The organism is Mycobacterium sp. MUNTM1 (assembly GCF_054660795.1).
Genome location: NZ_BAAGDE010000052.1, coordinates 1 through 44,131 on the forward strand (window position 1 = coordinate 1; position 44,131 = coordinate 44,131).

Here is a 44,131-nt window from a genome sequence, read left to right on the forward strand (position 1 = left end):
GGGTGCGGCCGGCGGGGGCGCGGGCGCGGGTGCGGCCGGCGGGCTGCGAACCGCCCTGCTCTGACGCCCGGGCCGTCTCGGCGAGCGGGCGCTCGAGTTCCCGGATCCGGTCTTCCGGGTCTTCGTTTGCTGCCATGAAATGAATATGCCATTCGCTTCTGCGTTTCCGGCCCGTTCGGTAGTTTTTACGATCGTGCCCGATTTGCCGAATCGCCAGGTCCTCCTTCGTCGCCGCCCCTCCGGGCTTGTCCAGCCGGACGACACGGAACTGGTCACCACGCCGGCCCCCGAACCCGCCGACGGCGAGGCGCTGCTGCGAACCACCTATGTCGGCATCGATGCCGCCGCCCGCACCTGGCTGGACGACCAGCCCAGCTACCTCCCGCCGGTGCAGTTGGGGGAGGTCATCCGGGCGGCCGGGATCGGCGAGGTGGTCGCGTCGCGGTGCGACGCCTACGCCGTCGGCGACGTCGTCACCACGCTGACCGGCTTCCAGGAATACGCGCTCATCCGCGACGACCTGTTCAGCACGCCGATCCCGGGCGAGGACGACCAGCTGGCCATCATGTCTGTCTACGGGCCGACCGGCGCCACCGCCTATTTCGGGATGACCGACATCGGCCGGCCGCAGCCCGGGGAGACGGTGGTGGTGTCGGCGGCCGCGGGTGCCACCGGATCGGTCGCCGGGCAGATCGCCAAGATCGCCGGCGCCCGGGTGGTGGGCATCGCGGGCGGGCCGGAGAAATGCCGGGCGGTGGTGGAGGACTTCGGGTTCGACGCGTGCATCGACTACAAGAACGACGACCTCGCCGCGGCGCTGAAAAAGCATTGCCCGCAACGCGTTGACGTCTACTTCGACAACGTGGGTGGCCCCATCCTCAACGCCGTGCTGGGCCGCCTGGCCGCCCGCGCGCGCGTCGTCCTGTGCGGCGTCATCTCGAGCTACCTCACCGGCGACCACCCCGGGCCGGCCAACTATGTGAACCTGCTGTCCAAGACCGCGCTGATGCAGGGGTTCAACGCGCTCGACCAATGGGGCCGCTTCGACGAGGCGTTCGCCGCGCTACGCCGGTGGGAAGCCGAGGGGCGACTTCACCACCGGCAGACCATCTTTGAGGGCATCGAGTCCTGCGTCGATGCCCTCAACGGCCTGTTCACCGGCGTCAACGTCGGCAAGACCCTGGTCAGGCTCAGCGAGCCCAGCCCCCGCTAGGCCTCGCCGAGTACCCGGTGCAGCGCCTTGCGCGCATCGGTCAGCGCCTCGAGCACCTTGGTCCGGGTCTCGGCGAGCTGCTGCTTCTGCTCGTCGGTGCCCGTCCATGCGATGGTGCGCGCCAGTCCGGCGATCTCGAAGAACTCCTTGCGGATCTTGAGAACGTCGCCGAACTTGGCCGCCCGGCCCAGGAACGCGTGCGCGGTCTCACTGCTGATTCCGCGCCAGGCCAACAGGTTTCGGCCGAGCTCGGTCAGCGTCGCCACGCCACCGTCGATGGTGACCACCCCGCGGCCGGCGAGGATGCCGATCGCCAGCTCGGCCACGTCCTGCGGTGGAGTGAACGCGCCGCCGGTCGCGTCGGACACCCGCCGCACCACCTGCGCGGCGTCGGCCGGCCCGTCCAACAGCAATGCCGCGGTGACGAACGCCGCGCGCTTGAGGCCGTGACGCCCCTTCTTGCCGAACGGTGCGAAGCCGGGACCGCCCCCACCCGGGCCACCGAAGCCCGGGCCGCCGAAGCCCGGTCCGCCGAAGCCGGGTCCACCGAAACCGGGTCCATCAAAGCCGGGACCGCCGAAGCCGGGTCCACCAAAACCACCGAAGAATCCATGAGACATGGCTGCTTTCCTTTCTCGAACTATCAACCTCCTTGATACCAGCGCCGTGGGAGATGTCAACGTGGTTGATGGTTGGCCCGGAAATCCCAGGAAGTGGGGGCCGCGGCTGCTATCGTCGCTTCGTTATGTCAGGGGGCTGGCGGCGACGGACCGGCACGCGGGTCGTGACCGGGAGTGCCGCGCGCGGATTGCGGCCGGATGCGGGCCACCCCACCGCGTGGTTTCATATCACCGTTTGCGAGAGTTGCCTGGGGAGATCTCGCCGCGCTTGACGGGCCGGCTTTGAACGATTGGTGGTTTAAATGGATCGTCGCAGCATGATGTTGATGTCGGGCCTCGGCATGCTCGGGGCTGCGATGCGCTTGCCGGGTGCCTGGGCCACCCCGTCGGGCCCGTCGGTGCCGGCCGCGCCGTCGGCGGGCGGCGGCGGCTACATCTTCGCCGACGAGTTCGACGGCCCGGCGGGTTCGGCTCCCGATCCGGGGAAGTGGACCATCCAGACCTGGCAGGACGACGTGTTCCCTCCGGTCGCGGGGATATACCGCGACGACCGGCGAAATGTGTTCCAGGACGGCAATTCCAACCTCGTCTTGCGTGCCACCCAGGAAGGGGACACCTACTACGGCGCCAAACTGCGGGGCAACTTTCGCAGCATGATCAACCAGACCTGGGAAGCGCGGATCAAGCTGAATTGTCTGGACCCAGGCCTCTGGTCCGCGTTCTGGGGTGTCAACGAGGATCCGCTGCCCGACGGCGAGGTCGACCTTTTCGAGTGGTACGGCAATGGCTCGTGGCCTCCGGGGACGACCGTGCACGCCGCGTCCAACGGCAAGACGTGGGAAGGCAAGTCCATCCCCGGCATGGTCGACGGCAACTGGCACACCTGGCGAATGCATTGGGGCGAGGAAGGTTTTCAATTCGCTCGCGACGGGGCACAGTACTTCAGCGTTCCGAACAAGCCCATCCACGTCCACGGCGGCGCCCCCGACGACTTCCGCTGGCCGTTCAACAATCCCGGCTACTGGATGACACCCATGTTCACCCTGGCGGTCGGTGGGGTCGGTGCCGGCGATCCCGCGGCGGCGACCTACCCGGCGGACATGCTCGTCGACTGGATCCACATCTGGTGACTATCGCTCCGCTTTGAGCACCTGGACCAAGTTGAACTGCCAGCGCTCCACCAACCGGAAGCCAAGGTCATGCGGCACAGCGAAGGCGGTGCTCGCCCAATAGACCGGGCCGGGCGGCAGCGCCGGACCCTGCTCGTGTGGCGGCTGGGACGGGTCGGCCTGGGTGATGATCCAGACGACGCCGCACCGGCTCAGCGGCCGGGCCACCACCTCGGGGATGAGATTGGTATCGAACACGTCGTTGCGGTCGGTCGCCTTCTGCCACAGCGTGAGATCGATCAGCTTGCGATAGGCATCCGGGCGCGCCGCCAGCAGCGGGCGCATGGGCGCCGGCATGAACGTCACCGTGTCGTTCACCAGTAGGCAATCGCCCGGCGCGGCCTTCGCGGTGATCAGGTCGGCGACCTGACTGTAGTCCATGCCGTACTTGGCGTACGGGTTGCGTTGCACCCGAACGTAATTGGGCGCGGCGGCCACTGCGAAAAGGCCGACGACCGCCGTCGTCACCCACGGTTTGACGGCCACCGCGCCACCGCAGACGCCCAGGATCAGCGCCAGCGCCGGCGCGGTGAAGCACAGGTAGCGCGGCGTGTAGATCGGATGAACCAGCGCGGAATACGTCACGATCGCCGCCGTCGGCGCCGCCAGCCACCCCGTCGCGAGCACCAGCAGCCGGCGCTGCGAATCCGCCAGGCGCGCGGACCCGCTGAGCCACAACACGATTGCCGCACCGATCAGCAACGCCGACAGCACCGCGAACGGCGGGCACCGCTCGAAATACTGCTGCATCAGCACGTCTTCGATGGTGCGGTGACCGATGGGTGCGACCCAACTGATCTGGTGCGCCTGCCCGGCGACCGTCATCAAAAACGGCATCAGGGCGCCGACGGCTACGGCAGACGCAATCAGGAAGCCCAGCAACGCAGTTCGGCTCCGGTGGAAGACGCCGATGAACAAGGCGTATGCCGCCAGCAGCAGCGCGAGGTAGGCGTCCAGCACGACCGAGCAGGCCAGCGCGACGGCATAGGACAGCCACAGCCAACCGCTGTTCCGGCGCGCGGCATGGACCAGCAGCACGGTCAGCCACACGGCGGCCATCATCGACATGGCGTAGGGGCGGGCCTCGATGCCCGCCCAGGTGGTCCGCGGCAGGATCGCGCAGAACGCCCCGGAGGCCACCGCGACGGTGCGGGACGAGAACTGCTTGCCCAGCACGACGACGCCGGCGGCGGCGCCGCCCACCGCGATGGCGCTGGGCGCGCGCGACCAGAACTCGGTGGGCGGGAAAACCTCGAACCAGCCGTGCATGAGCAGGTAGTACAAGCCGTGGACGGCGTCGACGTTGCCCAGCATGTGCCACATCTGGGCCAGCGACCGGCTGTAGGCGGCCGAGATGGTCGCGGCCTCGTCGTACCAGAAGGAGGGCCGGGCGGCACCGGCCATGCTCACCGCGGCGGCCAAGAAAGCGACGATCACCGGGTCCAGCCCGGCGGGCACCCCCGGCCGGCGATCGCCCAGCAGGCCGCGGCGACGCCGCGCCGCGTCTGTGGTTGCGATGCTCACCGAACCGCCCGGGACGTCGCGGTTTGGCTGAACACACCGCTATGTTGCCAGAAGCGAACCGGGCCGATTGGGGGGCTCAACCGGCCGCCTATTCGAACGTATGATCGATAAATGGGTCCGCTCGCATCGATCGGGTACAACGGCCAACCGGTCCGGAGCCCGTTTCGGGTGGTGCGTCCGGCGGTCGCCGTGCTGGTCGACCTGACGGTGCTCTTCCCGCGCGAGCCGCACCGTTCGGGGCGGTATCAGCCCAACGGTCTGCAGCTGCACAAGGTCGTCGAGGGGTGGCTGAGCTGCTGGGCCCTGTGCGAGCAGGGCGACTGGTGGGGGCTGGTGACCTATCCCGTCGCGTACGGCTCCAAGCGCAGGACGGTCACGCACTGGGTGCCCGCCTGGACGCTGCGCCGCAAAGGCTGACCGGTGCGGCCGAGCACTGCGTGAGCGCCACGCCGATGCAATGATTGCTGCCCGTGGACGCAAGTTGGGCCTCGGTGCTGAGCAAACTCATCGCGTTGGCGGCGGTCATCGCGCTGTCGCCGATCACGGTCATCCCCGCGGTGCTGGTGCTGCACGCGCCCCGGCCGCGCCCGGCCAGTCTGTCCTTTCTGGGCGGCTGGCTGCTGGGCCTGGTCGCGGTCACCGCCGCCTTCGTGAGCGGCTCGGAATTGCTCAGTGGCTTCCACGCGACCCCGCCGAAATGGGCGGCGTGGGTGCGGCTCGCGTTCGGCGTGGCCCTCCTCGCGCTGGCGGCCTACCACTGGTTCACCCGGCACCGGCAGCGCAGCATGCCGCGCTGGATGCGGTCGTTCTCCACCCTCTCGCCGGTGCGCGCCGGGGTGATGGGCGCGGTGCTGGTGCCGGTGCGCCCCGAGGTGCTGATCCTGTGCGCGGCCGCCGGGCTGGCCGTCGGCAACAGCAGCCTGAGCGCGGGCGCTCAGGTGATCGCGGCCGCCATCTTCGTCGTGCTGTCCGCGTCGACGGTCGCCGTCCCGATCTTGGGCTACGTCGGCGCCGGGGACCGCCTTGACGATGCCCTGGAACGTCTCAAAGCGTGGATGGAGGCGAACCACGACGCGATGATGGCCGTCATCCTGTTCCTGATCGGGTTGATAGTGCTCTACAACGGAATTCGCACACTGGCCTGACCCGCTTCGGCGCGTTTGGGCGTCGCATCGCCCGCGGCAATGGAAGGATGCCGCCCATGGCAGGAAGCTGGGGGACGGTGCTGACCGGGCTCGTTCCGCTTGGACTGGTCATCTCCCTCTCACCGCTCACCGTCATCCCGGCGGTGCTGGTGCTACAGGCGCCGCGGCCGCGGCCGAGCAGCCTCGCGTTTCTGGGCGGCTGGGTGCTGAGCCTGGCCGCGCTGACGGCGATCGCCGTCGCGGCCTCTGGCCTGCTGGGCGGCCTGGACAAGGCGCCCCCGCGGTGGTCGTCCTGGCTGCGCGTGGTGCTGGGGTCCGCGCTGATCGGGTACGGCGTCTACCGCTGGCTCACCCGGCACGGCCAGGCCGAATCCCCCGCCTGGATGCGCTCGTTCGCGAGCATCACCCCGGCGCGCGCGGGGATCACCGGGGCCGTCCTGGCCGTGGTGCGCCCGGACGTTGCGCTCATCTGCGTCCCCGCGGGACTGGGCATCGGCACCAGCGGGCTCGGCCCCGCCGGTGACTGGCTGGCCGCCGCGTTCTTCGTGGGCATCGCCGCCTCCAGCGTGGCGATCCCGATATTGGCCTACGTGGCGGCCGGGAGCCGCCTCGACGACACCCTGGCCGGGCTCAAGGACTGGATGGACCGCAACAACGGCGCCCTACTCGCGGCGGTCTTCGTCGTGATCGGCGCGATGGTGCTCTACCACGGGATTCACGCCCTGTAGCCGCCGTCGGCCAGGCCCGCGTCCTCTTCGAGCCTATTCACCTCACGAAAGACCAACTCGCGGAACAACTCTCGGCCATAGCCCACGAGCATGCCCAGATAGCCCCGGTCCGCCCATTGCGCGGCGTGCCGCTCCTCGTGGTGCAACACCCGGTCCAGGTCGAGGCGGCTCGCGCGGGGCGTGCCGTCGGCGTCGAGATACCAGGCATGCCCGGACGAGACGATGTGTCGAAGCTGCTCGCCGGGGTCGGCGACCCGTCCCGCGTTGACCATGAAGAGGTCACCCCAGGTGGTGCCGCCGCGCCGGCTGAACAGCCGTTGCGCCCAGTTGCCGCCCAGGCCCATGAGCATGCCGTTGGGGGTGGTGACCAGCCGCCCTCCGTTGCGATGTACGAAGGCGACGTCGCGGGTGTAGCTCCAGCGGTTTGCGTTCTGGCGGGCCATGATTCGCGTCACCTCGGCGGCGCCGTACGGGGTGACCGGAAAGTCGGTGGTCCGTCCGCCCGGCTTACCGTAACCGGTGCCCGCGTTGAGCACATACGTCATCAGCGCGGCGGCCCGGGCCCTCGCGCCGTCGGCGTAGGGCGGGATCAGGAAGAACGACTTGCCGTGCGGGTCGTGGAGCTCGGCCATGTTCTCCAGGACCCGGAAGCGCGCGGCGGTGACGTCGTGCCGGCGGGCGATCTCGGCGACGACGTGCGTGGCCACGCCGCAGCGCTCGGCGTTCTCGCGCCACCTCATGCAATAGCCCTGTGCGTCCATGTCTTCGCACCAATTTAGGGTGTAGCGAATGAACAGGGCCCCCTGGCAACGCGCGCGCGGCATCAAACAGATCACCCGGGGACTGGGCACGCTGGACCGGGAACTGTTCGATGCCATCGCCGAGACGGACACCCCGCTACTGGACACCGTCATGCCGCCGCTGACCCGGGCGGCCGACCGCTCGAAGCTGTGGGTCGGCATCGCCGCGGCGCTGTTCGCCACCGGCAGACCGAGCGCGCAGCGCGGCGCGACGCGTGGGCTGGTGACGCTGGCCGCGACGAGCCTGGTCACCAACCAGGTCGCCAAGCGGATCCGCCGGCGAGCCCGCCCCAGCTACGAGCTGGTGCCCTTGGTCAGGCAGGTCCGCCGCCGCCCGACGTCGAACTCGCTGCCGTCCGGACACTCCGCGAGCGCGGCGGCGTTCGCCATCGGGGTGGGGCTGGAGAGCCCGCCGCTGGGCTTCGGGCTGGCGCTGCTGGCCGGGCTGGTCGGTCTGTCGCGGGTGGTGACCGGCGCGCACTACCCCGGCGACGTCCTTGCCGGATTCGGCATCGGCTCCGGCATGGCGGTGCTGGGCGGCCGGCTCTTCCCGCCGATCGTCGAAACTGCCCTTCCGCGAACGGAACCGCTGCGCGTCGCGGCGCCGCAGCGTCCCGACGGCGCCGGCGTGGTCCTGGTCATCAACCCGGAGTCGGGCAGCGGCACCGGGGCCCGGGTGGTCGACGAGGTGCGTGCCGCGTTACCGAAGGCGGACATCCGCGAACTGGGCCCCGACGACGACGCGGTGCAGGTGCTGCGTGGCGCGGCTGAAGGCGCCGAGGTGCTGGCGGTGGGCGGCGGTGACGGCACGGTCGGGGCCGCCGCGGGGGTGGCCGTCGACGCGGGGCTACCGCTGGCGGTCTTTCCCGCCGGGACGTTCAACCATTTCGCCAAGGACATCGGCTGCGACACCGTGGCCAAGACGGTCGACGCGATCCGGCTCGGCCACGTGGCGTGCGTGGACCTGGTGTGCCTCAACGACTCTCAGATGGTCCTCAACACCGCCAGCATCGGCGCCTACCCGGCGTTCGTGCGGCGGCGGGAAAAGCTGGAGAAGCGCATCGGCAAGCCGCTCGCCGGCCTGTACGCCATGCTGCGCACGCTGCGCAAGGAGCAGCCCGTGCGCATCCGCTACGACAACAAGTCCCTGCTGACATCGCTGTTCTTCCTGGGCAATTCGCTGTACCTGCCGAGCGGGTTCGCGCCGGCGCGCCGGACCCGGATGGACGACGGCCTGATCGATGTGCGCATCCTCGAGACCGGCCGCCACTGGGCCAGGACCAGGATCCTGACCGCGCTGGCCCTGGGCCGGCTGGAGCGCAGCCCGCTCTACCACGAGTTGCAGGTGCCGGAATTCAGCTTCAGCGCCGTCGACGGTCCCACGGTGATCGCCTGCGACGGCGAGGTCGGCGACGAATACGACAAGGCCAGCTTCAGCGCGAAATATCGGGTCCTTTCGGTGTTTCGCCCGCTTCCCGACGACCGGTGACCGCCTCGGTGAGGTCGCGCACCCGCGCGTAGTGCGCCGGCACCTCGGGCGTGGGGTCGGCGGTGTATTCGTCGGTGGGCGGCGGATTCCACGCGGGCGGTCGGGGCGAGCCGCTCAACGACCACGCCGCCTGCCGCGCCGCACCCAGCGCGACGTACTGCGCCGGCGTGGGCGCCAGCACCGGCATGCCGAACACCGCGGGCGCGATCACCCGCAGCGCCCGGGATTGCGCGCCGCCGCCGACCAGCAGGATGCGCCGTGCGACGACGCCGTGCGCGGCCAGGTGCGCGACGCCGTCGGCGAGCAAACACAGCAGTCCCTCCACGGCGGCGCGGGCCAGGTTGGCCGGGGTGGCATTGGCGACCCGCAGGCCGTGCAGTGCACCGGTGGCGTTGGGCCGGTTGGGAGTTCGCTCACCCTCCAGGTAGGGGACCAGCACCAGCCCCGCGCTGCCCGGCGGCGCCGACAGCGCGAGCCGGGACAGCGCGTCCTGATCCACGTCCAGCATCGCGGCGGCGGCCTCCAGCACCCGCGCACCGTTGAGGGTGCACACCAGCGGCAGATAGCGGCCGCTGCCATCGGCGAACCCGGCGACGAAACCCGTGTCGTCGCGGACTGGATCCGCGGTGACGGCGGCCACCACCCCCGAGGTCCCGATCGAGACGATCACGTCGCCCTCCTCGGCGCCCAGGCCCATCGCCGCGGCGGCATTGTCCCCGAGGCCAGCGCCGAAAGTCATTGCAGCGCAATCGGTCCAGCCGGACGGGTGCAGCACGGTCGGCAGTCGAGGGCGGCGGCCGCGCAGCGCCAGCTCCAGCAGATCGGTACGGTAGGCGCCGGTCGCGGCGTCGTAGTAGCCGGTGCCGCTGGCGTCGCTGCGGTCGGTGGTCAGCGCCGCGATGTCCGTCTCGCCGCGCAGCCGCCAGGTCAGCCAGTCGTGCGGCAGCCCGACGGCCGCGGTGCGGTCGGCGTGCCACGGCTCGTGGTCGGCCAGCCAGCGCAGTTTCGCCACCGTGATCGCGGCCAGCGGCACCACTCCGACGGCCCGGGCCCAGGCCGCCGCGCCATCCAGCTCGTCGACGAGTGCGCGCGCGGCGTCGGCCGATCGCACGTCGTTCCACAGCAGAGCGGGGCGCACCACCTGCCCGGCCCCGTCCAGGCACACCATGCCGTGCTGCTGTGCGCCGACGGAGATCGCATCGACACCGTCCAGCCCGCCGGCCTTCGCGATCGCTGCTCGAGCGGCGGTTTCCCATGCCGCCGGGTTGATTTCGGTGCCGGTCGGGTGACCGGCGTGCCCCTCGCGGACCACCCGGCCGGTGGCGGCATCGCACACCAGCACCTTGCAGGACTGCGTCGACGAGTCGATGCCGGCGACCAGGGTCATCGTCCGTCGGCCCCGAGCAGCGCCAGCAGCGTGGCGCGCGCGCCGTGTCGGTGCAGCGACTCCAGCGCCCACAGGTAGGACTCGCGGAAACGCTCGTGGTCCACGAGGTCGCCGAACACCGAACGGTTGGCCAGGAATGCCACCGGGTCGTCGCGTTGCGAGCGGGCGATCGGGACCAGGGTGTCGGCGAGCCGGTCCACCACCTCGATCGGTTCGCCCTCTTCGCCGACTCCCTCGGCGTAGCGTGCCCAGCTTGCGACGATCGCCGCGGACAGTCGCACGGGGCCGCCGGAGCGCAAGTTGTCGCGCACCACGGGCAACAACCACTTCGGGATGCGGTCCGAGGATTCGGCGCACAGCCTGGCCACGGTGTCCCGGATGTAGGGGTTGGCGAAGCGCGGCAGCAACCCGCCCCGGAATTCGTCGAGCCCCGGAACGCGCTCCAACGTCGGAGTGGCCTCCGAATCCATATACCGGACAAGGAATTCGGCGATCAATGGATCGCGGGCGGCGTCGTGCACCAACCGGTAGCCGCACAGGTAGGCGAAATAGCACAGGCCCTGATGCCCGGCGTTGAGCAGCCGCAGCTTCATCGCCTCGTACGGTGCCACGTCGTCGACGAGTTGCACCCCGGCTTGGTCGAGCGGTGGTCGGCCGTCGGCGAACTTGTCCTCGACCACCCACATGGCGAAGGGTTCCGCGATCACGGGCCAGGCGTCGGTCACCCCGAATTCGGAGTCCAGCCGGGTGAGCACGTCGGGTGTGGTCACCGGCGTGATCCGGTCAACCATCGAATTGGGGAAGGTGGTCCTCTCGCGCATCCATTGCGCGAGTTCGGGATTGATTCGCTCGGCGTATGACGTGAAGACGCGTGCCGCCACGTCTCCGTTGCCGGCGATGTTGTCGCAGGAGACGATCGTGGGGGAGGGCAGGTCGCGCTTGCGCCGCCGGTTGCACGCCTCGGCCACCAACCCGAACACCGCGCTGAGTGGTGGCTGATAACCGCCCTCGGTGATGGTGAGCGAGATGATCCGGGTGGCCGGATCGGCCAGCAGGTCGATCACGGATTCGGGATCGTCAGGCGCGTAACGGTAGTCGACGATGGAGCCGATGACTCGCGGCTGCCGGGTGCCGTCGGGGTGTTCGAGGATCAGCGTGTACAGGTGGTCCTGGTCACGCAGCACGTCGCGCATGCGCTCATCGTTGGGCAGCACACCGATTCCGCAGATCCCGAAGTCGCGGGCGAGCCCGTCGCTGAGTAGCCGGTCGATGTACATGGCCTGGTGGGAACGGTGGAAACCGCCGACGCCGAAATGTGCTATGCCGATGCCGATTTGGCCGCGGTCATACGTGGGGACCGGGATCTCGAGGCCGGCCAGGTTCCGTGCGTTCAGCTTCACTCGGGTGACACCTTAGCGCGGACCGCTCGGCGCGGGGGTTAATCCGCCGTCAGGCGCTGGGGCACAGATCGCGCAGGGCGAAGATCACCACGTCTGCGGCCTGCCGGCCGTTGATCCCGCCGGTGCCCTGGTCGGCGTCCGAGCGTTGCAGCGCCAATCCCTCCAGCTGCTGCGGTGAAGCGCCCCACGAAAGCTGCTGGCACAGGTCCGCGCCCATCTGCAACAGCTCCGGGTCGCCGCCGTTGACGGCGTGGATCCCGGCGCCGTGCAGGTCGTTGATGAAGGCGGCCTGGTCGGCCCGCGCCGGTCCGGCGCAGAGGACCCCGGCGAGCAGCAGCGGGCCGCTCGCCAGCGCCGCGCCCATGAACCGGCCATATAGCCTGCGTGCCGCCATCCAACCTTCTCCTTATGTCTGTGCCCGATGCGGATGATGCACTTTTACACAAAAGTGCGACGACCCGCTGCGCAAACAATTCCGGAGAATGAATAGTCGGCAAAGAACGGTTGCCGGGCCCGTGCGGTGTCGACCGCGACCGCGTTGCGAATCTGCGAAGTACGGAAGGTCGGGTCAGGCGCCGGGGCAGAGGTCACGCTCGGCGTAGCCGACGATGTCGTTGGCTTGCTGGGGACTGAGCCCACCTGCCCCTTGCCGGTCGTCGGAGCGTTGCAGCGCCAAGCCCACCAGCTGGGATTCAGGAGCGCCCCACGACAGCTGCTGGCAGACGTTCAGCCCGGCCTGAAGCAGCGCCGCGTCACCACCGGTGACGGCGTGAACCCCATCCCTGTGCATGTCATTGAGGAAACCGGCGGCGTCGGCCTGCGCTGGGCCGGCCCACGCGAGGCCGGCGAGAAGCGGGCCGCCGAACAGGACTGAACCGATGAACCCGGTGGTGAGACGACGTGCTGACATAGCCCCTTCTCCTCGTTACGTCAACAGTTCTAATCTCGATGTTAACTTCTACGTAACCTTGACAACAGTAACTGTTCACCAACAGTTCCCTGTGAATGACCTGCGGAAAAATAAAGTCCGTGAGATCGAAAGTCGGTTTCCGCCGAGGTCGCCGATCTGGTCGTGATGGGCGGGTCGATCGGCGTCCGGCGCAGGTGTTCCGATTCGTGACACCGTTGTGACGTCACCATTTGGAAACGGCACGGTGCGGCGTGGCGCGTGTCGCGAGTCGCCTGCTGACAATTGGCGCGGGCGTGAAATCGGCCTCGGTACGGCTAGGCGGGCCTGCTGCACCAAATGGGAAATAGCTGAGCGTGAATATAAGGAGAGTTGGCGCTGATGGCGATCGTCGATCGGTTCAACATCAAAGTAGTTGCCGGCGCTGGGTTGTGCGGAGCTGCTATCGCGTTGAGCCCCGACGCGGCGGCCGCCCCGCTGATTACGGGTGGCCACGCGTGCATCGAGGGGCAGTCGGGCGAGGTGGCGCCCGCCGCGGGCGGGCCGGGTGCAGCCGCCGGCACGGTGGCCGCGGGCGCGCCGGCCGCCGGGGGCATATGCGCGGCGCCCATGACCGACATGTCCGGTGTGCCAATGGCCGTGCCGGGACCGCTGCCGGTCGGTGCGCCGCTGCCGATCGTGCCGCCGCTGCCCATCGCGCCGCCGGTGCCCCTGGTGCCTCCGGTGCCCGTGGTCCCGGCCGGTGCGCCGCTGATCGCGCTCGGCGGGCCGCTGGCCGCCGGCGCTCCGCTGGAGGCGGCCGCGCCGATCATCGACATGTCCGGGGTGAAGGACGCGCCGACCGGTCCGGCCCCGACCGGTGGGCCGGTGGACGGTCAGCCGGTTCGCCCCGGCCCCTCGGGCGCGAGCTGAGGCCGAATCGGTCTCCAGTGAACGGGCCGGGCCCGCTGGTTATCACCAGCGGGCCCGTTCCGTTTGTTGGCCGGCGGTTGCCTTCGGCGCTGAGAGACCCACGCCGTCAAGACAATTGAAGCTCCGCACCCGGCTTGCGGCTGGGTGCGGAGCTTCGTAAAGTGCGGGACTACTCCTGGACGATCACCGGGTCGCCGACGTGGACGTGGTCGTAGTACCACTCGGCGTCGTCGGGGCTCAGGCTTATGCAGCCGTGGCTGACGTTCTCCAGCCCCAGGGCGGGGACGGCCCACGGAGCCGAATGCACGAACAGTCCGCGGCCGGTGATGCGGACCGCGTAATTGACCGTCAGCAGGTAACCGTTGGGGTCGTCGACCGGGATGCCGACGCTGCTCGAATCCATGGTCACCGCTTCCTCTTTGGACAGGACGGTGTAGGAGCCGACCGGCGTCGGGTATTCCGGCCTACCCATCGACGCCGGCATCACGCCCTGCTCGCCGAAGTGCGGGCGGTGGTGCGGCGCCGGCAGCGAGGTCGGCGGTCCCGCTTCGGTGCCGTCGATGCTGACGGTGAAGGTGTGCTCGGAGATGCTGGCCACGCCGATCACGGCGGGGCCCGTTTTGATCTCCGCATTCGCGCCACCCACGGTCAACGCAATTGTGCTGTGCGCCGGCCAGTATCGGTCCGGAACCCACTGGACGACCTTGTTGTCGAGCCATTCGAACTTGCCGGTCATCGCTGGCGTCGATTTGACGTCAACGGCACGCTCGGCCGCCCGGCGGTCAGCTGAGTTAATAATGGGCGCAGTGAATTTCACCTGGATCGGATGCGCCACCCCGACCACCTCGTCGCGGCCCGGCGAAATCGACGCTATCGCGAATCCATGCGACTGGTTCGCCGCCGCCAGGCTCACGCCGGCCGGCGTCACGACAACACTCGCAGCGGCTCCAATCACCGCAAGAACACACCGAACACCCGTCCGCATGGCTCCAATTCCTTTTAACTGACATAGTTGCAATAGGATGATAAATGTGCGCTGACCTGCGGAAGCGTAAGGGCGCGTTGATATTTGGCCACGCGACGGTCACGGTTTGGCCAAGGCGGGTTTACGCCGGGGCGCCGATCGTGGCGCCGTGACCAGGCGCTTAGCACCCCGGGTGAATACGCCAGTGCGACGGGCCGGCGGTGGCGAATCGCGACGGTGTTGTGACACGGCCATGGCCCAGCAAATACGATCAGGGCCTCCGCGCGCCCCGGCGCCCTGCGGCCGTCTCGCCCGGAGCACCCGCAGCAGCCAAACGGCACGCCGCCACGCATCGCACGACCGCAACCCCCGTCGGGGTTCGTCAGTGGATGCGCGCGCTGCCGCCGAGGCCGATCTCGAGCACGCTTCCGGTGATGACCCCGGGGTCGGTGACCAGATAGACCACGCCGCGGCTGACGTCCTCGGGCTGCAGCCAGGGCTGGGGTATCGGGTTGGCCTTCGTCATCCGGCGCACCAGGTCGTCGGGCACATCATCGCTTCCGGTGGGCTGCACCATCGGCGTCTGGGTGGTGGTCGGGCAGACGACGTTGATCGTGATGCCCTCCTTGGCGACCTCGAGGGCCGCGGACTTCGCCAGGCCGATGACGCCCCACTTGGTGGCGTTGTATGCGGCCAACTCGGGGATGCCCATGCGGCCGCCCATCGAGGAGGTCACCACGATCCTGCCGAAGCGCTGTTGCCGCATCACCGGGATGGCGGCCCGCAGGACGTGAAACGCGCCGGTCAGGTTCGTGTCGATCAGCTGTTGCCACACCACGTCGCTGACGTCTTCGAGCGGCCCGGTGCTGACGATTCCGGCGTTGGCCACCACGATGTCGAGGCTGCCCATGTCGGCGACCGTCTGCTTGATCGCCGCGCCGACGGCGGCCGAATCGCGCACGTCCAGGGTGAGCGGCAAGCAACGCCGGCCCAGCTCTTCGACCAGCTTGGTGGTTTCCCGCAGGTCGTCCTCGGTGCCCAGCGGATAGGTCAGGTCCGTCATCGCACCGGGGGCGTCGGCGGCCACGATGTCGGCTCCTTCGCCCGCCAGCGCCAGCGCGTGCGCGCGGCCCTGCCCTCGAGCTCCACCGGTGATAAAGGCCACGCGTCCATCCAAGGCACCCATGCGGGTAAAGCTACCAGCGGGTTAGGCGCGTCCCGGCGCGCCGGGTCGGGTTGTGAAACCGATTGCCGCGGGCGAGGTTTCGGGGCCCACGCTCAGCGTGACATTCGCGTGGCTGCGTAGTAATGAAAGAAGCGCCATGAAGCCCGAAGAGCACGACGTAGTGTTGTGCCGCTTGTGGTTAGGCCGGTTTGCGGCCCCACACGGCGCGCCGATCAAGCCTCGTCTGTAGAAAAACGAAGGATCTTCGACGGCTGACGACTGTAGAGGCGGACCAGCGCCATGATCCCAGTGAGAAGAATGGTGAATAACGCTGCCGATGCCCCTGATTCGTACACGTCGGCAATCTGGATGGTTTTGCCGCCGCGGACCGCGACGCCGTCGGCCGGATGGATCAGGCTGGTGAAGACCTGGGTGGCGGTGGAAAGCCAGAACAGGCACGGCAGCAGCCAGTACGTGCGGGTTCGGGTGGCGGGCCCTCCGGGGAATCGCGCCTCGACGAGCGCGACGAGCTGAAAGATCAGCCAGCCCGTCAGCAGCCAGCCGAGAAAGTTGGTCAGCGGGACTCCCAGCGCGCCGGTCGGGTGGTGATAGGAGTACCAGTCGTGCGCCGTCGCCCCGATGGGGTCGTTTACCAGGTCATAACCGCCAAGGATGAATGTCGCCACGATGGGCGTCGTAAAGCGTTCGGCGCCACCGACAGCCGCATCGGGAGCGGGTCGCATGATCACCCGGGCCAGCGCCCAGGCCAGCCAGCCGAACATGATCCAGCTGACGACGGCGACCGGGGGAACGCCCAGGGGTTTCGGACCGGGCAGGTGATGGGTGTAGGAGCCGAACGGGAATCCGGTCGCGACACCGATCGCCTCCAAGGCGAACGCAACAACGCCGGCGATGGCGACGAATGCGCCCATGCCCTTGACGCCGTAGCCCAGCCACGCATGGACGACCACAAACAGAAGGACGAATCCCATTTGGGCGCCCCCGGCTTGCGCGGCCAGCGACGGACGAACCGCCATCACCACCGCAGCGAGCACCGTGAGGACGAGCAAGACCCAGCACGATGCCCTGAGAATCTGCCACCGTGTCTCCGTTTGGCCAGGCGGTCGCGTCAGCGTATCGGTTGCCAGTCGTTGTGTGGCCTCTTCACTGGTCATGTTTGCGCACCCTCAGCCGTGCTGTTCGGCGCGCCCGACGCACGCCGATTCTTTTGGGTTACGTTATCGCCCGGGGGGTGCGGATCTCAGCTATTCCCGGCTGCATGAGGCAGGCCGATGCTCGCGATATCTCATTCCCGAACTAAGGGAACCGCTGCGGGACCGAGTGGTGGCGTGCGCATACGCCACAGAGTGATATGCCCAGCTCACCGTGGAGCCGATGACGGGAATCGAACCCGCGTATTCAGCTTGGGAAGCTGATGTTCTGCCATTGAACTACATCGGCACTGTCGCCAAGGAAGGCTAGCACCCGGCGGCGGCCGTCGAGGTCAGGACGGCTCATCGACCGCGGCGCAGCGCCGGCCCTCCGAATCAGAGTTATTCCTTTCACAAATTCACAGGCTCATATTTATTATTTCGTTATTGCACCGTAATGTGCACGACGTGGGTCGACACGAGTTAGCCAGGAAGCGGCGTAGACTATCCGTGGCCCTGGCAGCGGTGCTCGCCCCCGCGGCCGTCTTCTTCGCGGCGTCCGCGGATGTCCACCCCTCTGCGCCCCGTGCCGAGGCGAAACCCGTTATCAGCGACACCACTCCGTGCTGCGTTCAAATCGTGACGGCGGCGTCGCACCGTCTCATCAAGGGATCCCCTGATGCCGAGCCCGCCGCGGCGTCGCGGTATCACACCCGGGGCCGTTTCCTGACCGCCGACGTCGCCCCGGAACGGGGCATGCAGGTGCGGACGATCCTGGTCGCGCGGAGCATCACCGCGGAGTTCCCGCAGATCCACGAGATGGGGGGAGTGCGCCCGGATCCGTTGCCGTGGCACCCCCTCGGCCTGGCGGTCGACGTGATGATTCCCAACCCGGGGTCCGACGAGGGCATCGCGCTGGGCAATGCGATCGTCGCCTACGTGCTACAGAACGCCAACCGGTTCGGCATCCAGGACGCGATTTGGCGGGGTGTCTACTACACGCCCGGCGGAGCCCAGGCGAGCCGGCTCGGCCACTACGACCACGTGCACGTCACGACCACCGGGGGCGGATATCCGAACGGCAGCGAGGTCTACCTCCGCTGAACACGTAGAGCAGCCAGCTAGGCTCGTCGCGTGCTGCTCTCCGACCGCGACCTCAGGTCCGAAATCACCGCCGGGCGGCTCGGCATCGAGCCATTCGAAGCCGGCCTGGTGCAGCCGTCCAGCATCGACGTGCGGCTTGACTGCATGTTCCGAGTGTTCAACAACACCCGCTACACCCACATCGACCCGGCCAAGCAACAGGACGAGCTGACCAGCCTGGTCGAACCCGCCGCCGGCGAGCCGTTCGTGCTGCATCCCGGCGAGTTCGTGCTCGGCTCGACGCTGGAACTCATCACCCTGCCCGACGACCTCGCCGGGCGCCTGGAGGGCAAGTCGTCGCTGGGCCGCCTCGGCCTGCTGACGCACTCGACCGCCGGGTTCATCGACCCCGGCTTCAGCGGCCACATCACGCTGGAGCTGTCCAACGTCGCCAACCTGCCGATCACCTTGTGGCCGGGCATGAAGATCGGTCAGCTGTGCATTCTGCGGCTGACCAGTCCCGCCGAACACCCTTACGGCAGTAGGCAAGTAGGTTCGAAGTATCAGGGCCAGCGAGGACCGACCCCGTCGCGCTCCTATCAGAACTTCATAAGGACTACATAGGTTCTGAGGGGCTCTCACGCCCCCCTTGTGCGCGATACTTAGTTAGCCATGGTTTTTTCCTCCGCCTGGCCATGGCTCATCGTGCAATACCTTTGGAGGGGGTTGTATTGGATATCGTGCTCGGGGTGTCGATGGCACCGTCATCGATCCAAATGGTCGTGCTGGAAGGCGAATACGCCGACGGCGCCACGGTAGAAGAGGACACGTTCGACGTCGCTGACGTCGACGACGCGGCTACGACGACCGGGCCCGATCAAGTCATCTCCGCCATCCTGGGCACCCGCGAGGGCGCGGTCGACGCCGGTCTCGAGCTGTCGTCGATCGGCGTGACGTGGACGGATCAACTCGAAGCTGCGGCGTTGCGCGACGCGCTGGCCGCCCACCGGATCGACAACGTGATGCTGGTCTCGGCCTTTCTGGCCGCGGCGGCGCTGGCGCAAAATGTCGGCGGCGCAATGGGTTACGAGCGCACCGCCGTGCTGCTGGTCGAGCCCGACACCGCGACGCTGGCGGTCGTCGAGACGTCCGACGGTTCCATCCCGGACGTCTACAAACAGCAGATCCACGCCGAGTCCTACGGCGATGCCGCCGAGCAGCTCAGCGCGATGGTCGCAGGGATGGAGAAGCTCGAACTCCTGCCGGGCGGCCTGTTCCTAGTCGGCTCGGGCATCGACGTCGCTCCGCTGAAGCCGGTGTTGCAGGCGACGACGTTCCTCGATGTGAGTGTGGCCGAGGAGCCGGAGACGGCGCTGGCCCGCGGGGCGGCGCTGGCGTCGGCGAACGCGCCGCTGTTTGCCTCGTCGACCGCCGCGCTGGCCTATGCGCAAGACCCGGGCACCGGCGCGGTGGACCAGTACTCCCTTCCCGAATACCTCTATGTCCCATTCGGACGGGAGGCCGGCGACGACGAGCTCGCCTACAGCGCGGTGGGGGACGACGACGCCGAATCAGCGACCGTCGTCATCGAGAAGCTCTTCCTTCCCGAAGAGAGCCAGCCGAAGCGGCGGCCGGTCCTGCTGGTCGGCAGCGGGCTGGCGGTGGTCGGGATCAGCGCGGTGCTGGCGCTCGAGATCGCGTTGGCGATCGGCATCCGCAACACCGGAACCGTGGCCTTGCAACCCACCCCGGGCCAGCACCTCATCGTGCCCGAACAGCCGCCGGCACCGGCGCCGGTGCAAGCGTCCCAGCCGCTGGCGAAGATGAGCGTGCCCGCCCCGGCGGCAGCACCCCAGCCGTTGAGTCCGCCGGCCGCCGCGCCGCTGCCCGCGGTTCCGCCGCCGGCGGCGCCTCCGCCGCCCGCTGCGCCGATCGTTCCGGTTCCCGTCGTGCTTCCCCCGGTACCGGTACCGGTTCCGGTGCCCGTGCATATTCCGGTTCCCGACCCCATCGACCCCCCGATGCTGGCGGTCCCGCCGCATCTGTCCATCCCACAACCGGCCCAGCCGCAACCTCCGGTGCACCTGCCCCAGCCCCCGCAGGTCACCGTGCCGCAGTCGCCGCCGCACCAGACGCCCCCTAGCGAGGGCACCCCGCCCAAGCCGAGCGGCCCCGGCAACTACGGCGGCGGCCACTCTCCGACCCCTGGTGAGAACGGCCCGGGCGGTCCGGGCGGGCATGTCCCGACGCCGGGTTCGGGTGGTCCGGGTGGCTTGGGTGGCGGTCACGCTCCGGCGCCCGGCGGTGGCGGTGGTCTCGGTGGCTTCGGTGGCGGTCACGCTCCGGCGCCCGGCGGTGGCGGTGGTCTCGGTGGCTTCGGTGGCGGTCACAGCGGCGGCGGCTTCGGTGGGGGCGGCGGCTTCGGTGGTGGTCACAGCGGCGGCGGCTTCGGCGGCGGAGGCGGCGGGCACCACTAGTTCGCTTGCCAACCAATCCACAGCAATCGCGCGTGACCCCCTGCGAGCTCACACGGGTAGGGTCGGGGTATTGAGGCTGGCCAAAAGCTGCCGCCTCGGCCGCCAGAATTTCATCAACCCAGCAATGTAGGCGGGCATGCGGCCCTTGCCCTGCTGTGGCAGGAAATTCCTGGTGATCGATAAATAGTGGTGTTGCCGATGGGGGTATCGAGCAACACAGCAAACCGGACAGGGGGAATTTAAGCGGTGGTGGGCATCGTGCTCGGCGTCTCGATGACGCCGACGAAAGTGCGCATGGTGCTGGTCGAAGGGGAGAGCGCCGACGGGGTCACCGTCGACGAGGAGGACTTCGACGTCGACACCCAGCGCACCGCCAGGCCCGGCACCGCCCCCGACGAAGTGATCTCGGCGATCCTCGGCACCCGGGAAGGCGCCACCGACGGCGGCTACCAACTGCTGTCGACGGGTGTGACATGGACTGATCATGTCGAAGCGGCGATGCTGCGCGACGCCCTGATCTCCCACAAGGTCGAGAACGTCATGCTGGTCTCGGCCTTCATGGCCGCGGCCGCGCTGACGCAGGCAGTCGGCGACGCCACCAATTACGCGCGCACCGCGCTGCTCTTCGTCGAGCCCTACAGCGCAACCCTGGCGGTCGTCGACACCGCTGACGGCTCGGTCTCCGAGGTGCGCCGCAGGGTCCTCCCGGAGGACGAGGACCAAGCCGTAGCCGAACTCGTCGACATGGCGTCCGGCGCCGAAGCGCTCGAAACGCACCCCGAAGGGCTGGTTCTCGTCGGTTCCGGCGTCGACGTACCCCTGATCAAGCCGGTGCTAGAGGCCGCGACCTCACTCGAGTTGTCCGTACCCGACGAGCCGGAGATGGCCCTGGCCCGAGGGGCCGCGCTGGCGTCGGCGAATGCGCCGCTGTTCGCGTCGTCGACGGCCGCACTGGCCTATGCGCTGGATCCGGGCACCGGCGAGGTCGACCCGCTGGTTCTCGCCGGGCAGTACCCTGGCCTGCTGCCCGGCTATCAGCCCGAGTACCGCAGCCACATCGCGGCTCTGGCCGCCGATGTCGACAAGGGCAGGACCAACGTCGCCTACAGCGCCGTGGCGGACGATGACGCCGAGGCCAAAACCGTCATCGGTCTCGACGAACGCGCGCGACGGCGCAAGTCGTTCATGCTGGTCAGCAGCTCGCTGGCGGTGATCTTCATCGCCGCGGTGGTGGCGCTGGAGATCGCACTGGCGATCAGCATTCGCCCGACCGTGGCGTTGCGGCCCAGCCCCAACGAAAACATCGTCGCCCCGGCTCCCACGCCGGCCCCTGCCCCGGTCAACCCCGGGCCGCCGGTGCAGGCCCAGCCCAAGATCGAACCGCCCCGGCCGCTGGCCGCGCCTCGGCCCATCGCGCCGCCGGCTCCGGCAGCTCCGGCCCTGCCGGTCCTGCCGCCGCCCGTGTTCGTTCCGCCGCCCCGGCTGCCGGCGCCCGGCTTGGGCGGCGGCCACGGGCCTTTCGGTGGTCACGGGCCTTTCGGCGGCCACGGGCCGTTCGGCGGCGGTCACGGGCCGTTCGGCGGCGGTCACGGGCCGTTCGGTGGGGGCCATGGCTTCGGCGGTGGTCATGGTTTCGGCGGTGGTCATGGCGGCCACCGTTAGCGTGTCGCGGTTCACGCGCATGTCGGACGGGGCGCGCTAGGCTGGCGCATTGGGGTGTGGCCGCGGCCAGAACTCTTCGTACGTCCGGCTGACTCTCAAATCGCGAGGCCCCGAGGTGGTGGCACCGCAGCTGTCCTGGCATGGCGCAGCAACCAATTGGACGATGTGGAGGAGCGATGGACGTCGTACTCGGCGTGTCTATGGCGCCTGAAACGGTCCGCATGGTGCTCATCGAAGGTGAGGCCGCCGGCGGGGTAACGGTCGATCAGGACGGTTTCGACGTCGCCGGCGACGAAACACCGGTCGCCGCAGCGAATCACGTCGTCTCAGCCATCCTCGGCACCCGCGACAGCGCGGCCCAGGGCGGGTACCGGCTGCGATCGAGCGGAGTGAGCTGGACCGACCCCGCGAAGGCGGCTGCGCTGCGAGACGCGTTGGCGGCCCGCAAGATTGAGAATGTGATGCTGGTCTCGGCGGTCATGGCCGCCGCGGCGCTGGCGCAGGCCATGGGCAGCGCCACCAACTGGGCGCGCACGGCGTTGCTGCTCGTCGAGCCGGGCAGCGCGACCCTGGCAGTCGTCAACACCTCCAGCGGGACCGTCACCGACGTGCACCGGCATCCACTGCCCGGCAGCGACGACGCCGCATTGGCGAAGCTGTCCGCGATGGTCTCGGGCGCCGAGTCGATGAGCGCCCGGCCCGACGGGGTGTTTCTGGTCGGCTCGGAGGTGGACATCCCGTCGATCAAGCCGACGCTCGAGGCCGCGACCGCACTGTCGGTGACCACACCCGAGGAACCCGAGATGGCGCTGGCGCGCGGCGCCTCGCTGGCCGCGGCGAACGCGAAGCTGGGAGCGCCGCGCACGGTCTCGATGCCGGCCACGCAGACCTCGTCGGCCGCGTCGATCGAACTCGCCTACAGCGCCGTGGATCCGGCCTCCGACGCCCACCCGGCCGCAGACCTGCGGCAGCGGCGCAGCCGCAAATCGATCTTGACGATCGCGGCCGTGACCACGGTCTTCGTCGGCGGCATCGTGGCATTGGCGCTGGCCCTGGCCGTCGGCATCGGTTCGCACCCGGACCAACAGCCCGACGTCAGCACCAACGTCGTCGCCCCGCAGAATCCGGACGCCGGTCCGCCGGGCCCGCCCCCGGCGTCGGACGTACCGGCGGCCCCGCCGCAGGCCCCCGCACCGTCGCCGCAGCCCTCGCCGCATTCCGGTGACCATCAACACTGGGAAGACTGGCTGCACCGCCACCTGGGCCCGCAGATTCCGACGCAAATTCCGTCGCCGTAGCCCGGTCGCACCCCCGCCCCGGGCCGCCGCCAGGGCGCCGAACGCGCGTAAAATCGGGTCGTTAGGGGAATACCGGTGGGGACTCAGCGATGTCTCGCGCCACCACGTCGAGCGACGAGCCCGCCCCCGCCGAGATTGGCTAGCAACGACTATTGGAGGAGCTTTGGACACCGTACTTGGTGTGTCGATGGCCCCGACGGCAGTCCGGATGGTGCTGGTCGAGGGGGAAAACGGCGACGGCGCGACGGTCGATGAAGACAATTTCGACGTCGCTGCGTCCGCAGATGCAGCAACGGTAACCGCCTCGGACCAGGTAGTCTCGGCCATCTTGGGGACGCGTCAGGGCGCCGCGGAGGGCGGCTACCAACTGGCGTCGACCGGGGTCACCTTCACCGACCCCCTCGAGGCCGCGGCGCTCCGCGACAAGCTGGCCGCCCACAAAGTCGAAAATGTGATGCTCGTCTCGGCCTTCCTGGCCGCGGCAGCGCTGGCCCAGGCGGTCGGCCACCGGACCAATTACGCGCAGACCGCGCTGCTCTACATCGAGCCCGACACCGCGACGCTGGCGGTGGTCGACAGCGCGGACGGATCCATCGCCGACGTCCAGCGCCAGGCCCTGCCCGATGATGACGAGGCGGCGGTCGCCCAGCTGGCCGCGATGGTGTCCAGTGCCGAGAACCTGGAGAAGCGCCCGGACGCCGTGTTCGTCGTCGGCTCCGGCATCGACATCCCGCTGATCAAGCCCGCCCTGGAGGCCGCGACCACGCTGCCGCTGACCGCGCCCGAGGAGCCGGACACGGCCCTGGCCCGCGGCGCGGCGCTGGCCTCGGCGCACGCACCGCTGTTCTCGTCGTCCACCGCGGCCCTGGCCTACGCGCAGGATCCCGGCACCGGCGCGATCAACCCGCTCGCCGTGGCGCCCGGCTACTTCGAAAACCCGGGCGAGGCCGGCGCGGACGGACTCGCGTACAGCGCCGTGCCCGACGACCCGGACGAGTTCTTCACCGGTTCACAGACCGCCGCGACGGCGCTGGTCGACGCGGACTACCACGAGCGCAGCTCGTTTCGGCTGGTGGGAAGCGCGGTCGCGGCGATCTTCGTGATCGGCGTCGTGGCACTGGTGGTATCGCTGGCCATCGCCATCCGGCCTACGGCCAACGTCCGGCCGAGCCCCAACCAGAACGTGGTGGTCGCGCCCACCCGGCCGGCTCCTGCGCCCGCGGCGCCGGCCCCGGTGCAGGCGCCCGCGCCGGCGGCACCCGCCCCGGCTCCCGAGGCTCCGGCTCCCGAGGCCGCTCCGCAGGCACCCGCTCCCGCTCCGCAGGCACCCGCTCCCGCGCCGGCGGCTCCCGCTCCGGTGCCCGCGGCTCCCATTCCGGTGCCGGAGGCGCCCGCACCGGCACCGGTGGCTCCGCCGCCTCCTCCGCCCGCGGTGGCGCCGATCCCGGTGCCCATTCCGCTGCCGATCCCGGGCCTTGGTGGGCCGGGCTTCGGTGGGCCGGGCTTCGGTGGACCCCCCGGACACGGCGGCGGCGACGAAGGGCCGCACGGCGGCGGCGGCTTCCCCGGCTTCGGCGGCGGCCACGGCGGTGGCGGCTTCCCCGGCTTCGGCGGAGGTCACGGCGGCTTCGGCCGCCACTAGTCCAGGTGCCTGTCCTGGCGGCGGTCAGCTGTCATCTTCCGTTTGCCTCCCGCTCAACCCTGCGATGCAATTAGCTCATGGCGGCCGCCTACACCGGTTGTATGCGATGCACCGTGTTTGGCACGGGTTACCTCGGCGCCACCCATGCGGTGGGGATGGCGGAACTGGGACACGACGTGCTCGGGGTCGATATCGACCCGGGTAAGGTCGCCAAGCTCGCCGGGGGCGACATCCCCTTCTACGAGCCGGGCCTGCGAAAGCTGTTGAAGGAGAACCTGGCCGCGGGTCGGCTGCGGTTCACCACCGATTACGACATGGCGGCCGACTTCGCCGACGTGCACTTCCTCGGGGTGGGCACACCGCAGAAGAAGGGTGAGTACGGCGCGGATCTGCGCCACGTGTACGCCGTCATCGATGCGCTGGTGCCCCGGCTGACGAGGCCGGCTGTGCTGGTTGGCAAGTCGACGGTTCCGGTGGGCACCTCGGCCGAGTTGAACCAACGAGCGGCGGCGCTGGCACCCAGTGGTGTGGACGTCGAAATCGCTTGGAACCCGGAGTTTCTGCGCGAGGGCTACGCCGTGCAGGACACGCTGCACCCCGACCGGATCGTGCTGGGGATCAAACAGGATTCGATGCGCGCCGAGGCCGCCGTGCGCGAGCTGTACGGACCGCTGCTCGAGGCCGGGGTGCCGTTCCTGGTGACGGACCTGCAGACCGCGGAGCTGGTCAAGGTTTCCGCCAATGCTTTTCTGGCAACCAAGATTTCGTTCATCAACGCCATTTCCGAGGTATGCGAGGCCGCGGGTGCCGACGTCAGCCTGTTGGCCGACGCGCTCGGCTACGACCCCCGGATCGGACGCCAATTCCTCAATGCCGGTTTGGGTTTCGGCGGCGGATGCCTGCCCAAGGACATCCGCGCATTCATGGCGCGCGCCGGCGAGCTGGGCGCCGACCAGGCGCTGACCTTTTTGCGCGAGGTGGACAGCATCAACATGCGCCGGCGCACCCGGATGGTGGAACTGGCCAGCGCGGCCTGCGGTGGCTCGCTGCTGGGCGCCAACATCGCCGTCCTCGGTGCGGCGTTCAAGCCCGAATCCGACGATGTGCGTGACTCACCCGCGCTCAACGTCGCCGGTCAGCTGCAGCTCAACGGCGCCGCGGTCAACGTCTATGACCCCAAGGCCCTGGACAATGCGCAGCGGTTGTTCCCGACGCTGAACTACGCCGTCTCGGTCGAAGAGGCGTGCGAGCGCGCGGATGCGGTGCTGGTGCTCACCGAGTGGCGACAGTTCGTCGACATGGACCCCGACGACCTTGCCGACCGGGTGCGCGCCCGCGTCATCGTCGACGGCCGCAATTGCCTGGACGTCGCCCGCTGGCAACAGGCGGGCTGGCGGGTCTACCGCCTGGGCGCGCCGCGGCCGTAGCCGCGAAGTCAACCACTGCGGGCTTACTTTCAGCCCGATTACAAACGGTTCCCGGCGAGCGCATTGCCGATAGGCTCAAAAAGCTTATATTGCATGCATTTTCACCGCTTGATAGGAATCGTGCGAATTGACCACCACTGCTGCCACCGAAACCGGTATTGAAGTTGTCCCGCTGTCGGGCTGGACGGGCGCTCTGGTCGACGGTGTCGACCTCTCGGTGCCGCTGAGCGAGGCGGACAAGGCCGTCATCCGGTCGGCCCTGCACAAGTGGAAGGTGGTGTTCTTTCGCGGTCAGGAGCTGGACCACGCCGCACACATCGCTTTCGGGGCCCAGTTCGGTGAGGTCACCCCGGCCCACCCGTACGAAGGCGATTCCGCGCCTGACGGTTTCCCGCAGATCCACACCGTGTCGGCGGACGCCTACGACCGTCGATATGGATCGGAGTATCGCCATAAGGAGGGCTGGAACGGCCCGAACTGGCATGCCGATGTGACACCGCTGATCAACCCGCCGTCGCATTCGATTCTTCGCGCCGAAGCGGTTCCGCCGTTCGGCGGCGACACCCTTTTCACCAATGTCGCCGCTGTCTATCAAGGCCTTTCGCCGTTAATTCGGGAGTTCATCGACGGGCTTCGCGCCGAGCACCGTTTCGGCGCCACGCTGTCGTTCGAGCGCAGCGGCGCAAAGATCGGCGACCTGGTGCGCAGCAATCCGCTTGCGTCGATCCATCCGGTGGTCCGGGTGCATCCCGAGACCAACGAGAAAGTTCTCTACGTCAATCAGTTCTTCACCCGCGAGATCGTCGACCTGTCGCCCCGGGAAAGCCGCCACGTCCTGGACCTGTTGTTCGAGCAGATCGCCCGCCCGGAATATTCGGTCCGGTTCAAGTGGGAGCCGGGAAGCGTTGCGTTCTGGGATAACCGGGCCACGTTGCATCTTGCGCCGCGCGATTACGAGCACCTCGGCCAAGAGCGTGTGCTGCATCGGATCACCCTGGTCGGCGACATCCCCGTCGGTCCCGACGGCCGCCGCTCGGAGCCGCTAGAGGGAGACTTCTTCGGGGCCGCGTGACGCATGCGGGCGCGCGTGAACGGGTGAGCCGAGGAGCGCGGCCAGCAGGCCGACCGCCGCCACGACCGTGGTGGTCACCGCGACCGGCCATAACGCCCCGCCGAAGTGGCCGACCACCGAGGTGAGGAACAGCGGAATGAGTCCGCCGATGATGGTGGAGCTCTGCCCGGACAGCGACATCCCGGTGTAGCGCACCCGGGCCGGAAACGAGTCGGCGAGGTATTTGGGCAGCGCACCCCAGATCACCCACAGTGGCGCCCCGATCAACGCCTCCGTGATCAGTAGCGACGGCAGTGTCGGCGAGTTGGACAGCACGGCCAGCAGCCCCGCCGCCGGCAGCACGAGCAACGCGAACAGGCTCGCGCGCACCACCGTGCTCGCGCCCGCGCGGTCGGCCAACCAACCGCCGAGTACCGTCAACGTCCAGAACACGGTGACATGCACGGCGGAGATGCCCAGCAGCACCGAAGACGACGGCAGGCCAAGGGTTTTGGTGCCATAGCCGGTGAGGAACACGGTCTCGATAAAGAAGGGAACCGTCACACCACCGAGATACACCGCGAAGCAGATCAACATGGTGCGACCGTGCTGGCGAACCGCCTCGCACAACGGGAACGGCGACAACTCGCCGCTGCGACGCAGCGCGGTGAACTCCGGCGACTCGACAACCCGCAGCCGGATGAACAGGCCGACGACACCCAGCGCGAGACCGAAGAGAAAAGGCACTCGCCACCCCCAGGCAGCAAAGCTGTGCTCGCTCAGCGTCGACGCAAGGACGAACAACGATCCGGTGGCCAACCCCTGGCCCAGGGCGGATCCGGTCTGCACCAGCGATCCCCAAAAGCCGCTCCGATGTTGGGGGCTGGTCTCGGTGACCACCAGAACCGCGCCGGCCCACTCGCCGCCGAGTCCGACTCCCTGCAAGAAACGCAAGACCACCAGCAATGCGGGCGCGACCCAGCCTATCGCGGCGTAACTGGGAAGCAGCCCGATCAGGAACGACGGGACCCCCATGATCAGCAGCGTCGCCACCAACATCTTCTTGCGCCCGAGGCGATCACCCAGGTGCCCGAACAGAACACCGCCCAATGGCCGCGCAACGAACCCCACCGCGAAAGTGCCAAGCGCGGCAAGTACTCCCGCCGTCGAGGAAGCGCTCGGAAAGAACAGCGGGCCGAAGACCAGGGTGGCCGCGAAGCCGTACAGGAAGAAGTCGTACCACTCCAGCACGCTGCCGACGAGGCTGGCCAGCGCAACCCTGCGCATGCCTGGTCCGGCTTGCCCCGTACTGCGCGGGGCCGAAAGGTCGGCGCTTTCCTGAGCTGCGATCGTCATTGAGGGTCTCCGATGGTCGGCCGGCCGGATTCGCGCGCGAGCGCGGTGCCAGGCGAAAAGAGCGGCGCGAGTGGGGCACAAGAGACCGCGATGAGAAACGATCGCCCGCGACTCCATCTTCATCGCAGCGATGCGTCGCGGCGATCCGGCAGCGCTCCGGCGCGATTGTCCCGACGGCGCGCTCGCGCAGTTCAGCGCGGTTTTGTGCGGTCGAGGACGATTGGAATCAGATTGAACGCAAGTGACCTGCCCCGGGAGGCCGACGGCCAGCACGCAGTGCGCGAAACATTCTGCAGCGCACCGGGATTAGCCGCCTTACGGCCGGTGACCCGCCCGGGCGCGCAGCGCCGCGCGCTGGTACTCGCCACCGTCGTCGGAAACCTCGACGCCGACCTCGTCGAACCCGGCCGACCGCAGCGCGTCGACAACCGGTGCGGGATCGGGGATCTCGCGGAAGGGCAGGCTGGCCGCCACGTCCTCGGCGTAGTGATGGCCGGCCACATGGGGGTTCAGCGAAACGTCGGCGATCAACAACCCGCCCGGGACCAGCACCCGGCGCCATTCCGCGAAGGCCCGCTCCGGCTCGAGCACGGTCCAGATGAAATGCCGGGCCGTCACGGCGCCGAAGCTCGCGTCGGCGAACGGGAGCTTCTCGGTGACGCCCTCCACGAACGTGACGGCCACCCCGCCCCCGGCGGCCTTGGCGCGCGCCCGCGCCAGCATCGCCTCGGACGCGTCGATGCCGGTCACCTGGTGGCCGAGCTCGGTCAGCAACAGCGCGACGAAGCCCGTGCCCGTGGCGACATCGAGCACCCGCGACGCCGGGGGGATCGGGCTCAGAGCGTCGGCCCACTGTCGGCGTTCGGGCGCCGAGGAGATGCCGTGCGCGGTCCGCTGGTCGTACTCCGACCCCTCACGCTCCCAGAACTCGCGGATCGCCGTGCGGGCGACCGGTAGGCTCGCAGTGTCATCGGGCATGAGCACCTCTCGGGGACAACGGCATTCGGCGACCCGGGCGCCCGGCATGCCTGGCCGACCCGGACTTCGACGACCAGTCTGCAGTGCGCGCGATCGTCATCGCAAGGCACGCGGGAGAAGGGGGCAACCGCCCCGGCGAGTAACCTGACCCGGGTGGACTATGCCGGAGCATTCCTCGACGAGAACCGGGCCTTCGCTGAGCTTTTCCAGGATGCCGACGAGTCCACGCCGGTGCCGACCTGCCCGGACTGGACCCTGCGGCAACTGTTCCGCCACGTCGGCCGCGGCGACCGCTGGGCGGCGCAGATCGTGCGCGACAAGCTCGACAGCTACCTCGACCCGCGCACGGTGGAGGGCGGCAAGCCGCCGCCCGACCCCGACGGCGCGATCGCCTGGCTGCACGGCGGGGCCCAGCGGCTGATCGACGCCGTCGAGCTGACCGGGGTCGAAACACCCGTCTGGACGTTCCTCGGGTCGCGGCCGGCGAACTGGTGGGTCCGGCGCCGATTGCACGAGGTCGCGGTGCATCGGGCCGACGCGGCGATCACGCTGGGCAGGGAGTTCACCCTGGATGCCGGCGTGGCCGCCGACGGCATCACCGAATGGCTGGAGCGGGTCGCGATCCAGGCGGGCGGCCAGGGGGCGCCGCTTCCGCTCGAGGGGGACGACACCCTGCACCTGCACGCCACCGATCCCGGCCTGGGTGAAGCCGGCGAGTGGACGATCGCCGCCGAAGAGGGCCGGATCGTCTGGTCGCACCAGCACGGCAAGGGCAGCGCCGCGCTGCGCGGGGGCGCCACCGAGCTGCTGCTGGCGATCCTGCGCCGGCGGCCGCTGGCCGACACGGGGGTCGAGCTGTACGGCGACGACGCCGTGTGGGAGCGCTGGTTGGACCGTACGCCTCTCTAGCCGCGGGGCCGCACGGTAACTTGCACACCATGACCACATCGGAGATCGCCACCGTTCTGGCATGGCACGACGCCCTCGCCAGCGCCGACATCGACACGTTGACGGCGTTATCCAGCGACGACATCGAGATCGGCGACGCGCACGGCGCCGCGCAGGGCCACGAGGCGCTGCGCAGCTGGGCTGCGTCGCACCGGGCGACGACGCAGCTCGGTCAGATGTATGTGCACGACGGCGTCGTCGTCGTGGAACAAAAACTGGGCAGCCCCGAGGCGCCCGGGGAGGCCACCAACGCGTTGGCGTTCCGCGTCGTCCGCGACCACGTCACCTCGGTGTTCCGGCACGACAGCTTGGCGTCGGCGCTGGCGGCCACCGAGCTCACCGAGTCCGACGCCGTCGAATAGGCCCATCAAGGCATTAGGAGCTCTCCATGCGCGGAATCATCCTGGCCGGCGGGTCGGGCACCCGCCTGCATCCGATCACCACGGGCATCAGTAAGCAGCTGCTGCCGGTCTACGACAAACCGATGGTCTACTACCCGCTGTCCACCCTGATGATGGCCGGGATCCGCGACATCCTGGTGATCACCACCCCGCACGACGCGCCCGGATTCCAGCGGCTGCTGGCCGACGGCTCGCAGTTCGGCGTCAACATCACCTATGTGACACAGGAAAAGCCCGACGGTCTGGCCCAGGCTTTCGTGCTGGGCGCCGACCACATCGGCAACGAGCCGGTGGCGTTGGTGTTGGGAGACAACATCTTCTACGGCCCGGGGCTGGGCACCAGCCTGAGCCGCTTCCAATCCATCAGCGGGGGAGCGGTTTTCGCGTACTGGGTGGCCAACCCGTCGGCGTACGGTGTCGTCGAGTTCAGCGACGACGGCAGGGCGCTGTCGCTGGAGGAGAAACCCAAGACGCCGAAATCCAACTATGCGGTGCCGGGGCTGTACTTCTACGACAACGACGTGATCGAGATCGCCAAGGGCCTGAAGAAGTCGGCGCGGGGCGAGTACGAGATCACCGAGGTCAACCAGATCTACCTGAATCGGGGCCGACTCTCGGTCGAGGTGATGGCGCGCGGCACGGCCTGGCTGGACACCGGGACGTTCGACTCGCTGCTGGACGCCAGCGATTTCGTTCGCACCCTGGAGCGACGGCAGGGTCTGAAGGTCAGCGTCCCCGAGGAAGTGGCGTGGCGGCGAGGCTGGATCACCGATGACGAGCTGGCCGAACGCGCGCACAGCCTGCTCAAGTCCGGCTACGGCGGCTATCTGCTGGATCTGTTGGAGCGGAGCCGATTTCAGTAGGTTTGGCCAGCACCGCGGCGATCGCCGTCGTCAGCGGCACCGACAGCGCCAGCGCCATGCCGCCCACCGCGGAGCGGGCGATCTCGATGGCCACGCTCTCGCTGGTCAACACGTCGGTCAACGAGCGGTTGGCGACGCTGAACAGCAACAGCAGCGGCAGCGAGCTACCGGCGTAGGCCAGCACCAGCGTGTAGACCGTGCTCGCGATGTGGTCGCGGCCCACCCGGATGGCGCCCAGAAAGATCGCCCGCCGCGAGCCGCCGAGGTGGGCTAGCTCGAACACCGTCGAGGCCTGCGTCACCGTCACGTCGTTGAGCACACCCAGCGACCCGATGATGAACCCGGCCAGCAGCAGGCCGCCGATCGACACGTTGCCCAGATACGCGCTGACCGTGCTGTTCTGTTCGTCCGACAGGCCGGTCAGCTGCGCCAGTTGTATTGCTGCCCAAGATAATCCGGCGGCCAGCAGCAGCGCCGACAGGGTGCCCAGCAGCGCGGCGCTGGTCCGCAGGTTGACCCCGTGCGCGAGGTAGATGACCGCGTAGAGAATGGCCGCCGACGCCACCAGCGCCACCGGAACCGCGGGTGCGCCGTCGCGCAGGGCCGGCAGCAGGAACAGCACCAGCACCCCGAACGCGACCACGATGCCCACGAGCGCGAGCAGCCCGCGCCACCGTGCCACCGCCACGACGACCACCGCGAATGCGATCGCCAAACCGGTTAGCGCCCAACCACGTTCGAAGTCATAGAACGCATAGCTAGTGGCGCCCTGGTCGTCGACCTGCCGCACCAGCCGGATGCGGTCCCCCACCGCGAATTTCGGCTGGCCGGGGCCGGGGGAGGACTCCAGCAGCGTCTGGGCCCCGGCGTTGGGCCCGGAATCGATCGAGACCTGGGTCAAGACGCAGCGCCCCGCGCCCGGCGCGGCCTGCTGCGGCGCGCCGGTGAGGACCTGACTGACCGACGGGCTGCCGCAGTCGCCCGTCCCGCTGGACAACACGTGCCCGGCCTGCGTGCTCACCGCGCCGCCCGCCGCGTTCTGCAGCGGCATCGGGATGTCGACGTGCTGTCGGCTGGGCCAGAGCACGACGGCGCCGACGGCCACCGCCACGCCGATCGCGACCAGCAACCCGACGACGATCCTGGCGGGCAACGGGTCAACGGCCGACGGGCCCGACGGCATGCTGTGCGAGTGGGAGTGCGTCACCGCTCCACCGTAGAGGCGGCCGCGCGGGCGCCTACGGTCGATAGCCGACCAGGAAGTTGCCCAACCGCTCGATCGCGGCCGACAGGTCGCGGGCCCAGGGCAATGTCACGATGCGCAGGTGATCCGGTGCCGGCCAATTGAAGCCGGTGCCCTGGGTGACCAGGATCTTCTCCTGCAGCAGCAGGTCGAGGACGAGCTGTTCGTCGTCCTCGATGTCGTAGACCTCGGGGTCCAGCCGCGGGAACGCATACAGGGCGCCGTCCGGCTTGACGCAGGACACCCCGGGAATCTCGTTGAGTTTGGTCCACGCGACGTCGCGCTGCTCGAGCAGCCGCCCGCCCGGCAGGACCAGGTCGTCGATGCTCTGGTAGCCGCCCAGGGCCACCTGGATCGCGTGCTGCGCCGGGACGTTGGGGCACAGCCGCATGTTGGCCAGCAGGTTGATGCCCTCGATGAAGCTGCCGGCGTGGTCCTTGGGCCCGGTGATCGTCAGCCAGCCGGCCCGATAGCCGGCTACCCGGTAGGCCTTGGACAGGCCGTTGAAGGTCAGGCACAACATGTCGTGCGCGAGCGAAGCCACGTTGATGTGCTTGGCGTCGTCGTAGAGGATCTTGTCGTAGATCTCGTCGGCGAGCAGCAGCAGCTCGTGCTTGCGCGCGAGATCGACGATCTGGGTGAGGACTTCGCTGGTGTAGACCGCGCCGGTCGGGTTGTTCGGGTTGATCACGACCAGCGCCTTGGTGCGGTCGGTGATCTTGGACTCCATGTCGGCGATGTCCGGCTGCCAGCCCTGGGTCTCGTCGCACAGGTAGTGCACGGGCGTGCCGCCCGCCAGCGAGGTCGACGCCGTCCACAGCGGGTAGTCCGGCGACGGGATCAGCACCTCGTCGCCGTTGTCGAGCAGGGCCTGCAGCGTCATGGTGATCAGCTCGGAGACCCCGTTGCCCAGATAGACGTCGTCGACGTCGAACCGGGGGAAGCCGTCGACCAGCTCGTAGCGGGTCACCACCGCGCGGCGGGCGGGCAGGATGCCCTGCGAGTCGGAGTAGCCCTGGGCGTACGGCAGGGCCTGGATCATGTCCCGCATGATCACGTCGGGTGCCTCGAAGCCGAACGGCGCCGGGTTGCCGATGTTCAGCTTGAGGATGCGATGCCCCTCGGCCTCCAGCCGCGCGGCCTGCGCGTGCACGGGCCCGCGAATCTCGTACAGGACGTCTTGAAGCTTCGACGACTGCGCGAAACTGCGCTGCGGCCGGTGATGAGCCGACGCGTGCAGGGGCAGATGATGGGTGGTCACACCATTAATGGTGCCATCACTGTCCACTAAAATTTGCTGTCAAGCGTGAAAGACGCAGGTCAGCGCTTGCCCGGGGGACGCGCCCCACGGGCAATGCCCAGGCCTTTGACGGGAGGTTGCGGCGGCGCGTCGTCGCCGTCGGTCTGCTTTGCCGGCTCCCCTTTCGGCGCCGGCTCCGCTTCCGCCTTCGGAGCCTGGGCCGGTTCGGCCTTCGGAGCCTCGGCCATGGGGGCCTCAACCTTGGGCGCCGCCTTCTTGGCGCCCGGTCGCTTGGCGCCCGCGGCGATGCCCAGTCCCTTGACCGGCGCAGCGGGTGCCTTGGCTTCGGGCTCGGACTTGGTCTCGGTCTCGGCTTCCGCGGTCGCCTCGGCCTTGGGGGCTTCGGCTTTAGGGGCGGCCGGTGCGGCCTTCTTGGCGCCGGGTCGCTTGGCGCCCGCGGCCAGCCCCAGGCCCTTCACCGGCGCGGCGAGTTCCTTGGCCTCGCCGCCGGCCTCCGCCGGTGCCTCGGCCTTGGGGGCTTCGGCTTTAGGGGCCGCCGGCGCCGCCTTCTTGGCGCCCGGCCTCTTGGCGCCGCCGGCGATGCCCAGCCCCTTGACCGGAGCCGCGGCGGCCTCGGACTTCGGGGCGGCCTCCGCCTTGGCGGGCGCCTCCTCGGCCGGCGCCTCGGCGGGTGCGGTCGCCGTGGCGGTCGAGGCCTTGGGCGCTTCAGCCGCCCGCTTCTCGGCCTCCTTGGCGGCGGTGCCCTTCTCCGGCAGCGTCGCCTTGTCGTACTCGAGGGACCCGAGCAGGATCTGCGCGACGTCGAGCACCTCGACACCGCTGCGGCCGGCCTCTTCCTGACGGTCGTTGACACCGTCGGTCACCATCACCCGGCAGAACGGGCACGCGGTCGCCACGGTGGCGGCCCCGGTGGCCAGCGCCTCGTCGACGCGCTCGTGGTTGATCCGCTTGCCGATGTGCTCTTCCATCCACATCCGCGCGCCGCCGGCGCCGCAGCAGAAGCTGCGCTCGGCGTGACGCGGCATCTCGGTGAGGTTCGCGCCCGCCGCGCCGATCAGCTCGCGCGGCGCCTCATAGACCTTGTTGTGCCGGCCCAGGTAGCAGGGGTCGTGATAGGTGATGTCCTGCGACACCGGGGTGACCGGCACCAGCTTGTTGTCCCGGATCAGCCGGTTGAGCAGCTGGGTGTGGTGCAGCACCGAGTAGTTCGCGCCGAGCTGGCGGTACTCGCGGCCCAGCGTGTTGAAGCAGTGCGGGCAGGTGACGACGATCTTGCGGTCGACGGTCTCCACGCCCTCGAACAGCCCGTCCAGGGTCTCGACGGCCTGGGCGGCCAGCTGCTGGAACAGGAACTCGTTGCCCGAGCGGCGCGCGGAGTCGCCGTTGCACGACTCTCCGGTGCCGAGCACCAGGTACTTCACGCCGGCGATGGCCAGCAACTCGGCGACGGCCTTGGTGGTCTTCTTGGCCTTGTCGTCGTACGCGCCGGCGCAACCCACCCAGAACAGGTACTCGAACCCGTCGAAGCTGTCGACGTCCTCGCCGTAGACCGGCACGTCGAAGTCGACCTCGTCGATCCAGCTGGTGCGGTCCGACGCGTTCTGGCCCCACGGGTTGCCCTTGGTTTCCAGGTTCTTGAACAGCACCGACAGCTCGGAGGGGAACTCCGACTCCATCATCACCTGGTAGCGGCGCATGTCGATGATGTGATCGATGTGCTCGATGTCCACCGGGCACTGCTCGACGCAGGCGCCGCAGGACACGCAGGACCACAGCACGTCGGGGTCGATGACGCCGCCCTGTTCCTCCGTGCCGACCAGCGGCCGGTTGGCCTGCTCGGGGCCGGATCCCATGACGCGGCCGAAGCCGGACTCGGGCACGTGGTGGGCCTCGGCGTGCTTCTCGCCGGACAGTTCCTCGCCGACCCCGCCTTCCGGCGTGCTCTCGAGGGGGCCTTCCTTAGTGCCCAGGATGTAGGGCGCCTTGGCCATCCAGTGGTCGCGCAGGTCCATGATGACGAGCTTGGGCGACAGCGGCTTGCCGGTGTTCCACGCCGGGCACTGCGACTGGCAGCGCCCGCACTCGGTACAGGTGGCGAAGTCGAGCATGCCCTTCCAGCTGAAGTCCTCGATCTTCCCGCGGCCGAATTCGGCGTCGTCGGGCGGGTTTTCGAAGTCGATCGGCTTGCCGTCGTACTCCAGCGGCAGCAGCGGGCCCAGCCCGTTGGGCAGGCGCTTGAAGATGACGTTGATCGGCGCCGTGAAGATGTGCATGTGCTTGGAGTGCAGCACGATGATCAGGAACGCCAGCATGACCGCGATGTGCGCCAGCAGCGCGGTCGTTTCGATGATCTCGTTGGCGGGCTGGCCCAGCGGACGCAGGATGACACCGAACAGCTGCGACAGGAAGGCCCCGTTCCCGTAGGGCAGCGTGCCGTTGTTGACCGCGGCCCCGCGGACGAAGACATAGGTGAAGACGACGTTGAAGATCATGAACAGCACCAGCCATGCGCCGCCGGTGTGCGAGCCGTAGAACCGTGACTCGCGTCCGATCTCCTTCGGGCTGCGCATCAACCGGATGATGGCGAAGGTGACGATGCCGAGGAAGACCGCGGTAGCAAAGAAATCCTGCAGGAAGCCCAGCGCGTCCCAGCGCCCGATGATCGGGATGTGGAAGTTGTCCTGGAACAGCAGACCGTAGGCCTCGATGTAGACCGTCAGCAGGATGAAGAAGCCCCACATGGTGAAGAAGTGCGCCAGGCCGGGGATGGACCACTTCAACAGCTTGCGCTGACCGAAGACCTCGGAGACCTCGGCCCAGACGCGTTTGCCCGGTTCGTCGGTGTGCCCCGGGGCCGGCTTGCCGGACGTGATCAGCTTGAACAGCCACAGGACACGCCGTGCGGCGAGTGCGGCCACGACCAGCGTCATGCCCATGCCCACGATCAGCCTGATGAGCATCTGCGTTGTCACAGAAGGTCTCCCCAATGCATAGATAATTCGGCCTGTGCTTATTTGCCTGCTTAAGCCCCGCTCATAGTTACATCTTCGCAGCTTTCGGCGCGAGAAAGGCTGCCCTAACTTGCGAGTTCGACGGTGCCTCTGGCCTGCTGGTTAATACCCGCTAACCGGATGTGACGTTTGTCGGAGTGATGAGCGCCACCAAGATTTCGTGAAATGGCCCTTTACCGGGGCCCTTTGCCGACCCCGGGGTAATTCGACCCGTCATCGGCCGAACGGCGGTTGGAAGATGGGCGGCAGTGGCCGCACGCGCGTGGACGTCGGCGCCGCGGTGGTGGTGGTCGCCTGCGACGTCGTGGTGGGCGCGGCGGTCGTGGCCGTGGTGCTCGGCGGCGCCGTCGTGGTGGTGGTCGACGGCTCCGGCGCGGGCGTCGTGGTGGTGGTGGTGGTCGCCGGGGCCTCGCTGGACGGTGGCGGCGGCGCTGGGACCACGGTGACGGTGGTGCTGTCGTTCGGCCCGGTGATGGTCACCGTCTGCGGCGGTTGGCTGGGCGGCGACGTGGGGGCGACCGGGGTGGACTTGGTGAGCAGCAGGTTGATCGCCAAGATCAGGGCCACCAGCACCGCGGCGCCCGCGCCGGCCACGCTCAACACCAGTGCCGTGCGTTTGTACCAGGGCAGCTTCCCCGTGCCGGCGGCGTAACGGCTGCCCGTCGCGTCGTCGAATTCCCTTGCCTCATTGGCGTATTCGCCCGTGGCGTCGCGGCCGGTGTAGGGCACCGGCTCGTCGTTGTCCGCGTCCTGCGACCAGGCCAGGGCGTCGTCGACGTCGGTGGCCTGGGCCGCCCACGCGGCCTGGGTCATGTCGAGCCCGGCGGTGCCGACCATCTCGGTCGGTGTCTCCACAGCGGCGGCCGCGGCGGTCGGGGCCGCCCCCGACGCGTAATGCGGGCCGAGCACCGCGGCACCCAGGGCGGCGCTGAGGGCCGGTTGGGCGGTGCTGTGCACCGGGACCCCGAACCGCTGCCCCAACCGCGCCCTGAGCAACGGAATGTTCGCGCCACCGCCGGCGATCGCCACGGCGCTGAGCCTGGCGTTCGGAATTGCGTTGCGCCGCAACGACTCCTCGACCGACGAGAGGAAACGGTCCAGCGGAGCGGAGATGAGTCGCTCGAAATCGGTGCGGGACAACTGGGCGCCGTCGCCGGATGCCCCGACGATGGTGCCCATCGGGGCCGTCGACAGCTGCTCCTTGGCGCGCCGGCAGGCACCGAGCAGGCGGGCCTGCGAGCCGGCGCGCGTGGTGCCGCCGAGCATGGCGGTGCTGACGTCGGAGGCCAGCAGGTGGTCCAGGACGAGCTGGTCGATCGCGTCCCCGGAGAAATCGATGTACCGCGTGGCCTGGCCGACGGGCGCAAAGCCGGCCTTGGCGTCCATCAACGTGACGGTGGTGCCGCCGGCGCCGAAGTCACACAGCGCGACAACGCCGTCGGCCGCGAATCCCGGCGTACCGCGCAGCGCCGCGAGCGCGGCCGTGGCGTCGGAGACCAGCATGGGCGCCACCCCGCCGCGCGCCAGGTCGGACTGGGCGAAGAACTCCTCGCGCAGCGCCGCGAACTGCTCGTCGGACCAATAGGCGGGCACCGCGATGGTGATCGGTGTGCCGTAACCGACCGCGCGGGCCATCGCCTCGATCGCCTCGACCGTCAGCGCCGCACCCAGGTACTTGGTGCCGTCGGCCGCCACCAACGGCGCCCGGTCGCCGACGCGTTCGACGAACCCCCGCAACACCAGGCCCGGTTCGGTCAGGTTCGGATTCTCTTCTGGCAGGCCAACTTCGGTGGGCCGCTGCTCGAACAGCGTCAGTACGGAGCTGCGGGTTATCGGGGCGCTGCCCGCGCGGGCGGCAACCAGGTTGGCCACCCCGATCGATAGCCCGAGCGACTCGCTCATCTGCTACACCCCTGTGTCAGTCGTCCCGTTGCCCTCGCGCGCCGATCCTCACCGTAGCGACCGTGGATTGCAGCGAGTGTATGGCTTCGCCGGCGCTACGCCGATCGGGTTTGCCACCGACCCGCTAACGCAGGCCCGGCGGCACCGTGACGGGGTTCGGTACCCCGGGGATGGTGATCACCGGCGGCAGCTGCGGCATGTGGTGGTGATGCGTCGGCTGCTGCGTCTGCCCCCCGGTGGGCTGCTGCTGCGTCGGCTGCTGTGCCGGCGGCTGTTCGGCGCTGCTGCCGGGCGAGGACGTGGTGGTCGTCGTGGTCGTCGGGGACGTCGTCGTGGTGGTGGTGGTGGTGGTCGGCGTCGTCGTTGTTTTGGGGGCGTGCGGGACGGTCTGCTGTCCGTGAATGAGCTCGATGATGCCGAAGACGATCAACGCGATCAGGATGACGACGGAGACCAGCCACGCGATGAGCATCTTGGGCTTGCGATACCACGGGGTCGGCTCGGCCTCCTGGTCAAACGGGTCGACGTCGCCGGAATGCTCCGATCCCCCGGGCGGGTTCGGCGGGGGACCGGCCGGCGGAATCTCGCCGGTTGGCGGTTGTTCGCTCGCGCCGAAGTCGCCATGCTGCGTCGGCTGATTGTGGAAGTCGTCGCGTGGGCCATTGGATGCCACGGGACCGATGGTACTGACCGCACCTGCCAATCCGCTGATGCCGACCCTGTGCGACGCGTTGGTGGTTAGGTCAAGGTCGTGGACTCCCTGGTGAAGCTGTTGCGGGATACGGTCGCGGTCCGGATATCGGTCTGCGTGACCCTCGGCGCTGCCGTCGCCGTGGCGGCGGGAAACACGGTCGGCTGGCGTTTCGCGCTGGCCGGCTGGATCGCCACCGCCGGAACGTATGCGGCGTGGACGCACCTCAGCCTGCTCGGCATGGACGCCGAGCAGACGTGTCGATGGGCGACGCGGGAGGATCCGACCCGGTGGGTCGCCGACGCGGTCATCCTGTCGGCGAGCGTCGCGAGCCTGGGCGGCGTCGGGTACGTGGTGGCCGCGGGTTCGCGCTCAGGCCATGAAGCCCTGGCGGCCGCCGTCGTCGGCGTCCTGACCGTCGCGGCATCCTGGGTGGCCGTGCACACGCTGTACTCCGTGCACTACGCGCGGCTCTACTACTCGGATGAGCCGGGCGGCATCAATTTTCACGATCCCGAGCCGCCCCGGTTCCGCGACTTCGCCTACCTCGCCTTCACCGTCGGGATGACCTACCAGGTGTCGGACACCGAGATCGGCTTGGCGTCGATCAGGGCGACGGTCTTGCGCCATGCGCTGGTGTCCTACCTGCTCGGGGCGGTGGTCCTGGCGGTGACCATCAATCTGATCGCGGGGCTCGGCTCCAAGCTCTGATCGACGCGGTCACACGCCGGCCGTCGTGCGGCCTCGCAGAACCCGTTCGATGCGGTCGATCAGCTGGCCCGGCTCGTCGTTGGCGCCGTCTTTCCAGGCCACCAGCGCGTTGACCAGGTTGACCGGCTGAACACTCAATTGGAGGCCGAGCAGCACAGTCTTGCTGCTCAGATCCGCTGCGCGATAGGCAATTTCGACTTGCAGCGACTGTCCGCTCACCCCATTCGGGACGATCTTGGGCCCAATTGCCAGGACGCAATCACGCCGGATTTCGGTCAGCTCATCCTTGGGTCCAGCCAAACGCACGGTCAGCGCCGACGGGGAGATGGCCAGCAGGCAACGACGCCACATGCGCACGGCGCTGAACACGAAGACCGGCGTCAGGATCAGCAGCGTCAAGCCGGTGAACCGAAGCCATCCCGGATTTCCGGGCGCCCACCCCGCGCCGACACTGGACACGCCTAGCGCCGGCACCAGCACGTTCAAGACGTAAGCATTTCCCTCGTACCAGGGAATGTAGCGGCAGACGATCTCGTCCCCGGATCGGTTGACTCCCGGCCGAAAAATCCGGCGCTGGCCGACGAGGATGATGCCGCCGGTCACCGCAATGCCCAGCGGCAGGTACCACGACGATCCCACCAGCAGGCTGATGCCCGCTAACAGGAGCAAGGCTCCAGCGAAGGAGTAGCGCAGCACCCGCCTCCAACGGCCTTTCACCTCACTTCCGGTCATCGCTGCCCTTCTCGCGTTCTACTTACCGGGCCGCCGTGGTGACTCGCGAGCGCTGGATTTGTCGCCGGCCCCGATCGCGCCTGAAGCCAGATATTTGCGCGATCAACTGGCGAATCACGTCGCGCCGTTATCGTCAGTTGCGCAATCAGTGTCTCCTGTTCAGCGGTGATGATCCGGGAGTGTGTCGCGCTGTCGATGGTGCCCAGTTCATGCTCGATCTGCATCGCGAGCGTCCCCCCGATACCGGCGCCCTCGGTGGCCGCAGCGATCTGTCGGTGTAGTTCATGACATTTCGGCGCCGCGTACAACTGCTGTTCTGACAGCATCGCGAACACCTCGGCAGGGTCCAGCAAAGCCTCGACACGATGCATCGTCAACACCGCGTTGGCGCAAAACACGTCGATGTAAGGGTCTGCCCGCCAAGCCCACACGCGGACTCCGACGGCGGAATCGAAGGGTTCCCAGCCCCGCGGTAGGCCCACACCGACCACCAGCCCGGCGAACCGGTCGACCGGGAAGACCGCGAGGCCTCGCTGCTCGATAAATTCGTCGAACCGCATAGCCGTCGCCCTAGCCGAAACCGAAGACCGATTCGACACCGTGCACCGCACTGCCCACCGCATCCGCAACCGGATGCCAGATCGTTTCGACTCCCTTAGATGCCACGAAGGCGGCGCCCGCTCCTACGACGGCGCCTGCTACCAGACCAACCGCGGTCCCCGCACCCGGCACGACCGAACCGATCGCTGCGCCAGCCACCGCGTCCGCGGCAACGCCTCCAACAGCCGCGCCCGCCCAGAGCCCGGCGGCGGTTCCGGCCGTCTCCCGGGTGACGGCCTCTGGCACCGAGTTGCCGTCATGGATGTCGGACATGACGGCAGGTATCGCGCCGACCGCACCGACCGTGACACCGATACGGGAGAAGCCCTTGATTTCGACTCCGCCGATCCTCGGGTCCTCCAACCACTTCAACAAGCCCGGATCAGCCTTTCCGGGACCTGTGCCGGGCGACTCGTTGATCAACTTGAGGGTCGCCTGCCGAACGCCGTCAGCGGTACCACCGGCGACCGCTCCCGCACCCGCGAGCGCCAGATCGCTCGTCGTCGGAGCCAACCCGGGTCCGGGCTTGCCGGGCGGCGGTTGTCCGGGCCCTGCCGGGCCGGACGCCGGTTGTCCGGGACCCGGCTGCGGGCCTGTGGAGTCATATCCATCTGCGTGCAGCGTCCCCATCGCGTTCTGAAACGAGCTCGCGTAGCCGTCGCGCGTGGTCTGCAGCTGGATCAGGGCGGCTTTGGTGTCAGCGACCGCGTCGTCTTCACACGTGGCGATAAACGCTTCGAGCGCGTCGAAGTCGGCCTGGCTGAGGTCGTCGTCGTCTTCCATCTCGTCGGCCTCGCCGATCAGATCGTCGAGGTTTTGTAGCTTCGCTTCCAGCGACGCGATCTGGCCGGCCGCGGTCTTCTGCGCCTCGGCCAGCGTGGCGGCGATGTTCTCCAGGTCCGCACCGATCTTCGGTATCTGCAACGACTGCGCCCCAAGGGCTTTCGTCACCCGCTGCACTTCGTCGGAGCCGGTGATCGGATGATCGCCATTCTGGCGGTTCCAGGCGGTCTCGAAGCGGGTACGGGCCTGCTCGAACGCGTCGTTGGCCTCTTTTGTGCATCGGCCGGCGCGACGAAACGCCTCGGCCAGGTTGGAAATCTGCAACGGGCTGCCCGCCTGCAGGCTCGCGTTGATTGCCCATGGATTGCCGCCGGCCGCGCCGATCAGGGCCGGGAGGCTGAGATATCGCAGCTGCATGGAATCGTCAGCTGCTCGCCCGACTGCTGATCAACCCCGCTCGCATCGCCACCCCTCCCGAGCTCATGGGCAAGATTACTGAAGCAGGCTTGGTAATCAATTCACCTCGCACCCTGGCCGGCGCCATCGCCGATCCCGGGCATGCTGTCCTCATGGAGCGCGTGCTGCTGACCGTGGGACACGGGGCGGCCGACCGGGAGCGACTGGCGGAGTTGCTTGCCGGGCCGGGAGTTGCGCTGGTGGTGGATGTGCGGCGCTACCCGGCCAGTCGGAGCAATCCGGACGTGCGGCGGGAGGCCCTGGAATGCTGGCTGCCGCAATCCGGCATCGACTACCGGTGGGAGCCGCGCCTCGGCGGGCGGCGGCACATCGCGGCTGGAGAACCGGAGCCCGACAGCTGGTGGACGGTGGCCGCGTTCCGGGCGTACGCCGCGTACACCCGGACGCCAGAGTTCGACGCCGCGCTGGACGAGGTCTTGGCCGACGCGGCCCGGCGCACCACGGCGGTGATGTGTAGCGAGAGCGTCTGGTGGCGCTGCCACCGGCGGCTGATCGCCGACGTGGCGATGCTCGGGCGCGGGATGCGCGTGCGGCACCTCATGCCGGACGGCCGGCTCAGTCCGCACCGCCCCGCCGAGGGCGCCCGCCGCGGCCCCGACGGCCACCTGATCTGGGACGGCTGACTCGGCTTTCATCCTCTAGAACGTGTTGACCTTGTCGACGCTGACGAACATGCCGTGCTTGGTCTGGTCGTTGGTGAAGCGGGTGCCGTCGGCGTTGGCGATGATCGTCCAGCCCTGCGCCGCGTAGGTCTTGTAGTCGATGGTGACGGTCGGGATGGCCCCCAGGTTGCCCAGCACCCACTGCACCTTGCCGCCGCTGTTGATGCTGACGCCGTTGGCGTGCTCACCGTCCTGCAGCGGCGAGTTGGTGAACGGTGCTTCGCAGCCGACGGTGTCCTTATTGATCTGGCAGCGCGTCACACCGGATTTCGTCTCGATGAAGACGTAACCGTTCTGG

Annotated in this window: 40 protein-coding genes, 1 tRNA gene and 2 pseudogenes; 20 read left to right on the forward strand and 23 right to left on the reverse strand. The window is 68.8% G+C overall.

Annotated features, from left to right (window positions below):
* A pseudogene (locus ACYQ8K_RS23670) lies at positions 1–136 on the reverse strand (DUF3060 domain-containing protein); the annotation flags it as partial.
* 57 nt (positions 137–193) lie between these two features.
* Between ACYQ8K_RS23670 and ACYQ8K_RS23675 the strand changes: the two are divergent.
* Complete coding sequence (locus tag ACYQ8K_RS23675; RefSeq protein ID WP_459972818.1) at positions 194–1,213, forward strand: NADP-dependent oxidoreductase; 1,020 nt, start codon at positions 194–196, stop codon at positions 1,211–1,213.
* Here the strand turns inward: ACYQ8K_RS23675 and ACYQ8K_RS23680 are convergent.
* On the reverse strand, positions 1,210–1,833 hold the full coding sequence (locus ACYQ8K_RS23680) for a hypothetical protein (protein WP_459972819.1): 624 nt from the start codon (positions 1,831–1,833) through the stop codon (positions 1,210–1,212). The genes ACYQ8K_RS23675 and ACYQ8K_RS23680 overlap by 4 nt on opposite strands.
* 302 nt (positions 1,834–2,135) lie before the next feature.
* Here ACYQ8K_RS23680 and ACYQ8K_RS23685 point away from each other — a divergent pair, with 302 nt between their 5' ends.
* Entirely contained in the window at positions 2,136–2,963 is an 828-nt protein-coding gene (locus tag ACYQ8K_RS23685; protein ID WP_459972821.1) for a glycoside hydrolase family 16 protein, read from the forward strand.
* Here ACYQ8K_RS23685 and ACYQ8K_RS23690 read toward each other — a convergent pair whose 3' ends face one another.
* Positions 2,964–4,406, reverse strand: coding sequence for a glycosyltransferase family 39 protein (locus ACYQ8K_RS23690; RefSeq protein WP_459972880.1), 1,443 nt, complete (start codon positions 4,404–4,406; stop codon positions 2,964–2,966).
* 231 nt (positions 4,407–4,637) lie between these two features.
* On the opposite strand from ACYQ8K_RS23690, the gene ACYQ8K_RS23695 reads away from it, so the two are divergent.
* The 3 genes from ACYQ8K_RS23695 (at position 4,638) to ACYQ8K_RS23705 (ending at position 6,399) form a co-directional block, all read left to right on the forward strand.
* The gene (locus tag ACYQ8K_RS23695) at positions 4,638–4,943 is read left to right on the forward strand and encodes a hypothetical protein (RefSeq protein WP_007768747.1); all 306 of its coding nucleotides are present in this window, start codon (positions 4,638–4,640) and stop codon (positions 4,941–4,943) included.
* 74 nt (positions 4,944–5,017) lie between these two features.
* Positions 5,018–5,671, forward strand: coding sequence for a GAP family protein (locus tag ACYQ8K_RS23700; protein WP_459972881.1), 654 nt, complete (start codon positions 5,018–5,020; stop codon positions 5,669–5,671).
* A 56-nt stretch (positions 5,672–5,727) separates the two neighbouring features.
* A complete protein-coding gene (locus ACYQ8K_RS23705) occupies positions 5,728–6,399 on the forward strand; it encodes a GAP family protein (protein WP_459972822.1) in 672 nt (223 codons plus the stop codon).
* On the opposite strand, the gene ACYQ8K_RS23710 is transcribed toward ACYQ8K_RS23705, so the two are convergent.
* Complete coding sequence (locus tag ACYQ8K_RS23710) at positions 6,387–7,160, reverse strand: hypothetical protein (RefSeq protein ID WP_459972824.1); 774 nt, start codon at positions 7,158–7,160, stop codon at positions 6,387–6,389. The two genes, ACYQ8K_RS23705 and ACYQ8K_RS23710, sit on opposite strands and share 13 nt — an antisense overlap.
* Before the next feature lie 28 nt (positions 7,161–7,188).
* On the opposite strand from ACYQ8K_RS23710, the gene ACYQ8K_RS23715 reads away from it, so the two are divergent.
* Positions 7,189–8,688, forward strand: a complete 1,500-nt coding sequence (locus ACYQ8K_RS23715) for a diacylglycerol kinase family protein (protein WP_459972826.1) — start codon at positions 7,189–7,191, stop codon at positions 8,686–8,688.
* Here ACYQ8K_RS23715 and ACYQ8K_RS23720 read toward each other — a convergent pair.
* The 4 genes from ACYQ8K_RS23720 to ACYQ8K_RS23735 all read right to left on the reverse strand — a co-directional run bounded on the left by ACYQ8K_RS23720 (position 8,633) and on the right by ACYQ8K_RS23735 (position 12,385).
* Complete coding sequence (locus tag ACYQ8K_RS23720) at positions 8,633–10,075, reverse strand: FGGY family carbohydrate kinase (RefSeq protein ID WP_459972828.1); 1,443 nt, start codon at positions 10,073–10,075, stop codon at positions 8,633–8,635. The genes ACYQ8K_RS23715 and ACYQ8K_RS23720 overlap by 56 nt on opposite strands.
* Complete coding sequence (locus ACYQ8K_RS23725) at positions 10,072–11,475, reverse strand: mannitol dehydrogenase family protein (protein WP_459972830.1); 1,404 nt, start codon at positions 11,473–11,475, stop codon at positions 10,072–10,074. Before ACYQ8K_RS23725 ends, ACYQ8K_RS23720 begins: the two co-directional genes overlap by 4 nt.
* A 49-nt stretch (positions 11,476–11,524) precedes the next feature.
* A complete protein-coding gene (locus ACYQ8K_RS23730; protein ID WP_459972831.1) occupies positions 11,525–11,869 on the reverse strand; it encodes a DUF732 domain-containing protein in 345 nt (114 codons plus the stop codon).
* A 174-nt stretch (positions 11,870–12,043) separates the two neighbouring features.
* Complete coding sequence (locus tag ACYQ8K_RS23735) at positions 12,044–12,385, reverse strand: DUF732 domain-containing protein (protein ID WP_459972832.1); 342 nt, start codon at positions 12,383–12,385, stop codon at positions 12,044–12,046.
* Between the two features lie 369 nt (positions 12,386–12,754).
* Here ACYQ8K_RS23735 and ACYQ8K_RS23740 point away from each other — a divergent pair, with 369 nt between their 5' ends.
* Positions 12,755–13,294: a hypothetical protein gene (locus tag ACYQ8K_RS23740; RefSeq protein WP_459972834.1), complete on the forward strand. Its 540-nt coding sequence runs from the start codon at positions 12,755–12,757 to the stop codon at positions 13,292–13,294.
* A gap of 169 nt (positions 13,295–13,463) precedes the next feature.
* On the opposite strand, the gene ACYQ8K_RS23745 is transcribed toward ACYQ8K_RS23740, so the two are convergent.
* The 4 genes from ACYQ8K_RS23745 to ACYQ8K_RS23760 form a co-directional block, all read right to left on the reverse strand.
* A complete protein-coding gene (locus ACYQ8K_RS23745) occupies positions 13,464–14,279 on the reverse strand; it encodes a L,D-transpeptidase (protein ID WP_459972835.1) in 816 nt (271 codons plus the stop codon).
* A gap of 361 nt (positions 14,280–14,640) precedes the next feature.
* Complete coding sequence (locus tag ACYQ8K_RS23750; protein ID WP_459972837.1) at positions 14,641–15,444, reverse strand: mycofactocin-coupled SDR family oxidoreductase; 804 nt, start codon at positions 15,442–15,444, stop codon at positions 14,641–14,643.
* Between the two features lie 212 nt (positions 15,445–15,656).
* Positions 15,657–16,493 (reverse strand): carotenoid biosynthesis protein, encoded by an 837-nt coding sequence (locus ACYQ8K_RS23755; RefSeq protein WP_459972839.1) that lies wholly within the window; start codon positions 16,491–16,493, stop codon positions 15,657–15,659.
* Between the two features lie 317 nt (positions 16,494–16,810).
* Positions 16,811–16,884: transfer RNA gene (locus ACYQ8K_RS23760), tRNA-Gly, on the reverse strand.
* Positions 16,885–17,042: 158 nt separating this feature from the next.
* Between ACYQ8K_RS23760 and ACYQ8K_RS23765 the strand changes: the two genes are divergently transcribed.
* The 8 genes from ACYQ8K_RS23765 (at position 17,043) to ACYQ8K_RS23800 (ending at position 27,235) form a co-directional block, all read left to right on the forward strand.
* Positions 17,043–17,678: a hypothetical protein gene (locus ACYQ8K_RS23765; RefSeq protein ID WP_459972841.1), complete on the forward strand. Its 636-nt coding sequence runs from the start codon at positions 17,043–17,045 to the stop codon at positions 17,676–17,678.
* Between the two features lie 30 nt (positions 17,679–17,708).
* Positions 17,709–18,281 carry a dCTP deaminase gene (gene dcd / locus ACYQ8K_RS23770; protein ID WP_459972843.1) on the forward strand — a complete coding sequence of 191 codons (573 nt, stop codon included), beginning with the start codon at positions 17,709–17,711 and terminating at the stop codon, positions 18,279–18,281.
* Between the two features lie 131 nt (positions 18,282–18,412).
* Entirely contained in the window at positions 18,413–20,134 is a 1,722-nt protein-coding gene (locus ACYQ8K_RS23775; protein WP_459972844.1) for a DUF7159 family protein, read from the forward strand.
* 246 nt (positions 20,135–20,380) lie between these two features.
* Entirely contained in the window at positions 20,381–21,796 is a 1,416-nt protein-coding gene (locus tag ACYQ8K_RS23780; RefSeq protein WP_459972845.1) for a DUF7159 family protein, read from the forward strand.
* A gap of 176 nt (positions 21,797–21,972) precedes the next feature.
* Positions 21,973–23,094 (forward strand): DUF7159 family protein, encoded by a 1,122-nt coding sequence (locus ACYQ8K_RS23785; RefSeq protein WP_459972846.1) that lies wholly within the window; start codon positions 21,973–21,975, stop codon positions 23,092–23,094.
* Positions 23,095–23,257: 163 nt separating this feature from the next.
* Positions 23,258–24,736: a DUF7159 family protein gene (locus ACYQ8K_RS23790; RefSeq protein WP_459972848.1), complete on the forward strand. Its 1,479-nt coding sequence runs from the start codon at positions 23,258–23,260 to the stop codon at positions 24,734–24,736.
* A gap of 101 nt (positions 24,737–24,837) precedes the next feature.
* The gene (locus ACYQ8K_RS23795) at positions 24,838–26,163 is read left to right on the forward strand and encodes a UDP-glucose dehydrogenase family protein (protein ID WP_459972850.1); all 1,326 of its coding nucleotides are present in this window, start codon (positions 24,838–24,840) and stop codon (positions 26,161–26,163) included.
* Positions 26,164–26,290: 127 nt separating this feature from the next.
* The gene (locus tag ACYQ8K_RS23800; RefSeq protein WP_459972852.1) at positions 26,291–27,235 is read left to right on the forward strand and encodes a TauD/TfdA dioxygenase family protein; all 945 of its coding nucleotides are present in this window, start codon (positions 26,291–26,293) and stop codon (positions 27,233–27,235) included.
* Here the strand turns inward: ACYQ8K_RS23800 and ACYQ8K_RS23805 are convergent.
* Both ACYQ8K_RS23805 and ACYQ8K_RS23810 read right to left on the reverse strand, forming a co-directional pair.
* Entirely contained in the window at positions 27,206–28,570 is a 1,365-nt protein-coding gene (locus ACYQ8K_RS23805) for an MFS transporter (RefSeq protein WP_459972854.1), read from the reverse strand. The two genes, ACYQ8K_RS23800 and ACYQ8K_RS23805, sit on opposite strands and share 30 nt — an antisense overlap.
* Before the next feature lie 315 nt (positions 28,571–28,885).
* Positions 28,886–29,548: a class I SAM-dependent methyltransferase gene (locus ACYQ8K_RS23810; RefSeq protein ID WP_459972856.1), complete on the reverse strand. Its 663-nt coding sequence runs from the start codon at positions 29,546–29,548 to the stop codon at positions 28,886–28,888.
* 153 nt (positions 29,549–29,701) lie between these two features.
* Between ACYQ8K_RS23810 and ACYQ8K_RS23815 the strand changes: the two genes are divergently transcribed.
* The 3 genes from ACYQ8K_RS23815 to rfbA are packed head-to-tail and all read left to right on the forward strand — an operon-like array spanning position 29,702 to position 31,760.
* The gene (locus ACYQ8K_RS23815) at positions 29,702–30,457 is read left to right on the forward strand and encodes a maleylpyruvate isomerase family mycothiol-dependent enzyme (RefSeq protein ID WP_459972858.1); all 756 of its coding nucleotides are present in this window, start codon (positions 29,702–29,704) and stop codon (positions 30,455–30,457) included.
* A gap of 29 nt (positions 30,458–30,486) precedes the next feature.
* Positions 30,487–30,858 (forward strand): nuclear transport factor 2-like protein, encoded by a 372-nt coding sequence (locus ACYQ8K_RS23820; protein WP_459972860.1) that lies wholly within the window; start codon positions 30,487–30,489, stop codon positions 30,856–30,858.
* Between the two features lie 26 nt (positions 30,859–30,884).
* Positions 30,885–31,760: a glucose-1-phosphate thymidylyltransferase RfbA gene (gene rfbA, locus ACYQ8K_RS23825; protein ID WP_459972861.1), complete on the forward strand. Its 876-nt coding sequence runs from the start codon at positions 30,885–30,887 to the stop codon at positions 31,758–31,760.
* Here the strand turns inward: rfbA and ACYQ8K_RS23830 are convergent.
* The 5 genes from ACYQ8K_RS23830 to ACYQ8K_RS23850 form a co-directional block, all read right to left on the reverse strand.
* Positions 31,702–32,967, reverse strand: coding sequence for a YibE/F family protein (locus ACYQ8K_RS23830; RefSeq protein WP_459972863.1), 1,266 nt, complete (start codon positions 32,965–32,967; stop codon positions 31,702–31,704). The genes rfbA and ACYQ8K_RS23830 overlap by 59 nt on opposite strands.
* Positions 32,968–32,998: 31 nt before the next feature.
* Complete coding sequence (locus tag ACYQ8K_RS23835) at positions 32,999–34,291, reverse strand: pyridoxal phosphate-dependent aminotransferase (RefSeq protein WP_459972865.1); 1,293 nt, start codon at positions 34,289–34,291, stop codon at positions 32,999–33,001.
* 32 nt (positions 34,292–34,323) lie between these two features.
* Complete coding sequence (locus tag ACYQ8K_RS23840) at positions 34,324–37,236, reverse strand: (Fe-S)-binding protein (protein ID WP_459972867.1); 2,913 nt, start codon at positions 37,234–37,236, stop codon at positions 34,324–34,326.
* Positions 37,237–37,488: 252 nt separating this feature from the next.
* Positions 37,489–39,177: an Hsp70 family protein gene (locus ACYQ8K_RS23845; RefSeq protein ID WP_459972868.1), complete on the reverse strand. Its 1,689-nt coding sequence runs from the start codon at positions 39,175–39,177 to the stop codon at positions 37,489–37,491.
* A gap of 124 nt (positions 39,178–39,301) precedes the next feature.
* The gene (locus ACYQ8K_RS23850) at positions 39,302–39,850 is read right to left on the reverse strand and encodes a hypothetical protein (protein WP_459972870.1); all 549 of its coding nucleotides are present in this window, start codon (positions 39,848–39,850) and stop codon (positions 39,302–39,304) included.
* Positions 39,851–39,928: 78 nt separating this feature from the next.
* On the opposite strand from ACYQ8K_RS23850, the gene ACYQ8K_RS23855 reads away from it, so the two are divergent.
* Positions 39,929–40,579: a DUF1345 domain-containing protein gene (locus tag ACYQ8K_RS23855; protein WP_459972872.1), complete on the forward strand. Its 651-nt coding sequence runs from the start codon at positions 39,929–39,931 to the stop codon at positions 40,577–40,579.
* Between the two features lie 9 nt (positions 40,580–40,588).
* Here the strand turns inward: ACYQ8K_RS23855 and ACYQ8K_RS23860 are convergent, their stop codons facing one another.
* From ACYQ8K_RS23860 to ACYQ8K_RS23870, 3 genes are all read right to left on the reverse strand, one after another.
* On the reverse strand, positions 40,589–41,311 hold the full coding sequence (locus ACYQ8K_RS23860; RefSeq protein ID WP_459972874.1) for a hypothetical protein: 723 nt from the start codon (positions 41,309–41,311) through the stop codon (positions 40,589–40,591).
* The gene (locus ACYQ8K_RS23865; RefSeq protein WP_459972876.1) at positions 41,308–41,682 is read right to left on the reverse strand and encodes a hypothetical protein; all 375 of its coding nucleotides are present in this window, start codon (positions 41,680–41,682) and stop codon (positions 41,308–41,310) included. The genes ACYQ8K_RS23860 and ACYQ8K_RS23865 overlap by 4 nt, the downstream gene beginning before the upstream one ends.
* 199 nt (positions 41,683–41,881) lie before the next feature.
* Positions 41,882–43,111 carry a putative alpha/beta hydrolase gene (locus ACYQ8K_RS23870; RefSeq protein ID WP_459972878.1) on the reverse strand — a complete coding sequence of 410 codons (1,230 nt, stop codon included), beginning with the start codon at positions 43,109–43,111 and terminating at the stop codon, positions 41,882–41,884.
* Between the two features lie 161 nt (positions 43,112–43,272).
* Here ACYQ8K_RS23870 and ACYQ8K_RS23875 point away from each other — a divergent pair, with 161 nt between their 5' ends.
* Entirely contained in the window at positions 43,273–43,794 is a 522-nt protein-coding gene (locus tag ACYQ8K_RS23875) for a DUF488 domain-containing protein (RefSeq protein ID WP_459972883.1), read from the forward strand.
* 15 nt (positions 43,795–43,809) lie between these two features.
* On the opposite strand, the pseudogene ACYQ8K_RS23880 reads toward ACYQ8K_RS23875, so the two are convergent.
* Positions 43,810–44,131: pseudogene (locus tag ACYQ8K_RS23880) on the reverse strand (hypothetical protein); the annotation flags it as partial.

What these genes read in the sequence shown, in the direction of transcription:
- ACYQ8K_RS23865 (WP_459972876.1), bottom strand. Translation starts at nt 41,682, where the DNA reads ATGCATCGTGTCGAGGCTTTGCTGGACCCTGCCGAGGTGTTCGCGATG.
- ACYQ8K_RS23715 (WP_459972826.1), top strand. Translation starts at nt 7,189, where the DNA reads ATGAACAGGGCCCCCTGGCAACGCGCGCGCGGCATCAAACAGATCACC.
- ACYQ8K_RS23795 (WP_459972850.1), top strand. Translation starts at nt 24,838, where the DNA reads ATGCGATGCACCGTGTTTGGCACGGGTTACCTCGGCGCCACCCATGCG.
- rfbA (WP_459972861.1), top strand. Translation starts at nt 30,885, where the DNA reads ATGCGCGGAATCATCCTGGCCGGCGGGTCGGGCACCCGCCTGCATCCG.
- ACYQ8K_RS23705 (WP_459972822.1), top strand. Translation starts at nt 5,728, where the DNA reads ATGGCAGGAAGCTGGGGGACGGTGCTGACCGGGCTCGTTCCGCTTGGA.
- ACYQ8K_RS23690 (WP_459972880.1), bottom strand. Translation starts at nt 4,406, where the DNA reads ATGGCCGGTGCCGCCCGGCCCTCCTTCTGGTACGACGAGGCCGCGACC.
- ACYQ8K_RS23685 (WP_459972821.1), top strand. Translation starts at nt 2,136, where the DNA reads ATGGATCGTCGCAGCATGATGTTGATGTCGGGCCTCGGCATGCTCGGG.
- ACYQ8K_RS23680 (WP_459972819.1), bottom strand. Translation starts at nt 1,833, where the DNA reads ATGTCTCATGGATTCTTCGGTGGTTTTGGTGGACCCGGCTTCGGCGGT.
- ACYQ8K_RS23845 (WP_459972868.1), bottom strand. Translation starts at nt 39,177, where the DNA reads ATGAGCGAGTCGCTCGGGCTATCGATCGGGGTGGCCAACCTGGTTGCC.
- ACYQ8K_RS23710 (WP_459972824.1), bottom strand. Translation starts at nt 7,160, where the DNA reads ATGGACGCACAGGGCTATTGCATGAGGTGGCGCGAGAACGCCGAGCGC.
- ACYQ8K_RS23695 (WP_007768747.1), top strand. Translation starts at nt 4,638, where the DNA reads ATGGGTCCGCTCGCATCGATCGGGTACAACGGCCAACCGGTCCGGAGC.
- ACYQ8K_RS23820 (WP_459972860.1), top strand. Translation starts at nt 30,487, where the DNA reads ATGACCACATCGGAGATCGCCACCGTTCTGGCATGGCACGACGCCCTC.
- ACYQ8K_RS23785 (WP_459972846.1), top strand. Translation starts at nt 21,973, where the DNA reads ATGGACGTCGTACTCGGCGTGTCTATGGCGCCTGAAACGGTCCGCATG.
- ACYQ8K_RS23775 (WP_459972844.1), top strand. Translation starts at nt 18,413, where the DNA reads ATGGCACCGTCATCGATCCAAATGGTCGTGCTGGAAGGCGAATACGCC.
- ACYQ8K_RS23730 (WP_459972831.1), bottom strand. Translation starts at nt 11,869, where the DNA reads ATGGCGGCACGCAGGCTATATGGCCGGTTCATGGGCGCGGCGCTGGCG.
- ACYQ8K_RS23745 (WP_459972835.1), bottom strand. Translation starts at nt 14,279, where the DNA reads ATGCGGACGGGTGTTCGGTGTGTTCTTGCGGTGATTGGAGCCGCTGCG.
- ACYQ8K_RS23735 (WP_459972832.1), bottom strand. Translation starts at nt 12,385, where the DNA reads ATGTCAGCACGTCGTCTCACCACCGGGTTCATCGGTTCAGTCCTGTTC.
- ACYQ8K_RS23720 (WP_459972828.1), bottom strand. Translation starts at nt 10,075, where the DNA reads ATGACCCTGGTCGCCGGCATCGACTCGTCGACGCAGTCCTGCAAGGTG.
- ACYQ8K_RS23860 (WP_459972874.1), bottom strand. Translation starts at nt 41,311, where the DNA reads ATGACCGGAAGTGAGGTGAAAGGCCGTTGGAGGCGGGTGCTGCGCTAC.
- ACYQ8K_RS23870 (WP_459972878.1), bottom strand. Translation starts at nt 43,111, where the DNA reads ATGCAGCTGCGATATCTCAGCCTCCCGGCCCTGATCGGCGCGGCCGGC.
- ACYQ8K_RS23805 (WP_459972854.1), bottom strand. Translation starts at nt 28,570, where the DNA reads ATGACGATCGCAGCTCAGGAAAGCGCCGACCTTTCGGCCCCGCGCAGT.
- ACYQ8K_RS23810 (WP_459972856.1), bottom strand. Translation starts at nt 29,548, where the DNA reads ATGCCCGATGACACTGCGAGCCTACCGGTCGCCCGCACGGCGATCCGC.
- ACYQ8K_RS23750 (WP_459972837.1), bottom strand. Translation starts at nt 15,444, where the DNA reads ATGGGTGCCTTGGATGGACGCGTGGCCTTTATCACCGGTGGAGCTCGA.